The organism is Mesorhizobium sp. Z1-4 (genome assembly GCF_004000235.1).
In the GTDB taxonomy this organism is placed as follows: Bacteria; Pseudomonadota; Alphaproteobacteria; order Rhizobiales; family Rhizobiaceae; genus RCIO01.
The window spans coordinates 513,217-568,631 of sequence record NZ_RCIO01000003.1 but is presented as its reverse complement, the minus strand read 5'-3'; the positions used below and the strand labels follow the sequence as shown (position 1 = coordinate 568,631).

At 61.0% G+C, this 55,415-nt stretch carries 60 protein-coding genes (2 of these 60 only partly in view); 32 read left to right on the top strand and 28 right to left on the bottom strand.

Translation table 11 applies throughout. From position 1 onward, the window contains the following. Window positions 1-332, bottom strand: the 5' portion of a protein-coding gene (locus EP165_RS14175) for a GNAT family N-acetyltransferase (RefSeq protein WP_127523449.1). 172 nt of this gene lie to the left of the window's left edge; the window shows 332 of its 504 coding nt (coding positions 1-332); it begins with the start codon at window positions 330-332; its stop codon lies off the left edge, out of view. A gap of 148 nt (window positions 333-480) precedes the next feature. Here EP165_RS14175 and EP165_RS14170 point away from each other — a divergent pair, with 148 nt between their 5' ends. After that, on the top strand, window positions 481-1,314 hold the full coding sequence (locus EP165_RS14170) for a polysaccharide deacetylase family protein (protein ID WP_127523448.1): 834 nt from the start codon (window positions 481-483) through the stop codon (window positions 1,312-1,314). A gap of 4 nt (window positions 1,315-1,318) precedes the next feature. On the opposite strand, the gene EP165_RS14165 is transcribed toward EP165_RS14170, so the two are convergent. Next, window positions 1,319-1,930, bottom strand: coding sequence for a pyridoxamine 5'-phosphate oxidase family protein (locus tag EP165_RS14165; protein ID WP_127523447.1), 612 nt, complete (start codon window positions 1,928-1,930; stop codon window positions 1,319-1,321). A gap of 26 nt (window positions 1,931-1,956) precedes the next feature. After that, window positions 1,957-2,304: a gamma-butyrobetaine hydroxylase family protein gene (locus tag EP165_RS14160; protein WP_127523446.1), complete on the bottom strand. Its 348-nt coding sequence runs from the start codon at window positions 2,302-2,304 to the stop codon at window positions 1,957-1,959. A gap of 168 nt (window positions 2,305-2,472) precedes the next feature. Here EP165_RS14160 and moaA point away from each other — a divergent pair, with 168 nt between their 5' ends. The 11 genes from moaA (at window position 2,473) to EP165_RS14105 (ending at window position 11,652) form a co-directional block, all read left to right on the top strand. Further along, window positions 2,473-3,480 carry a GTP 3',8-cyclase MoaA gene (gene moaA, locus EP165_RS14155; protein ID WP_127523445.1) on the top strand — a complete coding sequence of 336 codons (1,008 nt, stop codon included), beginning with the start codon at window positions 2,473-2,475 and terminating at the stop codon, window positions 3,478-3,480. Window positions 3,481-3,566: 86 nt separating this feature from the next. Further along, the gene (locus tag EP165_RS14150) at window positions 3,567-4,481 is read left to right on the top strand and encodes a DMT family transporter (RefSeq protein ID WP_245440148.1); all 915 of its coding nucleotides are present in this window, start codon (window positions 3,567-3,569) and stop codon (window positions 4,479-4,481) included. Window positions 4,482-4,575: 94 nt separating this feature from the next. Next, window positions 4,576-5,787, top strand: a complete 1,212-nt coding sequence (locus EP165_RS14145) for a multidrug effflux MFS transporter (RefSeq protein WP_127523444.1) — start codon at window positions 4,576-4,578, stop codon at window positions 5,785-5,787. A gap of 11 nt (window positions 5,788-5,798) precedes the next feature. Beyond that, window positions 5,799-6,413 carry a molybdenum cofactor guanylyltransferase MobA gene (mobA, locus tag EP165_RS14140; protein ID WP_127523443.1) on the top strand — a complete coding sequence of 205 codons (615 nt, stop codon included), beginning with the start codon at window positions 5,799-5,801 and terminating at the stop codon, window positions 6,411-6,413. Then, window positions 6,410-6,916, top strand: a complete 507-nt coding sequence (gene mobB / locus EP165_RS14135) for a molybdopterin-guanine dinucleotide biosynthesis protein B (RefSeq protein WP_127523442.1) — start codon at window positions 6,410-6,412, stop codon at window positions 6,914-6,916. Before mobA ends, mobB begins: the two co-directional genes overlap by 4 nt. A 142-nt stretch (window positions 6,917-7,058) precedes the next feature. Then, on the top strand, window positions 7,059-7,841 hold the full coding sequence (locus EP165_RS14130; RefSeq protein WP_127523441.1) for an ABC transporter substrate-binding protein: 783 nt from the start codon (window positions 7,059-7,061) through the stop codon (window positions 7,839-7,841). A 66-nt stretch (window positions 7,842-7,907) separates the two neighbouring features. Beyond that, window positions 7,908-8,621: an ABC transporter permease gene (locus EP165_RS14125; RefSeq protein WP_127523440.1), complete on the top strand. Its 714-nt coding sequence runs from the start codon at window positions 7,908-7,910 to the stop codon at window positions 8,619-8,621. After that, the gene (locus EP165_RS14120) at window positions 8,618-9,448 is read left to right on the top strand and encodes an ABC transporter permease (RefSeq protein ID WP_127523439.1); all 831 of its coding nucleotides are present in this window, start codon (window positions 8,618-8,620) and stop codon (window positions 9,446-9,448) included. The genes EP165_RS14125 and EP165_RS14120 overlap by 4 nt, the downstream gene beginning before the upstream one ends. 37 nt (window positions 9,449-9,485) lie before the next feature. Further along, window positions 9,486-10,355, top strand: a complete 870-nt coding sequence (locus tag EP165_RS14115) for an NAD(P)-dependent oxidoreductase (protein WP_127523438.1) — start codon at window positions 9,486-9,488, stop codon at window positions 10,353-10,355. Between the two features lie 2 nt (window positions 10,356-10,357). Beyond that, entirely contained in the window at window positions 10,358-11,101 is a 744-nt protein-coding gene (locus tag EP165_RS14110; RefSeq protein WP_127523437.1) for a DNA alkylation repair protein, read from the top strand. A gap of 35 nt (window positions 11,102-11,136) precedes the next feature. Continuing rightward, a complete protein-coding gene (locus EP165_RS14105; RefSeq protein ID WP_164743043.1) occupies window positions 11,137-11,652 on the top strand; it encodes a DUF3299 domain-containing protein in 516 nt (171 codons plus the stop codon). Here EP165_RS14105 and EP165_RS14100 read toward each other — a convergent pair. The 4 genes from EP165_RS14100 to EP165_RS14085 all read right to left on the bottom strand — a co-directional run bounded on the left by EP165_RS14100 (window position 11,649) and on the right by EP165_RS14085 (window position 14,111). Further along, entirely contained in the window at window positions 11,649-12,140 is a 492-nt protein-coding gene (locus tag EP165_RS14100) for an Lrp/AsnC family transcriptional regulator (RefSeq protein WP_127523435.1), read from the bottom strand. The genes EP165_RS14105 and EP165_RS14100 overlap by 4 nt on opposite strands. An 85-nt stretch (window positions 12,141-12,225) precedes the next feature. Then, complete coding sequence (locus EP165_RS14095) at window positions 12,226-12,864, bottom strand: uracil-DNA glycosylase family protein (protein WP_127523434.1); 639 nt, start codon at window positions 12,862-12,864, stop codon at window positions 12,226-12,228. Further along, window positions 12,864-13,475, bottom strand: a complete 612-nt coding sequence (locus EP165_RS14090; RefSeq protein ID WP_127523433.1) for a glutathione S-transferase — start codon at window positions 13,473-13,475, stop codon at window positions 12,864-12,866. Before EP165_RS14090 ends, EP165_RS14095 begins: the two co-directional genes overlap by 1 nt. A gap of 27 nt (window positions 13,476-13,502) precedes the next feature. Further along, complete coding sequence (locus tag EP165_RS14085; protein ID WP_127523432.1) at window positions 13,503-14,111, bottom strand: thermonuclease family protein; 609 nt, start codon at window positions 14,109-14,111, stop codon at window positions 13,503-13,505. A gap of 75 nt (window positions 14,112-14,186) precedes the next feature. Between EP165_RS14085 and EP165_RS14080 the strand changes: the two genes are divergently transcribed. Next, window positions 14,187-15,707, top strand: coding sequence for a sensor histidine kinase (locus tag EP165_RS14080; RefSeq protein ID WP_127523431.1), 1,521 nt, complete (start codon window positions 14,187-14,189; stop codon window positions 15,705-15,707). Here the strand turns inward: EP165_RS14080 and EP165_RS14075 are convergent, their stop codons facing one another. Next, entirely contained in the window at window positions 15,708-16,652 is a 945-nt protein-coding gene (locus EP165_RS14075; protein ID WP_127523430.1) for a nicotinate-nucleotide--dimethylbenzimidazole phosphoribosyltransferase, read from the bottom strand. It abuts the gene before it with no gap. A gap of 117 nt (window positions 16,653-16,769) precedes the next feature. Here EP165_RS14075 and EP165_RS14070 point away from each other — a divergent pair, with 117 nt between their 5' ends. Both EP165_RS14070 and EP165_RS14065 read left to right on the top strand, forming a co-directional pair. Then, entirely contained in the window at window positions 16,770-17,009 is a 240-nt protein-coding gene (locus tag EP165_RS14070; protein ID WP_127523429.1) for a DUF1289 domain-containing protein, read from the top strand. Further along, window positions 17,006-17,710: a TIGR02281 family clan AA aspartic protease gene (locus EP165_RS14065; protein ID WP_127523428.1), complete on the top strand. Its 705-nt coding sequence runs from the start codon at window positions 17,006-17,008 to the stop codon at window positions 17,708-17,710. Before EP165_RS14070 ends, EP165_RS14065 begins: the two co-directional genes overlap by 4 nt. A 2-nt stretch (window positions 17,711-17,712) precedes the next feature. On the opposite strand, the gene EP165_RS14060 is transcribed toward EP165_RS14065, so the two are convergent. From EP165_RS14060 to EP165_RS14045, 4 genes are all read right to left on the bottom strand, one after another. Next, window positions 17,713-18,540 carry a sulfite exporter TauE/SafE family protein gene (locus EP165_RS14060; RefSeq protein WP_127523427.1) on the bottom strand — a complete coding sequence of 276 codons (828 nt, stop codon included), beginning with the start codon at window positions 18,538-18,540 and terminating at the stop codon, window positions 17,713-17,715. A gap of 146 nt (window positions 18,541-18,686) precedes the next feature. Beyond that, on the bottom strand, window positions 18,687-19,640 hold the full coding sequence (gene dusA / locus EP165_RS14055; RefSeq protein ID WP_245440163.1) for a tRNA dihydrouridine(20/20a) synthase DusA: 954 nt from the start codon (window positions 19,638-19,640) through the stop codon (window positions 18,687-18,689). Between the two features lie 323 nt (window positions 19,641-19,963). Further along, a complete protein-coding gene (locus tag EP165_RS14050; protein WP_127523426.1) occupies window positions 19,964-21,406 on the bottom strand; it encodes an NAD(P)(+) transhydrogenase (Re/Si-specific) subunit beta in 1,443 nt (480 codons plus the stop codon). Window positions 21,407-21,419: 13 nt separating this feature from the next. Then, the gene (locus tag EP165_RS14045) at window positions 21,420-22,994 is read right to left on the bottom strand and encodes a Re/Si-specific NAD(P)(+) transhydrogenase subunit alpha (protein ID WP_127523425.1); all 1,575 of its coding nucleotides are present in this window, start codon (window positions 22,992-22,994) and stop codon (window positions 21,420-21,422) included. Window positions 22,995-23,223: 229 nt separating this feature from the next. Here EP165_RS14045 and EP165_RS20415 point away from each other — a divergent pair, with 229 nt between their 5' ends. Continuing rightward, complete coding sequence (locus EP165_RS20415; RefSeq protein WP_164743042.1) at window positions 23,224-23,766, top strand: MarR family winged helix-turn-helix transcriptional regulator; 543 nt, start codon at window positions 23,224-23,226, stop codon at window positions 23,764-23,766. Window positions 23,767-23,782: 16 nt separating this feature from the next. Here the strand turns inward: EP165_RS20415 and EP165_RS14035 are convergent, their stop codons facing one another. The 8 genes from EP165_RS14035 to EP165_RS14000 are packed head-to-tail and all read right to left on the bottom strand — an operon-like array spanning window position 23,783 to window position 30,530. Further along, window positions 23,783-24,439 (bottom strand): UbiX family flavin prenyltransferase, encoded by a 657-nt coding sequence (locus tag EP165_RS14035; protein WP_281040011.1) that lies wholly within the window; start codon window positions 24,437-24,439, stop codon window positions 23,783-23,785. Window positions 24,440-24,457: 18 nt separating this feature from the next. Next, window positions 24,458-25,840, bottom strand: coding sequence for an amidase (locus tag EP165_RS14030; RefSeq protein ID WP_206075911.1), 1,383 nt, complete (start codon window positions 25,838-25,840; stop codon window positions 24,458-24,460). Window positions 25,841-25,851: 11 nt separating this feature from the next. Beyond that, window positions 25,852-26,550, bottom strand: coding sequence for a DUF2848 domain-containing protein (locus EP165_RS14025; RefSeq protein ID WP_127523423.1), 699 nt, complete (start codon window positions 26,548-26,550; stop codon window positions 25,852-25,854). 46 nt (window positions 26,551-26,596) lie between these two features. Further along, window positions 26,597-26,986, bottom strand: a complete 390-nt coding sequence (locus EP165_RS14020; RefSeq protein ID WP_127523422.1) for a cupin domain-containing protein — start codon at window positions 26,984-26,986, stop codon at window positions 26,597-26,599. 32 nt (window positions 26,987-27,018) lie between these two features. Then, on the bottom strand, window positions 27,019-28,161 hold the full coding sequence (locus EP165_RS14015; RefSeq protein ID WP_127523421.1) for an NADH:flavin oxidoreductase/NADH oxidase: 1,143 nt from the start codon (window positions 28,159-28,161) through the stop codon (window positions 27,019-27,021). After that, entirely contained in the window at window positions 28,154-28,495 is a 342-nt protein-coding gene (locus EP165_RS14010; protein WP_127523420.1) for an EthD family reductase, read from the bottom strand. The genes EP165_RS14015 and EP165_RS14010 overlap by 8 nt, the downstream gene beginning before the upstream one ends. Before the next feature lie 31 nt (window positions 28,496-28,526). Beyond that, window positions 28,527-29,156 carry a carboxymuconolactone decarboxylase family protein gene (locus tag EP165_RS14005; protein WP_127523419.1) on the bottom strand — a complete coding sequence of 210 codons (630 nt, stop codon included), beginning with the start codon at window positions 29,154-29,156 and terminating at the stop codon, window positions 28,527-28,529. 21 nt (window positions 29,157-29,177) lie between these two features. After that, window positions 29,178-30,530: a UbiD family decarboxylase gene (locus EP165_RS14000; RefSeq protein WP_164743041.1), complete on the bottom strand. Its 1,353-nt coding sequence runs from the start codon at window positions 30,528-30,530 to the stop codon at window positions 29,178-29,180. Window positions 30,531-30,686: 156 nt separating this feature from the next. Here EP165_RS14000 and trxB point away from each other — a divergent pair, with 156 nt between their 5' ends. From trxB to EP165_RS13985, 3 genes are all read left to right on the top strand, one after another. Then, complete coding sequence (gene trxB / locus EP165_RS13995; protein ID WP_127523417.1) at window positions 30,687-31,628, top strand: thioredoxin-disulfide reductase; 942 nt, start codon at window positions 30,687-30,689, stop codon at window positions 31,626-31,628. Between the two features lie 39 nt (window positions 31,629-31,667). Then, on the top strand, window positions 31,668-31,982 hold the full coding sequence (gene trxA / locus EP165_RS13990) for a thioredoxin (protein WP_206075910.1): 315 nt from the start codon (window positions 31,668-31,670) through the stop codon (window positions 31,980-31,982). A gap of 303 nt (window positions 31,983-32,285) precedes the next feature. Then, window positions 32,286-32,903 (top strand): cysteine hydrolase family protein, encoded by a 618-nt coding sequence (locus EP165_RS13985; protein ID WP_127523415.1) that lies wholly within the window; start codon window positions 32,286-32,288, stop codon window positions 32,901-32,903. Between the two features lie 160 nt (window positions 32,904-33,063). On the opposite strand, the gene EP165_RS13980 is transcribed toward EP165_RS13985, so the two are convergent. Together EP165_RS13980 and EP165_RS13975 are read right to left on the bottom strand one after the other, a co-directional pair. Then, window positions 33,064-34,017, bottom strand: a complete 954-nt coding sequence (locus EP165_RS13980; protein ID WP_127523414.1) for an SMP-30/gluconolactonase/LRE family protein — start codon at window positions 34,015-34,017, stop codon at window positions 33,064-33,066. A 30-nt stretch (window positions 34,018-34,047) separates the two neighbouring features. Further along, window positions 34,048-34,869: an alpha/beta fold hydrolase gene (locus EP165_RS13975; protein ID WP_281040015.1), complete on the bottom strand. Its 822-nt coding sequence runs from the start codon at window positions 34,867-34,869 to the stop codon at window positions 34,048-34,050. A gap of 279 nt (window positions 34,870-35,148) precedes the next feature. Here EP165_RS13975 and EP165_RS13970 point away from each other — a divergent pair, with 279 nt between their 5' ends. The 3 genes from EP165_RS13970 to EP165_RS13960 are packed head-to-tail and all read left to right on the top strand — an operon-like array spanning window position 35,149 to window position 38,006. Then, entirely contained in the window at window positions 35,149-36,180 is a 1,032-nt protein-coding gene (locus tag EP165_RS13970) for a TRAP transporter substrate-binding protein (RefSeq protein ID WP_127523412.1), read from the top strand. Between the two features lie 6 nt (window positions 36,181-36,186). Beyond that, a complete protein-coding gene (locus EP165_RS13965; RefSeq protein WP_127523411.1) occupies window positions 36,187-36,717 on the top strand; it encodes a TRAP transporter small permease in 531 nt (176 codons plus the stop codon). Continuing rightward, window positions 36,714-38,006 carry a TRAP transporter large permease gene (locus EP165_RS13960; RefSeq protein ID WP_127523410.1) on the top strand — a complete coding sequence of 431 codons (1,293 nt, stop codon included), beginning with the start codon at window positions 36,714-36,716 and terminating at the stop codon, window positions 38,004-38,006. Before EP165_RS13965 ends, EP165_RS13960 begins: the two co-directional genes overlap by 4 nt. A 399-nt stretch (window positions 38,007-38,405) precedes the next feature. On the opposite strand, the gene EP165_RS13955 is transcribed toward EP165_RS13960, so the two are convergent. Then, a complete protein-coding gene (locus EP165_RS13955; RefSeq protein ID WP_501981683.1) occupies window positions 38,406-39,395 on the bottom strand; it encodes an ABC transporter substrate-binding protein in 990 nt (329 codons plus the stop codon). Between the two features lie 136 nt (window positions 39,396-39,531). On the opposite strand from EP165_RS13955, the gene EP165_RS13950 reads away from it, so the two are divergent. From EP165_RS13950 to EP165_RS13925, 6 genes are all read left to right on the top strand, one after another. After that, on the top strand, window positions 39,532-40,188 hold the full coding sequence (locus EP165_RS13950) for a TetR/AcrR family transcriptional regulator (protein WP_127523408.1): 657 nt from the start codon (window positions 39,532-39,534) through the stop codon (window positions 40,186-40,188). A gap of 68 nt (window positions 40,189-40,256) precedes the next feature. Then, on the top strand, window positions 40,257-41,063 hold the full coding sequence (locus EP165_RS13945) for an ABC transporter permease (protein ID WP_127523407.1): 807 nt from the start codon (window positions 40,257-40,259) through the stop codon (window positions 41,061-41,063). Beyond that, on the top strand, window positions 41,060-42,112 hold the full coding sequence (locus EP165_RS13940; protein ID WP_245440145.1) for an NAD-dependent epimerase/dehydratase family protein: 1,053 nt from the start codon (window positions 41,060-41,062) through the stop codon (window positions 42,110-42,112). Before EP165_RS13945 ends, EP165_RS13940 begins: the two co-directional genes overlap by 4 nt. Further along, entirely contained in the window at window positions 42,099-42,908 is an 810-nt protein-coding gene (locus tag EP165_RS13935) for a GNAT family N-acetyltransferase (RefSeq protein WP_127523406.1), read from the top strand. The genes EP165_RS13940 and EP165_RS13935 overlap by 14 nt, the downstream gene beginning before the upstream one ends. Further along, entirely contained in the window at window positions 42,905-43,984 is a 1,080-nt protein-coding gene (locus EP165_RS13930; protein WP_348629562.1) for a dihydrodipicolinate synthase family protein, read from the top strand. The genes EP165_RS13935 and EP165_RS13930 overlap by 4 nt, the downstream gene beginning before the upstream one ends. Further along, window positions 43,981-44,778, top strand: a complete 798-nt coding sequence (locus EP165_RS13925) for an ABC transporter ATP-binding protein (RefSeq protein ID WP_127523405.1) — start codon at window positions 43,981-43,983, stop codon at window positions 44,776-44,778. Before EP165_RS13930 ends, EP165_RS13925 begins: the two co-directional genes overlap by 4 nt. Window positions 44,779-44,847: 69 nt before the next feature. Here EP165_RS13925 and EP165_RS13920 read toward each other — a convergent pair whose 3' ends face one another. Continuing rightward, on the bottom strand, window positions 44,848-46,005 hold the full coding sequence (locus EP165_RS13920; protein ID WP_127523404.1) for an iron-containing alcohol dehydrogenase: 1,158 nt from the start codon (window positions 46,003-46,005) through the stop codon (window positions 44,848-44,850). A 27-nt stretch (window positions 46,006-46,032) separates the two neighbouring features. After that, the gene (locus EP165_RS13915) at window positions 46,033-47,268 is read right to left on the bottom strand and encodes an NAD(P)/FAD-dependent oxidoreductase (protein ID WP_127523403.1); all 1,236 of its coding nucleotides are present in this window, start codon (window positions 47,266-47,268) and stop codon (window positions 46,033-46,035) included. Between the two features lie 202 nt (window positions 47,269-47,470). Between EP165_RS13915 and deoC the strand changes: the two genes are divergently transcribed. From deoC to maiA, 3 genes are read left to right on the top strand one after another with little or no spacing between them, the layout of a single operon-like run. After that, window positions 47,471-48,517: a deoxyribose-phosphate aldolase gene (gene deoC, locus EP165_RS13910; protein WP_127523402.1), complete on the top strand. Its 1,047-nt coding sequence runs from the start codon at window positions 47,471-47,473 to the stop codon at window positions 48,515-48,517. Window positions 48,518-48,533: 16 nt separating this feature from the next. After that, window positions 48,534-50,903 carry an aldehyde dehydrogenase family protein gene (locus EP165_RS13905; RefSeq protein ID WP_127523401.1) on the top strand — a complete coding sequence of 790 codons (2,370 nt, stop codon included), beginning with the start codon at window positions 48,534-48,536 and terminating at the stop codon, window positions 50,901-50,903. A gap of 30 nt (window positions 50,904-50,933) precedes the next feature. Further along, window positions 50,934-51,584, top strand: a complete 651-nt coding sequence (maiA, locus tag EP165_RS13900) for a maleylacetoacetate isomerase (protein WP_127523400.1) — start codon at window positions 50,934-50,936, stop codon at window positions 51,582-51,584. 3 nt (window positions 51,585-51,587) lie between these two features. Here the strand turns inward: maiA and EP165_RS13895 are convergent, their stop codons facing one another. Beyond that, window positions 51,588-52,025, bottom strand: a complete 438-nt coding sequence (locus EP165_RS13895) for a MaoC family dehydratase (protein ID WP_127523547.1) — start codon at window positions 52,023-52,025, stop codon at window positions 51,588-51,590. 207 nt (window positions 52,026-52,232) lie between these two features. Between EP165_RS13895 and rirA the strand changes: the two genes are divergently transcribed. Next, window positions 52,233-52,691 (top strand): iron-responsive transcriptional regulator RirA, encoded by a 459-nt coding sequence (gene rirA, locus EP165_RS13890; RefSeq protein WP_127523399.1) that lies wholly within the window; start codon window positions 52,233-52,235, stop codon window positions 52,689-52,691. 32 nt (window positions 52,692-52,723) lie between these two features. Here the strand turns inward: rirA and hemP are convergent, their stop codons facing one another. Both hemP and putA read right to left on the bottom strand, forming a co-directional pair. Then, on the bottom strand, window positions 52,724-52,915 hold the full coding sequence (gene hemP, locus EP165_RS13885) for a hemin uptake protein HemP (protein ID WP_127523398.1): 192 nt from the start codon (window positions 52,913-52,915) through the stop codon (window positions 52,724-52,726). A gap of 103 nt (window positions 52,916-53,018) precedes the next feature. After that, window positions 53,019-55,415, bottom strand: the 3' portion of a protein-coding gene (putA, locus tag EP165_RS13880; protein ID WP_127523397.1) for a bifunctional proline dehydrogenase/L-glutamate gamma-semialdehyde dehydrogenase PutA. The gene runs 1,233 nt beyond the window's last position; the window shows 2,397 of its 3,630 coding nt (coding positions 1,234-3,630); its start codon lies off the right edge, out of view; the stop codon is at window positions 53,019-53,021.

Genomic DNA, 55,415 nt, shown 5'->3' with positions numbered 1-55,415 from the left:
TTTTGAAACAGCCCTTCGTAAAGGCGCCTTGCAAGGCCCCGCCCCTGATGCCCTGCATCGACCACGATGCGATCGACATAAACGAACCTCGCATAGCGTTCGCGAAACCAGCCAAAGTTCGGACTGTCATAGTCCGCGGTCTGGTCGAACGCGATCAGCAGCGCTGCCGCCCGGTCAACGCAGTCCGCCGCGAAGGCTGTTTTCACAAGCTGATCCCAACGTTCGCCCGTCAGCATCGACGTTTGCACGGCGTGGGCATTGTTAAGGGCCAGAAGCCGATCCCGTGCCGCTTCGCCCTGCTCGGCTATCGTTTCAATTGTCGGTTCGCTCATGCCAGCCATGCTTGTGGGCAACGCGCCATGCGGTCAAGGCATCCGCCCGGCGGTCAGCATGGTAAATGCGCCTCGACGCCGATTATCCAAGCATTAACCATATTCCTGCACCCTCACCGTGGTTTCTGTTTCAGCGAGTGAGTGCCGTATGCGTTTGTTCCCCGCCCTGGTGGCTGTCGCCGCCACACTCATCCTCGCCGCCTGCACCACAAAGCCAAAACAGGCCGAAACGCCAAAGCTGGCATTCGCGGCCGAAAAGCGGGCGGACCTTTCGCAGCCGGGCAACATCATGTCCTTCCCCGGACCACGCGGCACATTACGCGGACGCACCATCCGCGTCGGCAATCTCTCCGATCTCATACTCGCCCGCGGCGAGGTCGTTCTGACCTTCGACGACGGTCCGATCCCCGGAAAAACACCATCGATCCTGAACACGCTGGACCGGCACGGCGTAAAAGCGACGTTTTTCACCGTCGGCCAGATGGCAAACGCTTATCCGCATCTGGTGCGCGATGTCGCCGCGCGCGGTCACACCATCGCGACGCATACGCAGAACCATCCGAACCTTGCCTCCATGTCTTTCGAAAGCGCCGTGGCCGAGATCGACAAGGGCAAGCGCAGTGTGGCGGCAGCCCTCGGCCCGAACCGGTCGCGTATCGCGCCCTTCTTCCGCTTCCCCTATCTAGCTTCGACGGCAGCGCTCCGGCGGCATCTGGCCATGCAAGGCACAGTCGTTGTCGACCCGACCGTGGATTCCAAGGACTACTTCGTTTCAACGCCGGATCAGGTGCGCGCCCGCACGATCGCCAGGCTCGAGGCGAAAGGTTCGGGTATCGTGCTTTTCCACGACATCCACTCGCGCACCGCATCGATGCTGCCGCAGTTTCTGGACGATCTCAACAAGCGCGGCTTCAAGGTCGTTCATCTGGTACCACGCTCACGCGACGCTGAAGCGCTGATCGTTGCCGCGGTCTCGCAGTAACGCTTCACCACATCGTCTTCGCGGCTCTGCCCGGCCAGTCGGCGTCATAGGCGTCGCCATCGACTTCGCCTCGGCTTGTGCGGGACAGCATCTGGCCGGGGGTCGGCAGCCCGACCGCCCGCGACTGGCGGTCGATATCCCACAGCCCCGCCCGTTTGATTGCTCTGGCACACTGAAAGTAGGTGCTTTCGACCGTGACGATGGTGACCGAACGCGGGGCTTTGCCCTCGACCGCGAAGGACGCGCATAAGTCATCGTCTGAGCTGATGATGGCGCGACCGTTGATGCGCAGCGCTGTCGTTGAGCCGGGGACAAGAAACATCAGCGCAACGCGCCCGTCGCGAACGATGTTGCGCAGGGAATCCATGCGGTTGTTGCCGCGCCGGTCCGGCAGCATCACCGTTCTCTCGTCAGCGATGCGGACGACGTCGCACAAATCGCCGCGCGGCGAACAGTCAACGCCTTCGGGGCCAACCGTCGCCAGCGCAACAAAAGGCGACGCCTCGATGAACGCGGCATATTCGGGAACGATGTGGTCCACCTCTTTTACCAGAGAGGTCCGACCGGGCTTGCCATAGAGCTCTTCAAGTTTCTCGATCGTGGTGATCTTTGTCATGCCCTGTCCTCAATCCCGGCGCGCCCTTAGCCGCGCGAAAGCCCTTTTTCCTCGAGTTCGGACAGATAGGATGCCCATCGCACCTCCCTCTCCTTCCCGAGCGTGTCGAGATAGACCCACGTGAACAGCCCGGTATCGTGGCCGTCGTCAAACAGGATGCGCACCGCATAATTGCCAACCGGCTCAATGGCGCGAATGGCGACCTCGCGTTTGCCCGGCACAGTCACGCGCTGGTCCGGCGAATGGCCCTGCACTTCGGCCGAAGGAGACAGAACACGCAACAGTTCCGCCGGCAGCCTGTACGCGGTTTCGCCGAACGTGACGGTCAGTTCGCGGCGGTCCCTGGACACCCGCAGTTCGGTTGGTGGGGTCATTGATCACCTGCTTTCAGGGCAATGCCATAACGCCGCTTTGAATTCTGGTCCATGCCCTCCGGGGCCTGTCGCAATTGCACCTTGCGGCAGCGCGATGATACGAGATAGCCACGGTACTTGATTTGCCGCGCCCGAACCCGACATTTGGTTGAGGAGTTTCGTCGAACCATGCAGCACTCTGCACAGATGATCGATCCATTCGGCCGCGGCATCACCTATCTGCGTGTGTCGGTCACCGACCGTTGCGACTTCCGCTGCACCTATTGCATGGCGGAAGACATGACCTTTCTGCCCAAGAAGGACCTGTTGTCGCTTGAGGAACTGGACCGCCTGTGTTCGGTGTTTGTCGAAAAGGGCGTGCGCAAGCTGCGGCTGACCGGCGGCGAACCGCTGGTGCGCAAGAACGTCATGCACCTGATACGCCAGCTTTCGCGTCATCTGGACAGCGGCGCGCTCGACGAACTGACCCTGACCACCAACGGCTCCCAGCTCGCTCGACATGCCGCGGAGTTGGCCGATTGCGGCGTAAAACGCATCAATGTCTCGCTCGACACGCTTGACCCGGTCAAATTCCGTGAAATCACCCGCTGGGGCGATCTCGACAAGGTGCTTCGCGGCATCGACGCAGCCCGCAATGCCGGCATCAAGATCAAGATCAACGCCGTTGCGCTGAAAAACTTCAACGACCGCGAAATCCCTGAACTGATGCGCTGGGCACATGGTTCGGACATGGATTTGACGTTGATCGAAACCATGCCGATGGGCGAAATCGACGCCGATCGGACCGACCAGTATCTGCCTCTGTCGGCGATGCGCGCGACGCTGGAACAGAGCTTCACTTTGACCGACATCCCGTACAAGACCGGCGGCCCGGCGCGCTATGTCGAAGTAACAGAAACAGGCGGCAGGCTGGGGTTCATCACGCCGATGACCCACAATTTCTGCGAAAGCTGCAATCGCGTACGACTGACCTGCACCGGAACACTGTATATGTGCCTCGGCCAGGAAGATGCCGCCGATCTGAGGGCGCCGTTGCGCGCATCGGAAGGTAACGATGTTGTATCGGAGGCAATCGACGAAGCAATCGGCCGCAAGCCCAAGGGCCACGATTTCATTATCGACCGCAACACAAAGCGACCTTCAGTGTCGCGGCACATGAGTGTTACTGGCGGCTGAGCACCTCATACTGGCCCAATTGTCAGTGCCAGCGGTCGGTACTAAGCATTCAGTGCACGCCTTCGTACTGAATCGGAATTCTCGTATTGTCAGCCAATCCGCGCGCCGCGCTTTTCATGGCGCTGGCCATGTTCGGCTTTTCAGCCAATGACGCGATCGTCAAGAGCCTGACCGACGCCTTCAGCGTCGGCCAGATCATGCTGATCCGCGGCATGTTCGCGACACTTCTGATCGGAATGCTGGCCTGGCACCAGGGTGCGCTTCGCCGTCCCTCACTGGTGCTCAACCCGCTGGTTGCAGCACGCGCGGGCTGCGAGCTAGGCGCGACTTTCCTGTTTCTGTTTGCCCTTGCCAACATGGCGTTTTCCAACGTCTCAGCCATCCTCCAGTCGCTGCCGCTGGCGGTAACCATGGGCGCTGCCCTGTTTTTTCGTGAACCGGTGCGATGGCGGCGCTGGATCGCCATCGCAATCGGTTTCACCGGCGTGATGGTGATCGTTCGACCGGGTGTCGAAGGCTTCAACACGTTTTCGATTGCCGTCCTGATAAGCGTCTGCTTTGCGGCCACGCGCGATCTCATTACCCGCGGCATACCGGAGGAAATACCTTCGCTCATGATTTCGACCACGACAGCGCTCGGCGTGACCATCGCAGGCGGCATCATGGTCGTGCCGCTCGGAGGCTGGGCGCCGGTAACGGCATCCGATATCGGTCTTCTTGCTGCCGCGGCGGTGCTGCTGCTCGTCGGCTACCAGTTCATTATCCTGGCTATGCGCACCGGTGAAATCGCATTCGTAGCACCGTTTCGCTACACAGCGCTTTTATGGGCGGTGCTCTTCGGCGTATTCCTGTTCAACGAAAAACTCGACACGCCGATGATCGTCGGTTCGGTATTGATTATCGGCTCGGGGCTCTACTCTCTCTACCGCGAGCGCAAGGTTGGCCGCGCAAAGCCGATCTCGGACACCACCGGCGAAGGCATGGCGCCGGATGGACTTTGAACGCCCGCACCGTATGAAAATGCTTGACTTCAAGTGCGGTTGAAATCGTCTTGATACGCAGTGATCGTTTGCGTGCGAATGATATGAAAGAGATCTGATGCAGCCACGCTGGCTGGACAATTCCACTCCGCCTCACATTTTTACCCTGGTTGTCATTGCGGCGATCGGCGCCCTTTCGATGAACATCTTTCTGCCGTCGCTGCCAGGCATCGCCAAATACTACGACACCGACTACCGAGCAGCGCAGCTGCTGGTTCCGGTCTTCCTGGCGGCGACAGCGTTTCTGCAGCTGCTGATCGGGCCTTTGTCCGACCGCTTCGGCAGGCGACCGGTGCTGATGGTCTCGTTGGCGATATTCATCGTCGCAACCGTTGCCGCATCGTTCATGCCGACGATCGAAGCCCTTCTGGTATGCCGGGTCTTCCAGGCGTTTTCCTCCGCGGGCATCGTTCTGTCGCGCGCCGTCGTGCGCGATACGGTGAATCACGTCGACGAAGCGGCAAGCCGCATCGGCTATGTGACGATGGGCATGGCCGTCGTGCCCATGATCGCCCCGACAATCGGTGGCTTCCTCGAAGAACTTCAGGGCTGGCAATCGACGTTCTGGTTTGCCGCCGGCTTTGGTCTGCTTGGATTGGCGCTGGCCTATTTCGATCTCGGGGAGACCAACAAGGCGCCCGAATCCAACATGGCCGAACAGGTTCGGTCCTACCCTGAGCTGTTCCGCTCGCGACGCTTCTGGGGCTACACGCTGACAGCCGCCCTCACCTCGGGAACGTTTTTTGCGTTTCTCGGAGGCGGTCCGTTCATCGCAACGGAATATCTGCGCATGACGCCTTCGGGCTACGGCATTTATTTCGGGCTTGTGGCGATGGGTTATGTCGTCGGCAATTTCCTCTCGGGCCGCTACTCGCGGCAGATTGGCACCAACCGCATGATTCTGGCGGGTTGCCTGATCGCCGTCGCCGGCGTCGGCGTCTCGATAGTCCTATTCTCGACCGGAATGGTTCACCCCATGTCGCTGTTCCTGCCGGCAGGCATCATCGGCATAGGCAATGGAATGACATTGCCCAACGCGAATGCCGGCATGGTGAGCATTCGGCCGCGTCTGGCCGGCGCTGCATCTGGCCTGGGCGGCACCCTGCAGCTTGGCGGCGGTGCTTTGATGGCCCTTGCTGCAGCGGCGGTGCTGACGCCTGAAAGCGGACCCAACCCGCTTCTCTACGTTATGATGTTGTCGGCGGTGCTGGCCGTGTTGAGCACTATCTATGTCATGTTCGTCGACTGGCAGATGCGGGACACTTAGCGTGCGCGGGTATGGTTGAGACAATCGCGGGTCTGATATTGGCAGGAGGCGCCTCACGCCGGATGGGCGGGAGCGACAAGTTTCTGCTGCAAATCGGCGGTCAACGCCTGATCGACCGGGCAATCGACAGGCTCCGACCGCAAGTCGGGCCCGTTGCCATCAGCGCCAATTGCGACCCGTCCAGGCTCGGCGATACGCGGCTGCCCGTGGTGCCCGACGCCGAACCGGCCGGTCGCGGGCCACTCGCCGGAATTCTTGCCGGCCTGGAATGGGCCCGTGCCGAAACCACCGTGAGCCACCTGGTCACTGCTGCAAGTGACGCTCCGTTTTTCCCGGCCGACCTTGTGGCAAGACTGGTTGCCTCGGCCCGAACCTCCGGCCAGATCGTACTTGCCGCATCGCGAGGCCGCCGGCATCCGGTTTTCGGCCTCTGGCCGCTCGGAGAATACGAACCGCTGGGCGACTGGCTTCGCAGCGGAACATCGTTGAAGGTCACCGACTATGTCGGCAGCCGGAACAACACGGCCTGCGATTTCCAGGACGAAACCGGCATCGATCCATTCTTCAACGTCAATACGCCCGAACACCTCGATGAGGCGCAGCGCCTGGCGGAGACCCGGCAATGACACCTGTGCTCGGAATTGCCGGCTGGAAGAACTCCGGCAAGACGACGTTGGTCGAGCGGCTGGTTGCCGAACTGGCTGCGCGAGGCCTGACGGTGGCAACGGTCAAGCACGCACACCACGATTTCGATATCGACGTGCCCGGAACCGACTCCTACCGGCACCGGGCCTCGGGTGCGCGCGAAGTTGCGATTGTGTCCGCGCGCCGCTGGGCAATGATGCATGAACTGCGTGACGAAAACGAACCTGCCCTCGATGCCGTGCTCGCCCGGCTTTCGCCAGCCGACATTGTCATAGTCGAGGGCTGGAAACATGGCGGGCATCCCAAAATCGAGCTGCGACGCCGCTCGGCCGGTGAAGAACGCCCGCTTGCGGACACCGATTCCTCGGTAATCGCAATCGCAGCCGATTATGAGATTCGCGCCAAATCCCTGCCCGTGTTCGATATCGACGACGTCGGCGCCATCGCAGACTTTGTCGTCGGCCGTTTTAGTCTCGGCGCATGAGACGTCTGTAACGGGCATGTACTATTAGCGGTTGCAATTCTCTCCGCGACAATGGGAATATCGGTCAGGGGGTGCGGCAAAGACCGCGCCCAGCACGCGGACGCCGGTTCCGGCGCACCGAATGACCACAGAGAGGAATAAAATGCGTATTTCGAAGCGTATCGTACTCGCCGCAGCCGCCGCGCTGGCCGTCACCATGGGCGGCGCGCAGGCCCAGGACATGATGAAGCTCAAGATCGGCACCGAAGGCGCCTATCCGCCCTTCAACAACCTTGAGGCGGATGGCTCGCTGGTCGGTTTCGACATCGACATCGCCAAAGCGCTCTGCGAGGAAATGAAGGCAGACTGCGAATTCGTCACCCAGGACTGGGACGGCATCATTCCGGCACTTCAGGCCGGCAAGTTCGACGCCATCATTGCCTCCATGTCGATCACCGAAGAGCGCATGGAGAAGGTCGACTTCACCAACAAGTACTACAATACGCCGCCGGCGCTGGCAGCGCCGAAGGACACCGACATCGCCGGTGTGACCAAGGAAGACCTGGCCGGCAAGGTGGTCGGCGCACAGGGTTCGACCACGCACTCGAACTATGCCGAGGCGACCTACACCGACAGCGAGGTGAAACTTTATCCCACCGCCGACGAATACAAGCTCGACATCAACAGCGGCCGCGTCGATGCCGTGGTCGACGATGTCATCGTTCTGCAGGACTGGCTGGCCACCGACGACGGCGCCTGCTGCAAGATCGTCGGCACCATCACCCCGGTTGTCGAAATCCACGGCCCCGGCGCTGGTATTGCCATCCGCAAGGGCGAGGATGAGCTGCGCGAAAAATTCAACGCAGCGATCGACGCGATCCGCGCCAATGGCAAGTACAAGGAAATCAACGACAAGTACTTCGATTTCGACGCTTACGGCAGCTGATAGCCCGTCGCGTATGACATTGCGGAAGGCGTAAACGCCTTCCGCATCCCTCCAGAAAGCGGGGATATGGAGAACTTTCTGGGCCTTTTGAGCTTTGGCGCCGAGGGTTGGGGCGACGAGATCGCCTCCGGCGTCGGGGTGACCGTATCGCTCGCGCTCGCAACTTTGCCATTCGGCTTGGTACTCGGTTTCTTCGTCGCGCTGGCAAAGCAGTCGGAAGAACCCTCGTTGCGGCTGGCCGGCAACATATACACCACGATCTTCCGTGGCTTGCCGGAACTGATGACGCTGTTTCTCATCTATTTCGGCGCCCAGATCGGCTTGCGTCAGTTTCTGATCTTCATCGGCGTCGAAACCGCGATCGAGATCAACTCCTTCCTTGCCGGCATGCTGGCCCTGGGCGTTGTCTTTTCCTCCTACGCATCGGAAGTGTTTCTGTCTGCATTCCGCGCCATACCGCGCGGGCAATATGAAGGTGGCTACGCCGTCGGCCTCAGCTACGGGCTGACGATGCGCAAGGTCGTGATGCCGCAGCTCATTCGCCTTGCCCTGCCCGGACTGTCGAACCTGTGGCTGGTCCTGTTGAAAGACACCGCGCTCGTTTCCACCATCGCGCTCTCCGATATCCTGCGCCAAACCGGGATCGCAGCGCGCGTCACCAAACAGGCGTTCTTCTTCTACGGCACCGCGTTCATTCTCTACCTCCTGCTTGCCATCCTCTCCGGCCTGGTGATCAGCCGCATTGAACGGTTCGGCCAGAAAAGCGAGCTGGCGCGATGACCGACATGGCGCTCAACCGGACAGCAGTCGAACGGCCACCGGCGCCGCCGCGCCGTTGGACAGCCGGCAGGTTCTGGGGAAATGCGGTCGTTGCACTGTGGGTTCTGATCGGCGTTGGGTTTGTCTGGTATCTCGCCAGCTCGTGGAACCCCGAATTCGTCGAGAAATACGGTCCGCGCTACTGGTCCGGCCTCAAGGTCACTGTCAGTCTGGTGCTGTCCTCCCTGGTCGCGGGGGCCCTTCTTTCGCTGCCGATTGCGCTCGGACGGCTGTCGAAAAACCGGTACATCGGCGCCCTCGCCTATGCCTATATCTACACCTTTCGCGGTACGCCGCTGCTGGCACAGGTATTTCTGATCTATTACGGCCTCGGGCAGTTTTCCAACGAGCTGAAGTCGATCGGCCTGTGGGGCTTTTTCCGAGATGCGTGGAATTGCGGCTTTCTGGCATTCACACTGAACACCGCTGCATACCAGGCCGAGATTCTTGCCGGCGCCATCAAGAGCGTTCCCAAAGGCCAGTGGGAGGGCGCCTCGGCGCTGGGATTGCCAAAGCTGTTCACGTTCCGGAAAATTATCCTGCCGCAAGCGCTGATCGTGGCGCTACGCCCCTATGGCAACGAGATCATCCTGATGATTAAGGGCTCAGCCATTGTCGCCATCATCACAGTCTATGATCTTATGGGCCAGGCACGCTGGGTGTTTTCCAAGACATTCGATTTCCAGGCCTATCTTTGGGCGGCGGTATTCTACCTGATCGTCGTCGAAATCCTGCGCAATATATGGGCCTGGATCGAGGCGCGCTTGACGCGCCACCTCATTCGCTGAATACCCCGAAGCACGAACACACAGTCCGGAGAATTGAATGGCTTCCGTCGCGTTTCTCGGGCTCGGCGTCATGGGCTACCCCATGGCCGGGCATCTCGTTCACAAAGGCAAGCACAAGGTAGCGGTCTACAACCGCACCCAGGCAAAGGCCGAGAAATGGACCGCCGAACATGGCGGCATCTTTGCCCCGACGCCGGCCGCCGCGGCACGCGGAAAAGAATTTGTCATGGCCTGCGTCGGCAATGACGATGACCTGCGCTCGGTGACGCTGGGCTCCGATGGCGCGTTCGCCACGATGGAGCGCGGATCGGTATTCGTTGACCACACCACCGCCTCCGCCGAGGTCGCGCGCGAACTGGCCGAAGAGGCGAAGAAGCGCGGTATCGGTTTTGTCGATGCGCCGGTTTCAGGCGGTCAGGCTGGTGCCGAAAACGGCGTGCTCACCGTGATGTGCGGCGGCGAGAAGGCCGATTTCGACAAAGCCGGACCGGTGATCGATTCCTATGCCCGCATGGTCGGGCTCATGGGTCCGGCAGGTGCCGGCCAGTTGACCAAGATGATCAACCAGATCTGCATCGCCGGGCTCGTTCAGGGGCTCGCCGAAGGCATCCACTTCGGCAAGAAGGCCGGGCTCGACATCGAAGCGGTGATCGACGTCATCTCCAAGGGAGCAGCCGGCTCCTGGCAGATGGAAAACCGCTACAAGACGATGAACGAAGGCAAATACGATTTCGGTTTCGCCGTCGACTGGATGCGCAAGGACCTCGGCATCTGCCTCGCCGAAGCTGACCGCAACGGCGCGAAACTGCCGGTTACCGCACTTGTCGACCAGTTCTACAAGGAAGTGCAGCAGATCGGCGGCAATCGCTGGGACACGTCCTCGCTTCTGGCGCGGCTGGAGAGATAGCCTTGGTCCCGCTCACGCCGGACTCAAGCGCGGCCGAGGTCATCGCATATCTGCGTTCCCTCAGCTCGGAAGAGAACCGGCAGGGCATGAAACGCTATGGCATCAGGATCGACCGCGCGCTCGGTATCTCCCACGGCATCCAGCGCGATATCGCGAAGAAGATCAAACGCAACCATGAACGCGCTTTCGAGCTTTGGGAAAGCGGCATCAGGGAAGCGCAGTTCATCGCCTCGCGCACGGCCGATCCGAAAATTTTCACCGTCCAGAATGCCCGAAACTGGGCGGCCGAGTTCGATTCATGGGACATTGTCGACGGCGTTTCGGACCTGTTCGTCGACACGGACCACTGGCAGGCGCTGATCGAGGAATTTGCCGAAGACGAACGGGAATTCGTCCGCCGGACCGCCTTCGCGATGTTGTGCTGGGCAACCGTTCACCGCAAGAAGGAGCCGGATTCGACCTTCGAGGCCTATCTGCCGCTGATCGAGAAGCACGCACGGGATTCGCGCAACTTCGTCAGGAAAGCGGTCAACTGGGCACTCCGCACGATCGGCAAACGCTCGCTTGCCCTGCACGCACCCGCGCTTGCGGTGGCGGAGAAGCTCGCCGCGTCCTCCGACACCACCGCGCGGTGGATCGGCAAAGATGCAGTGAGAGAACTTACCGCCGAAAAAACCCGTGATCGGCTGGCGGCAAAAGCCGTGAAGTCGGCTGACAGGCAGCGCCGGAAGCCGGCTGCTCATTGACGGCTGACAGCGGCGCGCCTTTACTGCCGGTTATGATGCTACGAACCGATATCAGGAAGGTTGCGCCGATTGCGCTGGCACTCGGACTGGCAGGCAGTGCCTTGCATGCCATGCCTGCAGCGCAACGTGTTGGCTTCGACGATTTGCGCAGCCTCGACGCCGCGGCCGCGGAAGGCACCTCCCAAACTGTCGAACTGCGCGGTTTCATGCTGCCGGCCGATCAGGAGGGCGACCTCGTTTACGAGTTTCTGCTGTTTGCCGCGCCGGGCGCCTGCAGTCACGTCGCGCCGCCGCCCGCCAATCAGGTTGTGCGGGTGATACCCGACAGGCCTTTCCATGCCGACCATATGTATCAATCGGTCAGCGTCAGCGGCACCCTGTTCTCGGAGCATAACAGGGCACAGCTATACGTCCTTGACGGTGTCCGGGTGGTGGAATCCGCGTTTCGTATCAGCGCAGCGGCTGTCGACGCGATCGACATGCGCCCGCCGGCGCCACGCACTCAGGATTCGCCATGGAAAAGGCTGGAGAACCGGAAGGCTCAGCCTTAACCCCCGCTGCTCTGCCCACCCTTGTCGAGCACCATATAGTCGAGCGGCAGCTCGGTTGTGTATTTGATCTGCTCCATCGCGAAGGTAGACGACACGTCGCGGATTTCGATCTTGGCGATGAGCTTCTTGTAGAAATTGTCATAGGCGGCGATGTCCGGCACCACGACGCGCAGGAGATAGTCGACGTCACCGCTCATGCGGTAGAACTCGACCACCTCCGGAAATTCCTGAATGACTTCGGAGAACCGCTTCAGCCACTCGAGGCTGTGCATGTTTGTGCGGATTGCAACGAATACCGTCACGGCGGCATTCACCCTGCCGGGATCCAGAATGGCGACACGCCGCTTGATAACCCCCTCTTCCTCAAGCTTCTGGATGCGCCGCCAGCAGGGCGTCGTCGAAAGCCCGACCTTCTTGGCGATATCGGCAACGGCGAGTGTTGTATTCTCCTGCAGAAGACGCAGGATTTTGCGGTCGAGGCGGTCCATCGGAGGCTCCGTTAGAATGAGTTTCCGATATCGGGTCACATTGCCCAAAAATCAAGAACATTATTCTACTGGACGAGCAACATGCCTAGCCGTGGCGCACAATCCTCTCGGCGACCGCATCGCGCAGTACGGGCACCAGCTCATCTCCGAACCAGGGATTGGCCTTCAGCCATCCCGTGTTGCGCCATGACGGGTGCGGAAGTGGAATGACCAGCGGCGAGCCTGTCTTTTCGGCAAATGCGCGCCAGCCACGTACCGTCTCGGTCACGCTCTGTTTGCCCTTGATGCCAAGGTGCCAAGCCTGGGCATACTGCCCAATGACCAGCAGTAGATCGATCTGCGGCATTGCCGCCATCAGATCCAAACGCCAGGCTGTCGCGCATTCGCGGCGTGGCGGCAGGTCGCCGCCCTTTGCGTCCAGGCCCGGAAAACAGAACCCCATCGGGACGATGGCGAAGTTGCCGGTATCGTAGAACTCGTCACTCGTGACACCGAGCCATTCGCGCAGCCGATCGCCAGAACGGTCGGTAAAGGGTTTGCCGCTCTCATGCACGCGTGTCCCCGGCGCTTGCCCGGCGATCATGATGCGGGCGGTTGCGGAGGGCACAACGACCGGACGAGGCTCGTGCGGCAGCGGCTTGCCTTGCGGATGGTCGACGCAGATGCGGCAGGCTCGGATTTCGGCCACCTTCCCGGCAAGCTGCCTGTCTCGCACCGGGCGCATCAGGCCTCGGCGCTCGGGCGCGCCTTCATGGCTGCATACCAGCGCCGCACGTTCGCGCAACTTTCGGGCACCTCAAGACGTGCCGGTTTCATGAAATCGATGGCGATCATGCCGGTAATATCGGCGATGGAAAATTCCTCGCCGGCAACAAACGGCCGGTCGCCGAGATCGGCATCGAACAGGGCGAGGAATTCAAGCGCTTTCGGCTTGTTGGCCTCGCCCCACTCCGCGATCTGCGGCACCTCCCATTCTCTCATCGCCGGGTGAATGTGCCGGAACGCCTGTGCCACCGGCATCATCAGATTGAGCTCCATCCGCCGCTGCCACATCTCGACTCTGGCCTTGCCCAGCGCATCGCGGCCGAACAGCGGCGGCTCGGGGTGCGTTTCCTCGAAATAACGGCAGATCGCGACCGACTCCGTCAGCACCGAGCCGTCATCGAGCACCAGCACCGGCAGCCGCATCAGGGGATTGAGCTGCTCGATTTCCGGCGCCTTGTGGCCAAGCTCGTTCATATCGACCGGAACAAGTGGCACCTCGATGCCCTTTTCGGCAAGGAACACCCGTACCCGCCGCGGATTGGGCGCCCGCCCCCCGTCATAAAGCTTCATGCCGGCCTCCCGAATTCACCTCGCTGATTAGAGCAGAAAGCCGCCGGCCTTTTCCAGAAGCCAGCCAAGAAAATCGTGCTCATTTTCGCGCGGCTGGCCGTTCGTCGCCCGCCATGCGCTTGGCTCGACGAACTCACCGCGCCATGCGCCACGCCGGTTCCTGCGCGCGGCAAGTTCGTCTGCGCCATAGTCGCCATAGGCGGTGGCCCAGCCCGACGAAACCATCTCGCGGTTGAGATCGACGCCCCCTGCCCGGCAAACTGCGAGCAACCGGCCATAGCGATCGCGCCGGGTTCCGTCGCATTTCAGGTCGGAGGCAGAGGCGAGGCGAAGCAGATGAGCCTCGGCCTCGCGCCCGCAGGCATAGATTGCGCCCTCACGCTCACACGTCTGGTTCTTCTCGAAAGCGTCGATCCCCATCAGCCTGATACGTTCGCCCTGAAGTGTCAGCGTATCTCCGTCGTGAATGCGGGCACTGCCGCTGATTTCCACCCGGCCCAGCTCCTCAAGCCGCGCCGCCAGCAGAGCGCAGGCGCCGAAAAGCGCGACTACAACGATCCAGCCGGTCAGCTGTCCACCGCGCCGGCGCCCGCTGCGCCGCCTGAAACGTGGTTTACGAAAAGATAAAAAACGCATTGCTGGAAGGGTCTCTTAATCATTCCCGCATAGCGTCATTTGCCAGATTGATCGTTCGAAATTCCGAAGCGCGATATGGCATTGCAACGTTCGCAGATAGCGGACAAAAACATAGTGGACCGCACAAAGGCGCACCGCAACAGCGATGTCGCCCGCGCCGTGCGTCGCACCCGCGATCGCCTTGCGCAACAGGAAGGCAATCCGGAATTCGACCGCGAATTGCTGAAGATCCATGCCCGCACCCTGACCACCAGTGCCGCTGCATTGCCGCTGTTGATCATACTCATTAGCGCGGCCGGCATGTTCGGCGGCATGAGGGCGGATATTCTCACCTGGGCGCTTGTCACAATCGTCTGCTACGCCGGCCTGATCTATCTGGCACAGAAGACCGACAAGGCTGATATCGCCGAGATCGAACCCGACGGGCTGCGGCGCAAGTTCCTCGCAGCACATTTCGTCAGCGGCGTGGGGTGGGCCTATTTCGTCGTACTCGGCTGCGCGGAATGCGGTGTCGAACCGCTTCCGGTTATCAAGGCCGTTGTGTTGTTGTTTGCAATTGCGGCTACCGCGCTTCTGGCGTCGGGTCTGCGCGGTGCGGTTCTGATCACCTTTGCCGTTCCGGTGGCTGTGTACATTGTGGCTGCGGCCCGCTTTTCCGTGCCTGTCGAGGCGCTGATGGTGGCCCTGCTGGTCGCCTCGATGCCGTTCTTCACCTATGTCGCGGGCCATTTGCACACATCCGCACTGATGCTGTTGTCCTTCCGCTCGGAAAAAGACGCACTGATTGCCGAACTCGAAACTGCGAAATCCATGTCGGACGAGGCCCGGCGCCGCGCCGAGGAAGCCAATTTGGCCAAGTCGCGCTTTCTGGCGTCGATGAGTCACGAACTGAGAACGCCGCTCAACGCCATTCTCGGATTTTCGGAGGTGATGGCCAATGAAGTCCTGGGCAAGCTCGAAAACGATGCCTACCGCGATTATGCCCACGACATTCACGGTTCGGGACAGCACCTGCTCAACCTGATCAACGAAATTCTCGATCTGTCGCGCATCGAGGCCGGCCGCTACCAGCTCAACGAAGAGCCGCTGATACTGGTCGATGTCGTCGACGATTGCTGCCACATGCTGGAAATCAAGGCACGCAAGAAGGACATCCGGTTGATCCCGCAGTTTGAACCGTCAATGCCACGCCTGTTTGCCGATGAACGCGCCGTGCGCCAGGTCGTGCTCAACCTCCTGTCGAACGCGATCAAGTTCACATCCACCGGCGGTGAGATAAAGGTTCGCGCGGGCTGGACCAGAGGTGGGGGCCAGTATGTTGCGATCAAGGACAATGGCCCCGGCATAGCGCCGGAGGAAATTTCGGTGGTCCTGTCGGCGTTCGGCCAGGGCTCGATCGCAATCAAGAGCGCCGAACAGGGAACGGGCCTTGGTCTGCCCATCGTTCAGGGCTTGGCCGCCATGCATGGCGGCGAGCTGCAGCTGCGATCGAAACTGCGTGAAGGCACGGAAGCGATCGTTACCTTCCCGGCGTCGCGGGTGATGGAAGCGCTCCCCGCGGTTCCGACAGCCGACGATGCCAGGAAATCCGCCTGATCAGCCGGGCTGGAGCGCTCGCCCTGCGGCAGCATGGCAGTAGGCCGCAGACTGAACGACGCCGACCGCGATCGCTCCCGCACTGGCATCGGTATTTCCCATGCCGAGATCCATCACGGATTTGAGCCCCAGCGCTGCCGCAGCCTCCCCCGCAGTGTTTGCGCCATCTGCCAGCATGCAATGAGAGACGGCTTCGGCGTTGAGCGCATGAAGCACGGCAGCGGCGGCAAGCGCGGCAACGCCATCAAGCAGAACCGGCACCCTTTGCGTGCGCGCAGCCAGTATCGCGCCGGCAAGCGCGGCGATCTCGCGTCCGCCCAGCCGCCGCATCGCCTCAAGCGGATCGGAAAGGTGACCTGCATGGCAAGCAAGAGCTTCCCGAACCAACTCGCTTTCCCTCGCCGCAGACAACAACCGCAGCGCGCCGAGCACCGACAGCGCCGAATGCTGTCCCGCACTGCCGCCGTGCCCGGCCAGCACCACCAGGCCGCTCGCGCCCGCCAGCGCCTCCATGCCGAACGCCATGGTTGCCGCGCAACCGCGCTCATCGAGAGCCGCTTCGCGGGTGAAGTCCTCCACTGGGATGTCCAGAGCGAGGTCGAAAACCTTCAAACCGTAATCGCCGGCAGCACAAAGCTGGTTGACGGCAGCACCTCCCGCCCCGCAGCGATCGACGAACGCCTGAACGCTCTCCGCATCAGGCGCCATACGCGCCGACAGGGCATGTGTGGCGGCAAATATCGCGATTTGCGGCTTCAACGCACCGGGCCGGCGCCCGCTCCATGCAGCCAGCCACTCGGCGATCTCGCCCGCCTTGCCGGCCGGCCCGTCACGCTCGGCCGCTTTGCGGTTGACGGCCGCGGCTTCGGCGCGCGCGTCTTCATCCGCGCCGCTCAGATTGGCGGCCAGCTGTCGAATATCATCAAATGGAAGTCCGGAAATCATTGGCGGCTTGTCTCGGCTGCGGGCAGATTGTGGTGCGTGACTTATGCGGAGCGCCGCGCAAAGGCAACGCCGGCATCCTTGCTTTCGGCGTTGCGGTGTCCCATGTCAGAAACGACCATGAACCCGATTGAATCTCCCTGCATTCTCGTCTGCTCGATCGACGACAAGACCGGTTACTGTTTCGGCTGCGGCCGCACCAGCCGGGAAATCGGCGCCTGGCTGAGCATGACCGGCGACGAACGCAGCGCGATTATGGCCGAGCTGCCGGCACGGCTTGAGACAGTGGAGCGCAAACCCCGCCGCGAGACCCGCCGCGCCCGCCTGGCGCGCGAAAAGGCGGAAGGAGCAGGGTCGTGAGTCGCCTGTTCTGGCTGGCGATGATCCTGATCGCCGGTGGCCTTGCCTGGCTGCTGATCGGCGGCGAGCGTAGCGTGCCCTTCGGTATGTCGGGCGACCAGTTTGCGGGCGCGCTGTATCTGGGTGTGCTCGGGCTCGTGATAGCGGCGGGAACGCTGGGCAGCGGGGTTGGATTGCGCGGCGCGGCAAAGTCGGCCGTGATCTGGGGCGGCATCTTTCTCCTCATGGTTGGCGGCTACCAGTATCGCTACGAGCTTCAGGACATCGCCAGCCGCCTTACCGCTGGCCTCGTACCGGGCAGCCCGCTTTCGGTGACAAGCGCCGACGGCCGCCTGCTGGTGGCGCTGCAACGTTCGAGCGGCGGCCACTTCGTGGCCCGCGGAAGCGTCAATGGCGCACCAGTCACGCTGCTCGTCGATACCGGTGCAACCGCGACTGTGCTGACGCTCAACGATGCGGAGCGCGCCGGCATCGACACCGGCGCACTCTCCTTCACTGTCCCGATCACCACCGCAAACGGCCCGGCCACGGCAGCACGCACGACGGCAAACGAAATCGCCGTTGGCGACATCGCGCGCAGGAACCTGACAGTCCTTGTTGCCTCTCCCGGCATGCTTGGCCAAAGCCTGCTCGGCATGAATTTCATCAGCTCGCTGTCCGGCTTCGACATGCGCGGTGACCGGCTCACCCTGATCGACTGAATTCAAAGCAGGCTGGCGAAAAAGCGCGCCGACACGATCATGCAGAATATCCCGAACGCCAGTTCGAGCTGCCGCTTCTTCAGCGCATGCGCAATGCGCACGCCATAGGGTGCGACCGCAATTGTGATCGGAATGACCAATGCGACCGCGATCCAGTTGATGAACCCTGTCGATGCCGCCGGCAGCAGCGGGTTGCCCCAGCCGGCCCAGATATAGCCGATTGTACCCGGTATCGCGATCAACACACCGACGCCGGACGACGTGGCGACCGACTCATGAATCGGACGGCCATACAGCGACATGAAAGTGTTGTTCATCACACCACCGCCTATGCCCATCAGGGTTGAAAGAAATCCCATCATCATGCCGACAATGGAACGTGCAGGATTGCCTGGCACCTGCGTTCCCAGACGCCAGTGTTCGCGATCGAAAAGCATGCGCAGGCCGATGATCAGCACCACTACCGCGAAGATGATGCGCAGCCCCTCGCTCGAAATATACGCGGCGGTCAGCGACGCCAGCACGACCCCGGCCGGCACGGCGAGCACATAACTGCGCAGCAGCGCCATATCGACCGCCCCGCGCGCATAATGCCCCGAGAAGGAGCGCAGAGACGTCGGCACGATAATCGCCAGCGAAGAGCCTACCGACAGATGCATGCGCACGGCTTCGTCCACGCCCAGAAGGCCGAAAACCTGATAGAAGACGGGAACCAGAACAGCACCGCCGCCGATGCCCAATATGCCGGCCAGAAGGCCCGACAGCACGCCCGCTCCCGCCAGCGCCAGAGCAAAAACCGCCAGTTCTTGAATCGGCAAATCGCCCAACATGCCCAGTCACCTCCGTTGCCGGATTCCTATGCGGCCGGCAGCCGAACACAAGCCGTTCGGGAGCGATTTCGTGTATCTGCCCCGCATGGGCATTGCCGCGCCAATCGCGACCTGAGAAGGACCCGCCGCAACCCCGGTCTGCTTGGTCAGGCGGCGTGGCGTTCGGACGCGGTGTCCACGGCTTGGAATGCCCTGAGCAGCACATCGGGGGCGGCGCCGGGTTTGGTCGCCTCCGTCGATAAAATCTGGCGAAAGCGCCGCGCACCCGGAAAACCCTGGAACAGGCCAACCATGTGGCGCGTCACATGCGCAAGCCGCCCGCCCGCCGCGATGTGGCTTGCGGCATATTCGGCCATCGTGTCGACAATCTGCGCCCAGTCGTCGAACTGTGGATTGCCGGTCAATTCCGCCTCGACTTCGGCGAGCACAAAGGGCCTGTGATAGGCGGCGCGCCCCATCATGACGCCGTCGGTTCTCTCGAGATGTGCCCCCACCTCCGCAGCCGTCTCGATGCCGCCATTGATGCCGATGAACCGCTCGGGCAGCCGCTTCTTCAACCGGTAGACGCGGTCATAATCGAGCGGCGGCACGGTGCGGTTTTCGGCCGGGCTCAGTCCCTGCAGCCAGGCCTTGCGCGCGTGCACCCACAGCGCATCTGCACCGACCGCGAAGACCGCGTCGGCAACATTGTCGAGCGCAGTCTCTATATCCTGATCATCAACGCCAAGCCGGCATTTTACCGTCACCGGTGCATTCACATTTGCTTTCATCGCGGCAACGCAATCTGCCACCAGTTCCGGCTCCCGCATCAGACAGGCGCCGAAAGTTCCGGACTGCACTCTGTCGGAAGGACAGCCAACGTTGAGGTTGATTTCGTCGTAGCCATAGCCGGCCGCAATTGCCGCAGCCTTTGCCAGCTTGTCGGGGTCGGACCCGCCAAGCTGCAGCGCGACGGGATGCTCGACGGCGTTGTAGCCCAGCAGCCGCTCGCGTGGCCCGTGAATAACGGCGTCGGCCACAACCATCTCGGTGTAAAGCAGCGCGCTTTTGGAGAACTGCCGATGCAGAAACCGGCAATGCCGGTCCGTCCAGTCCATCATCGGCGCGATGGCAAAACGCCGAGACACGCCAATCGCTGATTTTGCTTCTTTTTCCGCCACTTAGTCCATATTTCCTACTTCTAACCGTGCCTCATTTCGGCTGATTTCGTACCTTTGGCCCGGGGAATATTGCGAATGTTGTGCCGATAAGGGCACGAATTGGAGCGCTCACGTAAAACGGACCCGTAGCATGGCTCGCGCAGATTGTCATAAGGCGCGGCCGCAAGGGTCGGTTCGCGTGCGAATGCACTTCAGGGTACCAGCCGACTGCAGACATCTCGCAGGTGGCTGCTCGCCACAGCCTCTTCACCCCGCAATAGGGCTCAAACGGCCTGCAGCAGTTTGCTGATCGAATCTTTCGCATCGCCGAAGAACATGCGGGTGTTCTGCTTGTAGAAAAGCGGGTTCTCGATGCCGGAATAGCCGGTGCCCTTGCCGCGTTTGGAGACAAAGACCTGCCTGGCCTTCCACACTTCGAGGACCGGCATGCCGGCGATAGGAGAGTTGGGATCCTCCTGGGCGGCCGGATTGACGATGTCATTCGAGCCGATAACGACGACGACGTCAGTCTCGGGGAAATCCTCATTGATCTCGTCCATCTCGAGGACGATGTCATAGGGAACCTTGGCCTCGGCGAGCAGTACATTCATATGACCCGGCAAGCGACCGGCGACCGGATGGATGGCGAAGCGCACCTGCTTGCCGCTTGCGCGCAGCTTGCGGGTCAGGTCGGAGATCGACTGCTGCGCCTGGGCCACCGCCATGCCATATCCCGGCACGATGATGATGCTGTCAGCCTCATCAAGTGCGGCGGCGACGCCCGCGGCATCGACCGTCAATTGCTCACCCTCAACCGCCATAGCCGGCCCGGCCCTGTTGCCGAAACCGCCGAGGATGACCGAGATGAAGGACCGGTTCATCGCCTTGCACATGATGTAGGAAAGAATCGCCCCGGAGGAGCCGACCAGCGCGCCGACAACGATCAGCAAGTCGTTCGACAGCGAAAAGCCGATCGCGGCTGCGGCCCAGCCCGAATAGGAATTGAGCATTGAGACGACGACCGGCATGTCGGCGCCGCCAATACCCCCGATCAGGTGAAAGCCGATGAAGAAGGCGAGAACCGTCATAACCATCAGCGTCCATGTGCCGGCGCCAGCCAGATACAGAACCAGAAGAAGCGCCGACAGAAGGGCAGCGCCGGCATTGAGCGCATGTCCGCCAGGCAATTTCTTCGCCCGGCTGTCGACCTTACCGGCCAGCTTGCCATAGGCGATGACCGAACCGGTGAAGGTCACCGCGCCAATAAACAGACCGACAAAGACCTCGGCTTTCAGGATACTGATCTCGGCCGGCGTCTTTTCCGCCACCTTCAACGCAAAGCCCTTGAGTGCCTCGAGCGCGGCGGTGTCGGACGCTGCCTGTATGGCGGCGATGCGAACCATCTCGAATTCGGTGTTGAAACCAATGAATACGGCGGCGAGGCCGACAAGCGAGTGCATCGCAGCGACAAGCTGCGGCATCTCGGTCATCTGGACACGGTTGGCGACAGGCCAACCGATCGCACCACCGCCGGCAAGGAGCATGGCCGACAACCACCAGTTGCCGGCACCGGGGCCGATCAGGGTAGCGAAGACCGCCAGCGTCATGCCCCAAATCCCATACCAGACTGCGCGCTTGGCGCTCTCCTGGCCGGAAAGGCCGCCCAAAGAGAGGATGAACAGTATGGCCGCAAAGACATAGGCGGCCGTGGTGAACCCGAACTCCATTGCCCGCCGCTCCTCAGGATTTCTGGAACATGGCGAGCATGCGCCGGGTAACCATGAAGCCACCGAATATGTTGATCCCAGCCATCAACACCGAGGCGGCGGCGAGGAGCAGCACAAGCCAGGAGCCGGAGCCGATCTGCAGCAGCGCGCCGAGAATGATGATTGAGGAGACCGCGTTGGTGACGGCCATCAGCGGCGTGTGCAGCGCGTGGCTGACATTCCAGATGACCTGGAAGCCGACAAAGACCGACAGAACGAAGACGATGAGATGTTGCATGAAGCTCGCCGGCGCGAATAGGCCAGCCAAAAGGATTGCACTACCGCCGGCAGCGAGGAGCGTGAATTGCTGCCGGGTCTGCGCCTTGAAGGCGGCAATCTCATGGGTGCGCTTCTCTTCCGGCGTCAGTTCCTTCGCCTTCTCCCTTGGCTTCTGGGCGGCGATCGCCTGCACCTTGGGCGGCGGCGGAGGGAAGGTGATCTCGCCCCGATGGATGACGGTCGCACCGCGGATGACATCGTCCTCCATATTGTGAACGATGACGCCGTCTTTTGCCGGCGTCAGCTCCGCCAACATGTGACGGATATTGGCGGAATAGAAAGTTGAGGACTGCGAGGCCATGCGGCTCGGGAAGTCCGTGTAGCCGATGATGGTGACCCCGTTCTTTGTAACGACCTTCTCGCCCGGCACAGTGAGGTCGCAATTCCCGCCACGCTCGGCAGCAAGGTCGACGACCACGGAGCCAGGCTTCATGGCTTCCGTCATGTCTTTGAGCCAGAGCTTTGGCGCATCGCGGCCCGGGATCAGCGCCGTTGTGATGACGATATCCATCTGCGGCGCAAGTTCGCGGAACTTCTCCAGTTGCTTTTGACGAAACTCGGGGCTCGACGGAGCGGCATAACCACAGGCCGCCGCGCCGTCCTGCGCTTGATCTTCAAAATCGAGGAAAACGAACTCCGCACCCATGGATTCGATCTGCTCGGCGACTTCAGAGCGCACATCGAAGGCATAGGCGATGGCGCCAAGCGAGGTCGCCGCGCCGATGGCAGCAAGGCCGGCTACACCAGCACCGACGACCAGCACCTTGGCCGGCGGCACCTTGCCGGCGGCGGTCACCTGTGCGGTAAAGAAACGGCCGAAATTGCTGCCCGCCTCAATGACGGCCCGATAGCCTGCGATATTGGCCATGGATGAGAGTGCATCCATCTTCTGCGCGCGTGAGATGCGAGGCACCATGTCCATGGCAATGGCGCTGGCGCCCCTGGTCCTGCAGAATTCCAGAAGTGCCTGGTTCTGGGCCGGCCAGAAGAACGAGATCAGCGTCTTGTCGCGGGTCAACCATCCTATCTCGGTGTCGGAGGGCGGCCGCACCTTGGCGATGATATCCGCCGCCTTCCATAACGCAGTTGCCGTCTTGACGACTTCGACCCCCACCGCCCGATAGGCATCATCGCCGAAGCCAGCTGCCACTCCGGCGCCGGCTTCGATGACGCAGTCATGGCCCAGTTTCTGCAGCTGCAGGGCGCTGTCCGGCGTCATCGCAACCCGGTTTTCGCCTTTGAGTGTCTCTTTGGGCGTTCCGATCTTCAAACTCATCTCCAGCATGGGGCGCGTGCGATTCTGTGACGGCGACTTCATTCCGACAGCCGGGTGGGTCAGGCCTTCTGCCAGGTATATAACTAAAATATGTAAGTCAATTATATTATTAGGCTCTTTTTCTGCCCCAGGGCCTATGCTAGGTCTTGAACAACCAGCAAGCGCCAGCAACAGACGGTCCCTGCGTAAAACGGGGAACCGCAACCAAGAGGCCAGAGTTTCAATGACAACAGACGCCAGTGCCAAAAAGCGTGGCGCCCGCCCCAAGGACAGCTCACATGAAGCGACTGCAGACTTCAGCGATCTGGGCGAGGTCGGTCATTTCATCTGGGACATGTTTTCGATCGCCAGCCATTTCCATTCGGTACGGCAGGTCTGGGCCAAGCTGGCCGGGGTGACTGGTCCCCAATGGCTGATCCTGTTCGCCATATCGACCCTTGATGAGGGCGAAGGCGTATCAGTTGGCCGGATTTCGCAAAAACTGCATGTGAAATCGACCTTTGTGACCACACAAAGCAATATACTGGAAGCCGAAGGCTATCTTACCCGGCGCACCTATGCAGACGACCGGCGAGTGGTCTTGCTCTCATTGAGCGAGAAGGCCGTCGAGCGAATCCAGTCCTTCGTGGGCCGGCGAGCCGAGCTGCATCGCATGATGTTCGGCGAATTCGACGCCGCCGAGTTTGCCCAACTCAAACAGCTCATCACCCGCCTCGAAGAATCTGCCAAGGAATCTACCGCAGCATTGCAGGCGCAGCGGCTCTGAGAGCGTTCCCGAGGATTCAGGTGAGCGAAGTCTCCGCGCAATGAGCAGAGATGTCAGCCTCTTTCCATCTGCGCACCAACCCCACGTCGATACCCAGCAAGTCGAGTGCCCTCCCCACCGTGTGATCGACCATTTCGTCAAGGGATTGCGGTTTGCTGTAGAAGGCGGGAACCGGCGGCATCACGATGCCCCCCATCTCCGTAATGGAACAGGCCGTGCGCAAATGGCCAAGATGAAGCGGTGTTTCCCGCAACAGCATGACGAGCCTCCGCCGTTCCTTGAGTACGACATCCGCCGAGCGTGACAGGAGGTTGTCGGTATATCCAGTCGCAATGCCCGACATCGTTTTGACCGAGCATGGCGCGATGATCATACCTTCGGTGACAAATGAACCGCTGGCAATCGCCGCGCCGATATCCTTGTTCGAATAGACCACGTCCGCCAGTGCCTTGAGGTCGCCCAAGGGCAGATCGAGCTCATATTTGAGTGTCAGCGCGGCCGAATTGGAGACAACCAGATGCGTCTCGATATCCGAAGATTGAAGCGCTTCCAGAATCCGTACGCCATAGACAATTCCCGAGGCGCCGGAGATACCGACGATAAGGCGACGTTTGGCGTGGTCGCCGCCGGGCTGCATCGCGTCCGACACCTTCATCTCGGTCACCCCGCACATCGCCCTTCCCCGGAAGCCCTATTCCGCAGACGCTACAAGCCGTTCACAGGCCGCCGCGACGGCCAACAATCGCCGGTCCTGGCCCGTTTGACCGATCATCATCAAACCGACTGGCAGCCCGTCGTCGACATGACAGGGCAGGCTGATCGCCGGCCGGTCGAGGAAATTGGCCACTGAAGGATTGCGCAGGACGAGAAGGTTGGTGCGCGCGTATTCTTCGTCATCACTCAGATCGCGCAGACGCGGCGCCGTCATCGGCACGGTCGGGCACAGCCAGACATCGACGCCGCCATCATGGACGCGCAATTCGTCGATGAGCGCCGCACGCGCGGCTTTCATCGCATTGTAGTCCTCAGTCGAAATCGCAGCACCCTTTTCGATGCGTTGCGCCACGCGGGGATCGAATTCAGTACGCGAGGCGTCGAGCAGGTATCGAAGGGACGCGTAGCTTTCAGCCGCTGCGAAACCGCCAAGCCGGTTGATTTCCGGGATGTCGTCGAGCATCGACGCCGGCATGTCCACCAGCACCCCACCGGCTGAAGATATCCTCGACAAACCCGCGTCGAACGCAGCCGCAACGTCGGGGGCCAAATCCTCGTTCACATAGCCACCGAGTACACCAAAACGCACGCTGCCCAGTTCGATAATCTCGAGAGCTGTTTCTGGATCACCGGCGAGAACGCTGTCCAATAGCGCGCAACAGGCAACCGAGCGTGCGATCGGCCCGATCGTATCAAGGGTTTGTGACAGCGGCAGCACGCCGTCCATTGGCATGCGCGATTGCGTGGGTTTGAACCCGACAAGCCCGCAAAACGCGGCAGGAATGCGTAGAGACCCGCCGGTATCACTGCCGATCGCAGCAAGGGCCATGCCGTCGGTAACCGATATGGCCGCACCCGAAGAAGAGCCGCCAGGAATACGCTGTCGTTCGCGGTCGAATGGATTGCTTGGCGTGCCATAGTGGGGATTAAGCCCAAGGCCCGAATAGGCGAATTCGGTCATGTTCGTTCGGCCGATTATCACCGCGCCGGCCTTGCGGAGCCGGTGAACCGCCTCAGCATCCTTGGTCGCTCTGGGTGCATCGGAAAGCACCACCGACCCCGACTGGGTGACCTGGCCTTCAACATCGAACAAATCCTTGATCGAGATCGGCAAACCGGCAAGCGGCTGGTGCCGTTCCGGCGCACTGGCATCAGCGTCGAGCGCCTCGGCGGCAGCCAATGCGCTCTGGTCAAAGCGTTCAATGAACACGCGCGCACCCTCGCCTGCCGTATCGCGCGCATTGGTCAGGGCGAGATCGGTGATCGTCGTACAACTGATCAGATTTTTGCGAAGAGCCTTGCCCCAGTCCTCAAGTGTGCCTGTGCGCAAATCGCCGGTGTGAAATGGCATCGTGCCCATGGGAGTAACCTCTATCCGGCGACCGGCAGGTGCCGGCATCGGTAGCTATGCGAGATACGACGGCCCAATACCGGGTCTTCAATTTCAACCCGGAATGAATCGGCGGGCCTGATGCCCCCGATGGTCGGCAGTGTTCCGCAAAACATCGCGCTTCCATCCGGCAGGCTTTCGCCATCAACACCTGCCTCGGTATTGAAAAGCGAGACCAGCGTGTCAGGATCGAGGTTCGTCGCCGCCCGACCCTCCTGATAGAGAACTTCTTCTCCCTCGATCAAAGCCCAGGACCTGAGGACAATCCGGTCCCAGTGCATTTTGACATCATCGAAGCGCCAGGCTTCGCGTGCCGCAGGTTTCGGGCAAACCTGTTTGGAAAGTGCAATGCCAACTGTCTCAAGCTGGCGGTCCGTATGGTCCGACCCAACGGTGAGAAAGATATCGCCGTCCGTGAACACCAGCACTGCCTCTACCTCACCACTTGCAGTGTTGCCGACTTCTTCAAGCACGGGGGCACTGGAAAGCAGGTGAGACCCGAGCTGGTAGAAGCACGGCACGCTTGCCGGGCGCGGCACGCCGAGCTTTTCAAGCTCCACGATATGGTGCTCGACAGCCGCTGTGTCGCGGCCGGCCCATCCGGCAATGATCAGCGAATTGATCTTTGAGAGGTCGAGAACGCGCGCTGGCGCGGCGTCGGAAATCAACTGGTCGCTCATCGCCTTGCTCCTTGTTCGATGACGATAACGGGCTGCTGGAGGCGCCTCATTCGTCACCGCTATAGAAATGGGTTTCGTACATCAGGCAGCCCTTTTCAGACTTGAATGGGCCGTGCAGCACGCCCGGCGGCCTGCATGCATAGGACCTGGCGTGAAACTGTTCGCCGCCCTCGCCGTTCTCGTCATTGCCGACGATCAGGTCGCCCTCGAACAGGAACACTTCTTCCCAGTGATCGTGGACAAAGGGCTTGGTCGTGTAGGTGCCCGGCGCAAGCCGCATCAGGCGGGTCCGCGAGCCGGTCTTGTTCTGCTCATCGAGATCGCTCGCCAGTATGAGCTGTGCGAACCCGCTCGGATAACCCTGCGGCGTGTGCCAGCCTTCATCGTCATCGATCTGGAAGAACTCCAGATGCGGCTTCCCTTGGTTTACGGTCATTCTCAACTCCCTGACTGGGCATCTGGCCCGACTTAGAAGATGTTCGAGCGTTCGTATTGAACCGGCCATGCGCCTTTGTCGGGCACACGCAAGGCATTGGCCGCGCGCAAAGGCCAAACCGGATCCGCCAGCAAGGTCCGCCCCAGGACAATGAGATCCGCATCGCCATTGGCGATAATCGCCTCCGCAAGGTCAGGCGAGTTGATCAGCCCCACCGCACCTGTCGGCATCCCCGAGCCTTCACGCACACTGCGGGAAAGCGGAACCTGATAGGCGGGGTGAATCGGGATTTTCTGACGCGGGTCGTTGCCGCCTGAACTGCAGTCGATCAGATCAACGCCGCCATGCGCCTTCAACCCGATGGCAAGACGAATGCAATCATCGACCGACCACCCGCCTTCGACCCATTCGGTGACCGACAGGCGAATGAACAGGGGCAACTCACCCGGCCACTCGCTGCGGATGGCATCAATCGATTCAAACAGGAAACGGGTCCTGTTTTCAAAACTGCCGCCATATCCATCGGTTCGATCATTGCTCAGCGGCGACAGGAATTGATGGATGAGATAACCATGGGCCGCGTGCAATTCGATGACCTTGAACCCGGCCTCACGCGCACGGCGGGCGCTCGCGGCAAGGAAAGTTGTCTGATCGGCAATCTCGTTTTCTGTGAGCGGATGAGGGATGGGCCAATCTTTGGCATAGCTCTTCGCCGAGGCTGAAATCACATCCCATCCACCTTCTGCCGCCGGGATCGGATTGGATCCCTCCCAGGGCCTCCCGACGGAAGCCTTGCGCCCGGCATGCCCCAGCTGAATGCCGGGAACCGCGCCAGATGTCGCAATGAAGTTGGCAATCCGCGCGAACGCGTCGCGCTGTTCGTCGCTCCAGAGCCCCAGGCAATGCTGTGTAATCCGCCCTCGCGGCTCGGTATGCACTGCCTCGGTGAAGACGATCCCGGCACCACCCGCCGCGCGTGCGCCGAGATGGACCAGGTGCCAGTCATTGGGCATACCGTCCCGCGCCGAATACTGACACATCGGCGACAGCATGATCCTGTTTCGGACGGTGATCGATCGCAGTTCGATCGAACGGAAGAGGTAGGGATCACGTTGCCTTTTAAGGATACGGCGCTCGTTCTCCCCGCTTTGCCGGGAGTCGACGGGCTTATCCATGAACATACCTTTGTGATTGTACCGCCTGGTGCCACACGACACCTTCGAATGCGGGGAAGTTGGCTTCCATATCCTCGCGAGCATGGGCGCGCTGCTCCGACTGCAGCGCATCGCAAAGCGCTTCCCGGCTGAGGAACTCCAACTGGGCGATCAGGGCGAACCGGCTGGCGTTCACAGGCTTGCTGTCATGCCAGGTGACGGGATTGTGCACCGTCACCCCGACAATGCCGGGCAGGGTGAGAAGGATAGGCACGTGAACCGATTCATAGTGCGCAATGAATTGGTGCTGGTCCGCCGAGGACCCGCGATAGATGACGAAATAGGACACCGTCATGGCGCCCTCTTTTGGCAACGGGCGTCGAGCATCAATCGATACCCACCGTCTCGCTCCGGCCCAGCAGATGTTGCTCGATCGGAATGTTCAGGCTGTCGTGGATGGTGTTGTACATCTTCCAGAAGCCGACCACCGAAGCGAGCTCGACGACCTGCGGCGGCGAGAGGTGTATTGTAACCGCGTCGAGCACATCCTGAGGCATGTCCGTCGGGTCAAGCGAGGCGGCCTCCACGAAATCGAAACACGCCTGTTCAAACTCGCTTTTTGGCTCGGGGTTACCGTCAAGCAGATCACCCAGTTCCTCATCGGAAAGGTCCCAGCCCTCGGCACCGAAGCCGCCAGGGCTTTTGAGAACCTCGCAGTGATGCGTCGTGCAGTATTTGCAGCCATTGAGCTTGCTCGCATACGCCCCGAGCTTGCGTTTGAGCTGCTGGTCGAGCGTGGAGGTGCCATCGCGCATGATCGCATCGTTGAGCCCCCACAGATATCCGGCGATTTCCGGTCGGTGCAGATAGAGCCGCAAGGCATTGGGATAAAAGCCCATGCGCGCATTGTAGTTGGCCAGGCGCTTCTGAAGAGGCGCAGGCGCTTTCTCGTGATCCGCGTAAGGGATCAATGGCTCCTTCTCCGCCCGCGTTTCCGGCTTCTGGTCATCACTCATAGGTCTCTCCTCACACCAGATTCACAAATAGTCGCTCAACCGCACCTGCCCCCAATTCACGGGATAGGCGGGGCGGAAATCGGCGGAGTCCTGACGGCGCTTGATCGTGGCATCGATCCCCATCTTCCCCGACAGCCTGAACGGATAGAATTCCTCGGGCAGTGACCGCGCAGAAGGGTCGTAGAGCGACCCCCGCGTTTTCGGGACACGAATGATGTCGGTCTCCGGATCGCATCTAGATGCGATGGCGTGATAGACGGCGCCGGCATCCTCGATATTGGTATCGGGACTCACAGCGACCACGATTTTGGTATTCAGCCAGGGCGCGCCCATCGTAGCCATCAGCGCATCATTGACGAAACCATCGTGCCGGTAATCGAACTGGATGATGCAGGAAAGCGCGCCTCCCCAACTGGGAAAGCGAACGTCTTTGACCTGCAATCCCATCTCGGTGAGCCGGTTGTAGAGTATCGCCTCATGACAGAGGCGCGGCAGCGTTTGATGGTCGGTATCCGGACAGGTCTGGTGATTGCGCCAGATTGGCCTGTCTTCGCGCATGGTGATCGCGGCCGGGATGAATTCGGGTATCCATTCACGCTGCGGCAGATAGTATTTTGAGGGAGAGGTCACCTCGCCGACCTCGAACCGCTCATCGAGCCGCACGTAGCCTTCGATGATCATTTCCGCCTGGGCAGGCACCAAGAGGTCGATCGTTTCGGCCGGCATCATCTCGATCGGCTTGCCCATGATCGTGCCGACCATGTCGATCTCGCCCCACATATCCATGTGAAGGCCGGAATAATTGGCCATGATCTCATAGGCCGGCGGCACCCCGACCATCATCGCAATCGGCATCCGCTTATGCCCCCGCGCCGCATATTTCTGCATGATGATGTTGGTGTGCGCCGTCACGATGCTGATCAGGCCGCGCTGGCGCCCGACAACCGTGGTTCCGGCATTACAGGAATTGTAGAAACCCGTTTCCGGATCCCGAACCAGATTGGTGGCCGTGATGTAGGGGTATTTATCCCCTTCCTTGTGCCGGGGGATAGGCAAGGCCGAAAGATCGACCTCATCGCCTTTGAGCACCACCTCCCGCGCCGGCCCCTTTTCGACCATCGCGAAAGGTGTTGGAGGCTGGCGCAGCCGATAGGCCAGCGAACGCAGATAGTCGGCTGGTGTGGTGCCGATCGCCCGAGCCTGGTTCCGACGGTTCTTTACGTGAATATCCGTGAGCCTGAATCCCGGCCGACCGACGATGTTTTCAAACAGAATCGGGTCATCCACCTGCGCGCTGAGCGCGCCGATATCATCGAGCTTCACCGGCTTCGAAATCCGCACCAACCCCTCATGATTCTCGAGGTAGTCGCGCAAAGAGGTCTCAAGTGACGCTAGTGGCGCTGGGGGCGGTTGGTGGCTCACGGGTGTCGTCATGTTTATATCTTATATTATTTTCTTATCTAATTTAATTGCCTTTTTTGCCAGCCCTTGTCAATATGTATTTCCAATGAAGCAAGGAGGCCGCGGCCAATGACCAACCTGAAAACGTGCAATGTGCTCATCATCGGGTCGGGCCCGGCTGGCTATACGGCGGCTATCTATGCAGCCCGCGCGAACCTGCAGCCGGTTGTAGTGGAGGGTCTGCAGGCGGGGGGACAGCTCACATCCACAACCGATGTGGAGAACTACAGCGGCTTCGCTGATCCCATTCAGGGGCCATGGCTCATGGAGCAGATGCGTCAGCAGGCGCTCAATGTGGGGGTTGAACTGGTCGGCGATATCGTGACCGGGATCGACACCTCAACCCGGCCATTTAAATGCACAACCGATAGCGGCCTCACCTATGCGGCCCGAACAGTGATCGTCTCGACAGGCGCCCAGGCAAAATGGCTCGGGCTCGACAGCGAGGCCAAATTCAACGGCCGCGGCGTATCGGCCTGCGCAACCTGCGACGGCTTCTTCTTCAGGAACCGCCGGGTTGCCGTTGTTGGCGGCGGCAACACGGCTGTCGAAGAGGCGCTGTACCTGTCAGCGATCTGCAACGAGGTCGTTCTCGTGCATCGCCGCGATACGCTGAGGGCGGAAAAAGTGCTGCAGGATCGTCTGCAAGCCAAAGCCAACATCTCAGTGGAATGGAACAAGCGCGTCGATGAAATCCTCGGCGACGACAATGGCGTCAACGCTCTTGCCCTTCGCGACACCCGCACCGGCGCGCAATCCCGGATCGAGGTCGATGGTGTATTCGTCGCGATTGGCCATAGCCCCAGCACCCAGTTGCTGACCGGCAAGGTGGAAATCGACAATGACGGCTATGTGCTGACCGAGCCAGGCACGACTCGCACGAGCCTGCCCGGCCTCTTCGCCGCCGGTGACGTTCAGGACAAGACCTATCGCCAGGCCATAACCGCAGCGGGCACGGGCTGTATGGCCGCTCTTGATGCCGAACGCTTCCTGGCCGGCGTCGCTCACTAGCCCCGATCCAGAAACCAACCACAATCGAGGAACCTGTCGATGTCTGTTCTTGAAATCACCGACGCCGAATTCACGGAGTCGGTCATCAATCAAAAAAGCCCTGTCGTCGTGGATTTCTGGGCCCCTTGGTGCGGTCCATGCAAGATGCTCAGCCCCATCCTGGAGCGCTTTGCCAGGGACAGCGACGACGTCCGCGTCATCAAGATGAACATCGACGAGTGCCCGGGCACGATCGAACGCTACAACATACGCTCCGCGCCAACCCTGATGCTTTTCAGTCAAGGGGTGGTCGTGGACACTCGGGTCGGCGTGATGACCAAAGCTCAATTGGCCAATTGGGTCGCCAGCCGCTAGCGAATTCCTCCTGCCCTTCTCCACGTCGCTTTGCGATTCGAACCCGACCAGCCTCCATGGATGCGACGACCGCTTTGAGGTGACGCTCAGGCGGTTCACCACACCTGCATCAACTCAATCGCACATGCCCAAGGGTCGATGCAAAGGCACAATTCGCCCTGCATCTTCTCCGGTTTTTAGATAAGTAACTTATATTATTGACAGAAGCACTAAGGCTTCCTACCCTTTTCGATGGTTGTGTGAGGGACCCCATATCCGGGTCCTTTCGCGTTGGTCGCCACAAGGCCGCCTGGGAGGAAGATCATGGTTCAGTTTCATATCATGCCGGAGAAAACGGCACTGCTCGGTGTCGATCTGCAGAACTGCTTTGTCGAGGGTTCACCAATCGCCGCTCCGGCGGGACCGCAGGTGGTCACATCCCTCAATCGGCTGGCATCAAAAATGCGAGACGCGGGCTGCCCAATCATCTGGACGCGCCATGTGGTTCGGCCCGATCATGCCAATGTGGGCACGCTGGGAATGACGGTGGAACCGGTGCAGCATGGCGTCATCGACGAAAACGCCCCCTCCTCGGCACTAAGCAACCGCGTCGACCGGCACGACACCGACATCCTGTTGCTGAAGCCGCAATTCGGCGCCTTTTATGGCACCGACCTTGAAACCATCCTGCGTTCAAAGGGGATAGATACGGTCGTCATTGGCGGTATCGCCACCAATTTCTGCTGCGAGACCACAGCCCGCGAAGCACACGCCCGCGAGTTCAAAACGATCTTCCTGAGCGATGGCACGGCAACCTTCGACATGCCGGATCTGGGCTATGGTCCCGTCTCTGCTGCAGATGCCCAGCGAGCGACCTTGGGCGCACTCGCATTCGGTTTTGCGGAAATCGCTTCCGTCGACAATGTAGCAAGCCGCATCTGATCAACAGGACAAAGCCGCAGGCCGGCACATACTTTCATCGACTGCTTTCATGTCATTTCAAACGCCGGCCGACCATCGCCGGCTGCCTCTGAACGCTTGCGGTTTGAAACCGCGGCGCCCTATTCAGGCAGCCGGCTACGACCCGGCCCAGGCAGCCGTTTTAGTCGGCGAGGTCCAGGATCTCGATCCGGAACGGTTCCGGTGCGGGAGACGAACCCTGGGGGTTCGGGAGCCGATCAAGCTGACCGATCAGCACATAGGCTTGTCCGTCATCGATCGAAACAGCCGTCGGTGCGCGCAGGTCTGTGGCCAGAACCTCAACCTGAGCCTCATGACCTGAGACCGTGACCTTCACCAACCTTCCGGCGCTTTCGGCAACAAGAAACGTGCTTTCGTTCAAGAGCGCCAGCCCGTCCGGTGCGAAGAGCGGTTGGCTCAACGCAAGTGGAACAGCATCGCCGGGCACGCCATTGGGGCCCATGGGAATGTGATAGAGTTCACCGCTGTTGAACTTGGCCACAAACAGACCGTCGCTGGTATGGACGATACCGCTCAGGTTGAACCCCTCGCCTGTGAATCTTTGATCCAGCAAGATCGGTGTAAGTTCGGTTCGATCGGGCGAGAGCTTGAGGACGCGCGGAACAAATGAATCCGTGACATAGACCTCGCCATCCTCGGAGATGGCAATATCGTTGCACAGCCCGCCGCCCGGCAGTTCCCATCGCCCGGTCAGTGATTTGTCAGATACATCGAACGCCAGAAGCGCTGGAGACGAGGCCCCGGCAAACTCGTTCATGCCGAGATCCGAATTGCAGGCAAAAAGGGTCGTCCCGTCCGATGACAGTTTCAGTCCGCCCACCGAGATCAGACCGTGCTCCCCTCGGGCAACAAAATCCTCTATCTCGCGCTCCGGCGTGACATAGAGAATTCTGGCTTCGAGCACGCTACTGACATAGACACCGCCAGCTTCGTCAATCGCCAGGCTTTCTGGAAACAACGTCTCTCCGGGCAAGGCGATCTGATCCAGCTCATCGGAAAGTCCGAGGTTGGAAATCGTCGCAGCAGCCAAAAGGCCGACCGCGATGGCTTTTAGTCTCAGGTTAGGTATCGGCACGTTCTATCCTCTCTGCCGCTTCGGTACTTTTTAAACTTTGGCCAGGAATTCGTTGATCCAGCCGGCCGTCAATTCCGGATTGTCGAGCCAGGGAATGTGGCCGGCATTCGGAACGACCTCGAACCGGGCGTTGCGCATCTGTTCAGCGACATGCCGGCCTTGTTCGACCGAGCCATAGGTGTCGCGCTCGCCCCAGATAACCAAGGTGGGCTGCGGCAATGCCGCAATGTCCTCAAGGCTGATGCCGGCGCCGGGGACGGCCCCCTGTTCGTCTATGCAATGGGAGATCAGCGCGTGAAAATCGCGCGCGAAGTACGGCCTGCACTTGAGTGCGGCCAAATAGTTCAACATCACCGGGGGAATTCGGCCCCGCTCGAGCGCATCGCCGTGACCTGTCAGTCTCAGCTTCTTGCGTTCCTCCTCAAGGTTCGGCGGATTGATATCGGCCAGCGCCGGCGGCTGCTTGCCTGCCGCCTGCAACATCAATTCCGGCGCCGAGGTGCCCGGGAATATGGCAGGCGTTCCGACAAGCGTGAGGGAGTTCACCCGGTCCGGATAGTCCGACGCGAACCACAAGCTCCAAAGCCCGCCCATCGAATTGGCGATGAGATCGCAGCTATCGATCTCCAACGCGTCCAGTGCCGCCCCGACAAATCCGCACGCATGCTGGTGCAGGTCAATTCCCGCGTAATCAAAGCGTGATGCCTGGCCGCATCCTGGGCGCTCGACCGCAATCAGGCGGCGATTGGCCAGATGCGGCAAAAGCGGCGCCCAATGACCTAGACCGCCCCCGCCCCCATGCAGAAGCAGGACGGGATCCCCCTCGCCGATTTCCCCAACCCGCGTGCGCATGGCAACCCCGTCCACTTCCAGTTCGAGTGCGCGCAGGCCTATGTCCGGCACAAGCGCTTCGAACATCTCCGCCTCCGCGGAAGCGAGGATCGAGAGTTCTGTCATTGCCAGTTTCCTCCAAAAGTCCCGGCGCCTTGATCCGGCAGCCCTAAACGGGCCGCCATGGTGCCCGCGCTGCGCAATTGCCGTGATCGACATCCGCTTGACATTCACTAAAGAATATAATTAGCTTATATAATCTAGAAATGCAACAGCGCAATTTGCGTCAAGGGAGGAACTATGTCGATCAAACTTTGGCAGGTCGCCGCATTGTCGGTGTCGCTCGCTTCATTCGGTGGAGCCGCAAACGCCGAGACCATCGAACTCACCATGTCCTCGTGGGTGCCGCCCACCCACTGGATCTATACCGAGGGCTTCTTGCCCTGGACGGAGCAGATCGAGGAAGTCACCGAAGGACGGGTCAAGGTCAACGTCTTGCCCAAGCCGATTGGCCCGCCGGCAGAACACTTTGATTTTGCCCGCAAAGGCCTCGTCGACATCACCTATGGCACCTACACCTACCAGCCTGAGCGATTTAAGATTTTCGAGTTCCTGGAGTTTCCGCTCGGCAACGCCGATGCAGCGCTCACAAGCGTCGCAGCCTGGGATGCCTTTCAGCGCCACCTGTCCGGCGACGAAACCCACGCCGACGTCCAGCTGTTGAGCCTGTTCATGATGGGCACTGGCGCCGTGCATCACAGCGAGAAGGTGATGGGCTCAGCCGAGGACTTTGCCGGACAGAAATTCCGCATGGGCGGCCCGGTACAAAAAGGAATCATTGACGGGCTGGGCGCAACGCCGGTTGCCGCTTCAGTGACAAAATCCTACGAGCTGCTGTCGAGCAAAGTCATCGACGGATCGCTCAACCCCTATTCAGACGTCGTTGGTTTCCGCATCGACGAGCAATTGCCCTACCACACGGAGATCCCCGGCGGTTTCTATGACGCCAGCATATTCCTGGTGGTCAACAAGGCGTCGTTCGAACGGATTTCGCCTGAAGACCAGTCAGCAATCATGAAGATTTCCGGCGCGGAACTCGCCCATCGAATGGGCACCGAGTTCACGGCCCGCAACGAGCGAGCGCGCGACCTCATGATCGAGCAAGGGGCGCGTGTCGAGCTTGCCGATGAGGCGCTGACCTCAGCCGTGCGGGATATTCGCGCGCAACTGGTGGCCGATTGGCTGAGCTACGCGAAGGACCGCGGCTACGACCACGCCGAGGATATTCTGAGCGAGTATTGGGCCGCCATTGGCGCGGAACCTCTGGAATAGGCCGAAATGCAGCCGGTCAACACCACCGGTCCCGTGGGCAGAATTGCCCGCGGGATCGACCTCACCCTAAAAATGGTTTCAAGCACATCGCTTCTGGTCATGCTTGGCATCAGCATTGCCGACGTCATTGCACGCTACGCCATGAACGCTCCGATCTACGGTGCTGCCGAGATGATCGCTCATTGCCTGGTGCTAACCGTGTTCTCGGCAATGCCCATTGTGAGCGCTGAACGCCGCCACATCACCGTTGACCTGCTGGAAGCAAGCATGCCGCAGCCGGTCGTGTTGGGGACCAACCGTGTGCTGGACCTTGTGAGTGCGGGTGCACTCTTTGCCCTAGCCTACGCGATCAATCAGCTCGGGACCGATTTTCACGATCTGGGCGACGTTTCGGTCGAACTCTCAATTCCCAAACACTTCGTTGCATTTGGCATTGCGGCCATGAGCTGTCTGGCGGGCGCCGCGCTGGCGCTGCGCGCCCTGTTCTATCCGGACCGTCCAGTATCCCCCACCCAATCTTCGGAGCCTAGCGAATGACATCGGGCCTTATCGCCTTTGCAGGTTTGCTGACCCTCATCTTTGCGCGCGTGCCGATCGCCTTCGCCATGATCATTGTGGGGTTTGTCGGGCTGGCCATGCTGACCAATCCCACAATCGCACTCGGCCTTCTGGCCCAATCCGGGTTTGACGGGGCCCTGAGCTACGAACTGTCGATCATTCCGCTGTTTGTCTTGATGGGCAATCTGGTCGCGCGGTCCAAAGTTTCCGAAGAGCTTTATACCGCCTGCAACACCTTTGTCGGCCATCGCAAGGGCGGGCTGGCCATGAGCACGATAACCGCCTGTGCGGGCTTCAGCGCCATATGCGGGTCCAGCTTTGCCACCGCATCCACCATGGCCCGCGTGGCCATGCCGTCCATGCGGAAATACGGCTATGATGACGGGCTTGCCACTGGCGTGATTGCGGCCGGCGGAACCTTGGGAATACTCATCCCCCCAAGCGTCGTGCTGGTCCTTTACGGGGTGATGACCCAAAGCCATATCGGCGAGTTGTTTATCGCCGGCATCATCCCTGGCATTCTGGGCATCGGCCTTTACCTGCTTGCAGTGCGCGTCACGATAATGCGCAACCCGGCACTGGGACCGTCTGCTCCGCGTAGAGACTGGTCAGAGCGCATGGCCTCCCTCAGAAGCATCTGGCCAATCGTTGCGCTTTTTGTGTTCGTGATCGGCGGCATCTATGGCGGCTTGTTCACCCCGACCGAAGCCGCCGGCATCGGCGCGGCATGTGCCTTGCTGATTGCGCTCATGCGGCGTCAGCTGACCTGGCCAAAGTTCAAGCAGATCGTCGTTGAAACGACCCTGACCACCGCCTCGCTTTTTGCGCTTTTAATCGGCGCGACCCTGTTTGCCAATCTCATCAACTTTTCAGGCATGTCCGAGCAGCTGCTGGCACTCGTCACCGATGCTAGCCTGGAAAACTGGCAGGTGTTGTTGGCGATCCTGCTGATCTATCTGCTGTTGGGCTGCGTGATGGATTCGATGGGCATGATCCTGCTGACCGTACCGCTGTTCACCCCCGTGATCGCCGGCATGGATATGAGCCTTATCTGGTTCGGCATCGTAGTCGTTGTGGCGACCGAGATCAGCCTGATCACGCCACCGGTGGGCCTCAATGTCTTTGTGCTCAAAAACGTCGTGCGCGACGTACCGATCGGGAAGATCTTCCGTGGCGTCACCCCGTTCTGGATCGCGGATGTCGTGCGGCTGCTGCTGATTACTTTCCTACCCGCGCTGAGCCTGTGGCTGCCGGCAATGAGTGGCTAGGGCTCTTCGCCCAGCGACCTGTGCGCAACCGAACCCGGCTCCAATTCATACAATCTCATGAGTTTGATTGCGGGGGCAGGATTTGAACCTGCTACCATGAGGGTACTAGGTTTCTGGCCGGAACCAAGTCCGGCGGCAGTACGCGAAGCACGAAACTACGCTAGGTAGCGCGGCCCGCTGTTCCCTGCCTTAAACCACTGATGGCCACTTGCCCTGTTCAGCGCAGGGTGAGCACCGGAGAAATCGATTTACCGCGTACCGCAGGTTGGAAAATTGAAACGGCAGCGGCACATGTCCGCCGCCGGTCGGTCTTGCCGGTTGATTCCGGTCAAACTATGCGCCGCATAGGATTGGCGGGGCCCATAGGCCCCGCCGGTTTCGTGTCGATTCTGAGGGCGATTACTCGGCCATCTTGATCGATGTATCCAGGAAGTCGTTGGTGTAGGCAGCGTTGATCTCGAAAGGATTTTCGAGATCAAAATAGGTCTGCACCATTTCGTAGTCGGCAGCCATGCGCTCGCCGTTGAACGCTCCGAGGGCAACCGTCCTGGTGGTTTCGTCGGACATCAATTCCTTGATCCGGTTCCACTGATTGCGCTGGTTCTCTTTGTCCAGGCCGGAAACGTCGGCCATCAAGGCGTCAAGGCAAGGATCCTCGTTTTCCACGCACGACGCGAATGCACGCTGGGTGACCGCAACAAAATTGGCGATGATTTCCGGATTGGCGCGCAGATAATCCCCATTCACGATGACCGAGTTGCCGTAAGGATTGATACCGATATCGCGCCAGGCGACAAACCCCAGGTCGTCGCCGAACGCCTGAAGTTTGAGGTCGTGCTCGTTGTAGAAATCGCTGGTGATATCGATCGCGCCGCTCTTGAGCGAGGTCAGCTTGGCCTGTGGCGACACATTGATGAACTCGACGGAATCCGGCTCGATACCAACGGTTTGGGCAAACAGCGGCCACATGACCCGCGACGCATCGGCAGGCGGATTGCCGATGGAGTGACCGGCGAAGTCTTCCGGCCCAGTGATCCCGCTTTCCTTGAGCCAGTAGAAGCCCTGAGGAGAGTTTGCATAAACAGCCATCACGGCCACGGTATCTGCGCCCTTACCCTTCGCAAGCAGCGTGGTTGCGAGATCGGCCACACCGATCTTCGAAGCTCCTGCACCGACCCGCTGCGCAGCTGCGCCGGAACCGCGACCTGCTTCGATGGTCAGGCTGATGCCGACTTCATCATACCAACCCTGGGACTTGGCGTAGAAGTACGGCGAATGATCCGCTGTCGGCACCCAGTTGAGAACGAGATTGATGTCCTCCGACGCCACTGCCGGCGTGGTGGCCATGGCGACCAGCGCAATGGCGAACATCTTTCGTGAGTTTTTCATAAACATGCGACCCTCCATTGTAACGCATTTCGCGCCAGACATTCTTCGCGCAAGCATCCGGGCGCTGGTCAATCATAAGCAAATCCGATATAATCAGTCAACTAGTTGGTTATTTGCACGAACGAAGGGGTAATTGATGGGCTCGACTGACATAAGACCGCGCACGAAGACACCGCAAAAGCGGGATCGGGCAGCCACGTCGGAAGCTCTTCTGAATGCAGCAATTGCTGAGTTCGCCGAACATGGCTTTGCCGGCGGCCGCGTCGACCGGATCGCTGACTCTGCTGGCGTGAACAAGCAGCTCGTTTACCACTACTTTGGCAACAAGGATGAGCTGTACCAGGCAGCGCTCGAAAAGATCTACACGGACATCCGCAGCAAGGAAGGCGAGCTTCACCTCGCCGACCTTCCTCCTCGCGCGGCCATGGAAACGCTTGTCGGATTCTCGTTCGACTACCTGGCTGAGCACCCGGAATTCATTGCCCTGATCGGCGACGAAAACCGCCTGGACGCGCGGCACCTGAAGCAATTCACCGGTATAGTGGAACTCCACTCCCCGCTTATCCAGTTGATCGAACAGACCATGAAACGCGGCGCCGAAGAAGGTATATTTGACGACCGCTTCGGCTCGGTCGATCTCTATCTTTCCATAGCGGGCCTGTGCTTTTTCTTCTTTGCGAACCAGAACACGCTTTCGGTGATCTTTAATCAGAAGATGACGTCTGGCGCCCAGGTCGCGCGACGCCGACAGCACGTCGTCGATTTCGTCATCTCAGCTATCTCAGTTAAGTAACCAACCAGTTGGTTGACAGCTGGAAGATTCGTTTGTAACGTCCGGCAAGACACGGGGAGGCGACGCGCATGTCTGATACGAACCTCACTACAGAAACTCCCGATCTGACCGAGCGAAGGCGACAACAGACGCAGCAGCGCGTGATGACGGTGCTGTCCCATCTGGGCGCGCTCGCGGCATGGGAAGCGGCCGTTCGGTTCTGGGATGTGCCCACATTCATCCTGCCCGCGCCGTCCGAGATTGCCGTTACTCTTCTGGATCCCCGCTACGACTGGATCGGCAATGGGTGGACGACCGCGATCGAGATCTTGGGCGGCTACGCCCTGGCCGTCGTGCTCGGCATTGTGTCAGCGTTGCTGTTGTCGTGGTCGCGAACACTGAACGCCTTCGTGTTTCCGCTGATGGTGACGGCGAACATGATCCCGAAGGTTGCTCTCGGACCGCTGGTTATCGTGTGGTTCAGCTATGGCGTGCAAACCAACATACTGATCACGTTTTCGCTCTGCTACTTCCCAATATTGCTGACTGCCTCTCGCGGCCTGAAGGAAATCGAACCCGATCTTCTCGACCTAGTCCGTACCCTCAAGGGAACCCGCTGGCAGATGTTCCTGTACATCCAGCTGCCTGGTGCCCTGCCCTACATCTTCTCCGGCATGAAGGTCGCGACGATCCTTGGTGTAGCCGGTGCAATCGTCGGCGAATTCATCGCTTCGGGCCGCGGACTTGGCTATCTGATGATCCAGGTTCAGGCCTCGCTCGATACACCTGCCATGTTCATGGCCGTGACCCTGATCACCCTGATCGGCATCCTGCTCTACATGGCTGTGCTGCTGGCCGAAAAACTCATTGTTCCAACCGATGCGAGAATGTCATGATCCCCTCGAGCGCGACCCTGATGCAAAACGATCTGCCCGACGGCTTCGAGGATACAGAGGCGCTGGACGACTTTCTGACGCGTCCGACAGAGGCGCTCCGTACCGACCTGCAGTCAATCGATGGCGACATCATGGTTCTCGGCGTAGGCGGCAAGATGGGCCCGACTCTCGCGCGACTTGCGAAAAACGCCGCGCCGTCCAAGAAGGTCATCGCCGTCTCCCGCTTTTCCAGTACGGCAGCACGTGCCGGGCTCGAAGCCCATGGCGTTGAGACGATCCCCTGCGATCTGCTGGACGCCGAAGCCGTGAACGCTCTGCCCAAGGTGAAGAACATTATCTTCATGGCGGGCCGCAAATTCGGATCTGATGGTGATCAGCCGCAAACCTGGGCTTCCAACGCAGTAATGCCGGCGATGGTTGCGGAAGCCTTCAAAGGGTCCCGTATCGTCGCGTTTTCTACCGGCTGCGTATACGCATTCACCAATGTCGACGGCACTGGCTCGCGTGAGGGCGACCCCCTGGCCCCTCCGGGAGAATACGCCAATTCCTGCATCGCACGGGAGCGCATATTCGAATACTTCTCGGCCAAGCACGGAACGCCCGGCGTTCTCTTCCGGCTCAATTATGCAATCGATCTGCGCTACGGGGTTTTGCACGACATAGCGGTACGCGTAAAAGACGGCCTGCCGGTCGATGTATCCATGGGGCATGTGAACGTGATCTGGCAGGGTGATGCGAACGCACTTGCACTCAGATGCCTGACCCGCGCCGAAGTGCCATCGATGCCACTCAATATTACCGGCGGCGACGTCGTTCGCGTGCGCTGGCTGGCCGAGCGGTTCGGCGCGATATTCGGGCGCGACCCGATCATCGTTGGGACGGAAGCCGAGACCTGCTGGCTTTCCGACGCGCGAAAGGCCATTTCCATATTCGGAGCGCCGACCGTCGATCTTGAGAAGATGATCGACTGGACCGCCGATTGGGTTGCCCGCGGCGGCACGTCCCACAACAAACCGACCGGATTCGAAAATCGCGATGGCGCATTCTAAGTTCCAGATCGCGCCGCTGAGGGCGACGCAACGGGATGCGGCGATGGAGCTGAGCCGCGAAGCGGGATGGAATCAAACCGCTGACGACTGGCAGGCGTTTCTCGATCTGGGCGAGGTGTACCACATAGAGCGTAACGGCTGCATCGCCGCCACCGCCGCGATCATGCCTTATGGCGGAAAATATGCCTGGATCAGCATGGTGCTTACCAGAACGGAAGCACGCGGACAGGGATATGGCACTGCCCTCATGCACCATTGTGTGGAACGTACCAGAACGGCCGGCTGGTCGGCGCTGCTGGACGCGACGCCCCTAGGCGAGCCGATCTACCGCAAACTCGGATTTCGTCCAGTTACCGCCTGGACTCGCTGGCGGGGCAAGGGAAGAGGCCTATCCGGGCGCAAAGGTTCACCTGACACCGCCGGCGCGCTCACTCGCGACGCCCAGTGTTTCGGCGCTGATCGGTCCGGGCTGATTTCGCGATTTGTCGACCGCACCGGTTTTTGTGTCAGCACAGACGACGCCTTTTGCTTCATGCGCGACGGAGATTTCGCACATCAGCTCGGCCCACTTGGCGCGCTGACAGAGGCAGGCGCGCTCAAGTCGTTTGAGAGCGCCATCAGCTTCACTGGCGGCGACATTCTCGTGGACGTCCCTGACAATGCAGGCCTTGCCGACGTGCTGACGGATTTTGGATTTGAGCGCCAGCGCCCGCTGCTGCGCATGGCGCTTGGCGAAGTGCCCGAAGCCGTGGCGCCCTGGCGGCACTATGCGCTTGCAGGACCGGAATTCGGATGATGATCGAGGACTTGAAGATGCCATTTGCGCAACTACCCGACGCACAGAGGAATATCCTGCAGAAAGGTGCGGTCATACCTGCGCATCCATTGGCACTGGACTCCAGGCGCCAATTGGATGAGCGGCGCCAACGGGCTCTGTCTCGCTATTATATCGACGCCGGCAGCGGCGGGATGGCGGTTGGCGTGCACACCACACAATTCGCAATCCGCGAGACGGGTTTGTACGAGCCGGTTCTGCGCCTAGCCGCCGATGAAGCACAGACCTGGACGGACCGCCCCCTTGTTCTTATCGCGGGCGTTGCCGGCGAAACCGAGCAGGCCGTCAATGAAGCGCGCACTGCATCCGAGCTCGGATATCATGCCGTGCTCGTCAGCATGTCGAAGCTGAAGGGCAAAACTCATTCCGAACTGATCGACCACTGCCGCGCCGTTGCCGCCGTCATGCCGATCATCGGGTTCTACATGCAGTCGGCCGTCGGAGGCCTGCGGCTCGACTATGACTTCTGGCGTGCATTTTGCGACATCGAAAATGTTGTCGCCATCAAGGTCGCTCCGTTCAACCGCTATCAGACCCTTGAGGTTCTGAGAGCCGTTGCCGATGCACATGCCGAAGATAGGATCACACTCTACACGGGCAACGACGACCACATTGTCGCCGACCTGATGACTCCGTTTCAGGTCCCACGCGATGACGGGATTGTCACACTTCGGTTTCGAGGCGGCCTGCTTGGCCACTGGTCGGTATGGACGAAGTCGGCCGTCGACCTGCTGGACAGCATTCACGGCGCGGACGCCCATCACCCCATCGATCCGGAACTCCTTGGACGCGATGCACGTGTAACCGATTGCAACGCCGCGTTTTTCGATGTGGCGAACAATTTCCACGGCTGCATAGCAGGCTGTCATGAAGTGCTCCGTCGCCAGGGCCTGCTCGAAAATGTCGTGTGCCTAGACCCCGAAGAGGGTCTCTCGCCGGGACAGGCAGAAGAAATCGACCGCGTCTGCACCTCGCATGCAGACATTTCGGACGACGCATTCGTCTCAAGCAATCTGGAAAAGTGGCTTTCCCAATGATTGAAGAACTTCAGCAAAACGTACACGCCCAGCCACCGCTGGTGACGCTCAAGAACGTCCAAAAGGTATTCCAGAGCGGCGGCAAAGACTTTGTGGCGGTCAAGGATGTAACCCTAACGATCGAAGCAGGCGATCTCTTATCGATCGTCGGACCGTCGGGTTGCGGGAAGACGACCGTCCTGAAAATTCTGGCTGGCCTTTATGACGCATCCGGCGGTTCGGTGCAGATCGGTCCGGAAGGTGCCGGGTCGGTTGCAGGCCACGATGTTGGCATGGTGTTCCAGCAGCCGCTGCTGCTGAAATGGCGCTCCATTATCGACAACGTATTGTTGCCGGCCGATATTCTCGGCCTGCCCCGCAAGGAAGTGCGCGAACGGGCGCACGATCTCCTTGCAATGGTCGGACTGAAGGACGCGGCCGACAAGTATCCGTATCAGTTGTCGGGCGGGATGCAGCAGCGGGCAGCGATTGCGCGCGCGCTTATTCACGACCCGAAGCTTGTCCTGATGGACGAGCCGTTCGGTGCACTCGACGCGATAACGCGCGAGAAGATGAACCTGGAACTGCTGCGCATCCGCGAGCAAAGCAACAAGACGTTTATCGTCGTGACACACGGGATCCAGGAAGCCGTATTTCTGGGCTCCCATTGTGCGGTGTTGAGCGCAGGCCCGGCGCGCATGGCTGACTATTTCGCCATCGATATCGACTATCCCCGTCCCCTCAGCGTGAAAACGTCGCCCAAGTTCGGCGCATATGTGGAACGGATCTACGACAAGCTGGACATGAGCGCCTAGCCGCCGCTTGCATTCCGCCAGTGCCGTCGCAATCGACGAGGCCGGTAAGACACGGACCGGCGGCTGTTATTACCAAGCAGCGCGGTAGATCGCGAGTGCATCCTTTTCGGTCACTTCGCGCGGATTGTTCACCAGCAGCCGCGTCTGGTTCATCACGTCGCGTGCAAGTGTCGGCAGCACGTCTTCGCCGATGCCGACATCGCGCAGTTTCTGCGGCAGGCCGCAACGTTCGGAAAGATCCGCCAGCGCCTGGCAGAACGCCTCCGCCCGCTCCTGCCCCTCGAATTTCGCAAGTTCCGGAAACGCATGAGGAGCGAGTTCGGCATAAGGCTGGTGCGCGACCTTGGTGTTGAAGCGCAGTACATGCGGCAGTACCAGCGCATTGGAAAGCCCGTGCGGCACGTGAAAATGCCCGCCAATTGGGTAAGCCAGCGCATGCACCGCCGCGACCGGCGAGTTGGCGAACGCCTGGCCGGCCATCATGGAGCCGAGCAACATGTCCGAGCGCGCTTCGATATTGCTGCCCTCGAGCACCGCGATTTCGATGGACCGCCCCATCAGCGACAGCGCCTCGGTGGCGAGCTTGCGCGAAATCGGATTGTTGTTGGGGCTGGCCGACGCATAGGCCTCGATTGCATGCACCATAGCGTCGATGCCGGTCGCGGCAGTCACATGCGGCGGCAGACCGAGCGTAAGTTCGGGGTCAAGCAAAGCGATGTCGGGCAGGATCACCGGCGAAACCACGCCCATCTTCTCGTTGGTGCCGGTGGTGACGATCGATATCGGCGTGACTTCGGAGCCCGTGCCCGCGGTCGTCGGCACAAGGATCAGCGGCAGCCGCGGCCCTTTCGCATTGCCGACGCCGTAGACGTCCTCGAGGCTTTCACTGCCTCCGGCAAGAAGTGCCGTAAGCTTCGCGACGTCGAGCGAAGAACCGCCGCCAACCGACACGACGCCGCTCGCCTTGCAGTCGCGGGCAGCCTGCGCGGCTTCCAGCACGACCGCCTCAGGCGGGTCGGCCTCGACCTTGGTAAATTGCGTGACCTCGATGCCGGCTGCTTCCATCGCAGTGACCGCGCGCCCGACAATGCCGGTTGCGACCATGCCGGGATCCGTGACCAGGAGCACGTTGCCGCTCATGCGCTCCCGCGCGATCGAACCCAGCGTGTCGATCAGGCCGGCACCTAAGCGGATGCTCGGCGAGGTGTTGAATGTGAACGGTTTCAAGTCGTTCCTCCCCAGAGTGTCTGAGCCCTATCCGCGCGCCGAAATCAGCGCCTTCAGGTCGAAAGCGGGATCGCCGGCCTGCTGTGGCGTCAGTTCGATGCCGCTGCCGATCAGCTTGCGCGCCGCCATGTGGTCGGCCGGGCTGTTGACCGACTCCACTGCCACCAGTTCCTCGCCATCATACAGAAACACCGAAAACCGGCTTTCGTCTGCCCCCCTGCGTATGATCCCGTTTAACCCGGGACGCGACAGCCCGGCAATCTGCAGCCGCGCGGCGCCCTGGATCGACCAGAACCATGGCAGCGCGGCATATGGTTTCGTTTGCCCGGTGAGCCGCCCGGCCACGCAGCGCGCATGATCGACTGCGTTCTGCACCGCTTCGAGCCGCGCCATGCCGCCGAGATGGACGGAGGGATAGGCTGCGCAATCGCCGATTGCGGATATGGCCGGGTCGCTGGTCACAAGATGCTCGTCGACCAATATGCCGTTCGCCACCTCCAGTCCGCAGGCCTCTGCAATATCCGTGTTGGGCTGCACGCCTGCCGCGAGCAGAACGGCATCGGCTTTCACCGTGCCCCCGCTGGAAAGCTGCACATCTGCGCCGCCGTTGCCCTGATCCACGGCAGCAACCGACGTTGAAAGGTGTACTGTGCTCCCCTCGCCCCGATGATGCGCGAGAAACCACTCCGACATGGGCTCCGAAACCGCACGCTGCATCAGCCGCGGCGCCATTTCGATCACATCGACTCCAATGCCCATGCCGCGCAACAGGCTGGCGGCTTCGAGCCCGATGAACCCCCCGCCGACAACCGCGATATGCGTGGTGTTCGGAAGCGCCTGCACGATGCGGTTGGCATCCGCCAACGTGCGCAGTTCCAGCACGTTCGGGTGAACGAGCCCGGGCACCGGCGGCTTGCGGTTGCGCGCGCCGGTGGCAAATACAAGATGGCCATAAGTGATGCTGGTGCCATCCGAGAGCGCGACTGAGCAGCTTTCCCGGTCGACCGCCTCGGCTTTCACGCCAAGGCGCAGGTCGATTGCATTGTCGGCATAGAAATTCTCGGGCTTCAGAACCAGCGCCGGAGTATTGGCGGCACGCTTGATATAGTCCTTGGAGAGCGGCGGCCGCTGATACGGCAGGTCCGGCTGATCGGAAATCAACGCGATGGAACCTGAATACTGGTGCTGCCGAAGCGCGGCAGCCAATTCCACTCCGCCATGCCCCGCACCGATGATCACCACGTCGAACGAGGACTGCGTCATGCGTATTTGCTCCGTCGATGGCGCCGGTCTGCGCATGGCGCTAGGTCGGTCACGCACTCCACTGTGTCAAGGCGCATCTTGGCACTGGGCCAGCCATTGCGCCTTGTTTCGCCCCACCAAGGCGTGAGATAACACCGGCAGGAGGAGGCACTATCCGGTATCGCACCGGACGGGCCTGTTTAGTTGTATTTCGGGTATTAATATGGTCAGCAGCACCCAGCACGCCACAACCGGCGCAAGCGTTCACCCTTTGCCGGGCGCAGTGCCGCCTGCCCCTCGGGAAGCCGAAGCGGCGGAGTTGGTCCGAAATCCGGGAATGCCACTCGATCATGGTGTTCTGGAAGCGATGCGCGCCGTCAACCGCAGCGCGCTCGAGCGGCGCGTTGCAACGCTTGCCAAACGCCGCTCCATCAAAGGCGACAATCAGGCCGCGTGGTTGCTGCGTTCGATATCTCTCATGGATCTGACGACACTGAACAGCGACGACACGCCCGAGCGCGTCCGCCGTCTGTGCGCCAAGGCGCGCAACCCGCTGCGTCCCGATCTGGTCGACGCATTGGGCCTGCGGAACCACCCGATCCGCCCTGCGGCTGTTTGCGTCTACCACCCGTTTGTCGCGACCGCAGTCGAAGCGGTCAAAGGAACCGGCATTCACGTTGCTGCCGTCTCCACGGCCTTCCCGCACGGTCTGTCGCCGCTTGCGACACGCATTGCAGAAATCCGCGCTTCGGTCGCCGATGGCGCCGACGAGATCGATGTCGTGATACCGCGCGGACTTGTGTACGAAGCCCGCTGGCAGGAACTTTATGACGAGGTCGCAGCCTTCCGCGAAGCCTGCGGCGAAGCGCATCTGAAGGTCATCCTCGGTACCGGCGACCTCTCCACACTGCGCAACGTCATGCTGGCGTCGATGGTCTCGATGATGGCGGGCGCGGACTTCATCAAGACCTCGACCGGCAAGGAATCGGTCAATGCCACCTTGCCCGTCGGCCTCACCATGGTGCGCGCCATACGCACCTATCTGGACCTGACCGGCTATAAGATCGGGTTCAAGCCGGCCGGCGGCATCTCCACCGCGAAAGCATCGCTCGACTGGCTGGTATTGATGAAGGAGGAGCTCGGCCGCCGCTGGCTCGAGCCCGACCTGTTCCGCTTCGGCGCATCCAGCCTTTTGACCGACATCGAGCGCCAGCTCGAACATCACCTGACCGGCCGCTATTCGGCCAATTACCGCCACGCAATGGCGTGACGCTGGGAGCATAAGCGTGAATATTATCGAGCGCTACGACGCTATGGACTATGCGGCCGCACCGGAATCGCGCGCCGAAGCCGACGCCTGGCTGGCAGGACGCGACCTGACGAAATCGCTTTTCATCGGCGGTGAATGGAATGCCGCCAAGAGCGGCAGGACATTTACCGTGCTTGAGCCTTCCAGGGGCACGGCACTTGCCGAAATTTCGGAGGCCGGCAGCGCGGATGTGGAAGTCGCGGTCGCCGCCGCACGCAAGGCACTGCCCAAATGGCAGAAGGCCGGCGGCTATGCCCGCGCCCGCGTTCTCTACGCCATTGGCCGCGCCATGCAGCGCAACGCCCGGCTGTTCGCGGTGCTGGAATCGATCGACAACGGCAAGCCGATCCGCGAAAGCCGCGACATCGACGTGCCGCTCGCCATCCGCCACTTCATCCATCATGCCGGCTGGGCGCAGCGGCTCGACAAGGAGTTTCCCGACCATACGGCGGCGGGCGTCGCTGGCCAGATCATCCCCTGGAACTTCCCGCTGCTGATGCTTGCATGGAAAATCGCGCCCGCGCTCGCCGCCGGTTGCACGGCGGTGCTGAAGCCGGCCGAGTTCACGCCGCTCACCGCAATCCTGTTTTCCGAAATCTGCGAACATGCCGGCGTACCCAAGGGCGTGGTCAACATCGTTCACGGCGGACCCGAGGCCGGCGAAGCGATCGTCAACCACCCGGACGTCGACAAGATCGCCTTCACCGGCTCCTCCGAAGTGGGCAAGATCATCCGCCGCGCGACCGCCGGCACCGGCAAGAAGCTGTCGCTCGAGCTTGGCGGCAAATCGGCTTTCATCGTGTTCGAGGATGCAGATCTCGATTCGGCTGTCGAAGGTCTGGTCGACGGCATCTGGTTCAATCAGGGCCAGGTCTGCTGCGCCGGTTCGCGGCTTCTCGTGCAGGAGGGTATTGCCGAGGCGTTCCTCGCCAAGGTGAAAACCCGCATGAGCCGCCTGCGGCTCGGCGACCCGCTCGACAAGAACACCGATATCGGCCCGCTGGTCGACACGACCCAGTTGGAGCGCGTCTCGGGACTGGTGGCGCAAGGTGCGAAACAAGGCGCCACCTGCTGGCAGCCGGACAATGAACTGCCGGGCAGCGGCTGGTATTTCCGCCCAACGCTGGCGATGAATGTCGCGCCCGCCAACATTCTGGCGCAGGAAGAAGTGTTCGGCCCGGTTCTGGCGGCCATGACCTTCCGCAATACGGCCGAGGCGATCGAACTCGCCAACAATACGCGCTACGGCCTTGCTGCCTCCGTGTGGAGCGAGAACATCAATCTCGCGCTTCATGCCGCGCCGCAGCTGAAGGCCGGCGTGATCTGGATCAACGGCACCAACATGTTCGACGCCGCCTGCGGCTTCGGCGGCTACCGCGAGAGCGGCTTCGGGCGCGAGGGCGGCCGCGAGGGCATGTTCGAATACCTCGCTTTGAAGTCGAAACCTTCCACACCGCTCAAGGAGAAGGCGGAAGGCAAGGCTGAGGAACCGGTCTCGGCCGACTTCATCGACCGTACGCCCAAGCTCTTCATCGGCGGCAAGCAGGTGCGGCCCGACGGCAACTACGCCTACCGCGTTTATGACGCGAAAGGACGGCTTGCCGGCGAAGCGGGTCTCGGCAACCGCAAGGATATCCGCGAGGCCGTGGCCGCTGCGCGCAAATGCACCACGTGGCCCTCCGCAACTGCGTTCAACCGGGCGCAGGTGCTCTATTTCCTCGGCGAAAACCTGTCGGTGCGCGCAGACGAATTCACTGCCCGGCTGATATCCCTCACTGGCGCTTCGGCCAAGGCGGCACGCGCGGAGGTGGATGCCGCGGTCGAGCGGCTCTTTGCCGCCGCCGGTATGGCCGACAAATTCGAAGGCGCCGTTCACCAGCCGCCGTCGCGCACCGTCACGTTGGCACTTCACGAACCCCTCGGCACGCTCGGCATCGTGCTGCCGGACCAGAACCCGCTACTCGGTTTCGTCGGCACGGTCGCGCCGGCGCTGGCCATGGGCAACACAGTGGTAGCAGTGCCGTCGGAACGCTGGCCGCTAATTGCCACCGATCTCTACCAGATCATCGAAACTTCGGACGTGCCTGCCGGTGCGATCAACATCGTAACGGGCAAAAGCGGCGAACTCGCCCGCGTACTCGCCAAGCATGACGATTTGGACGGTCTGTGGGTGATCGCCGACCAGGAAACCTGCAAGGCGGTCGAGCTGGAATCGGCAGGGAACCTCAAGCGGGTTTGGACCACCGGCGGACGCCTGCCCGACTGGGACGCCGGCGATGGCGCACTCGACCCCATGCTGCGGCGCTCGGTCGAAGTGAAAAACGTCTGGGTGCCTTACGGCGACTGATCCGGTTTCGGGACAAGAGGGAGACTGCCGGTGGGCGAAATTGTCCTGCACAACTATTTTCGCTCATCGACCTCATATCGCGTCCGCATCGCGCTGGCCCTGAAGGGCATCGACTACCGATATGTGGCGCACAATCTGCGCACCGGCGAGCACCGCGAAGAAACTTATCTCAACGTCAATCCGCAGGGCCTGATGCCAGCACTCGTGTGGAGCGACGGCACGATGATCGCGCAGTCGCTCGCCATTCTGGAATTTCTGGACGAGGTGCATCCCGAGCCGGCGCTCCTGCCGTCCGATCCGCATGGCCGCGCCCGCGTTCGCATGATTTCGCAGATGATCGGCTGCGATATCCACCCGGTGAACAATCTGCGCGTGCTCAACGAGCTGCGCAAACGCTATGGCGCCGACGACGCCGGGATCGCCTCATGGTTCCGCCATTGGGTGAACGCCACATTCGAGCCGCTGGAACACATGCTTGCAACCGAAAGCGCGACCGGTCGTTTCTGCCACGGCGACGATGTGACGATCGCCGATCTATGCCTTGTCGCGCAGGTGACCAACAACGCCCGCTTCGAGGTCGACATGGCACCCTACCCGACCATCTCGGCCATCAACGCCGCGTGCATGGACATGCCCGCCTTCGTCGACAGCGCACCGGCCAGGCAGCCGGACGCCAGCTAGACGTCAAGCGGCAACCAGCAAGGTCAGCGTGTCGACCACAAGGGCAGGCTTGTCTTCACCTTCGATCTCGATGGTGTTGGCGCGCCGCATGAGATACTGCCCTGCCCCTCGCTCCTCGAAGCCTGTGAGCGTGGTGCGCAGCCGCAGCCTGGCGCCGGGCCGCACCGGCGCGAGAAACCGCAGCCTTTCGATGCCGTAATTGATCGAAGAATGCACGTCGGCCGGTATCCCGCCGAGTTCGTAGGATAGTGCCGACAGCAGCGACAGTGTCAGAAATCCGTGGGCGATAGTAGTGCCCGTCGGCATTTCGCGCGCTGCACGATCCGCATCGACATGAATCCACTGATTGTCGCCGGTGCATGCCGCGAACTGATCGATCATCGGCTGGTCGACCGTTATCCAGCTGGAAACGCCAAGTTCCTGCCCGATCCGGCCGGACATCCCGGCAAGCGTAATTCCGTCATGCTCTTGCGCTTTGTCCAGCACGGTCAATCTCCTGTTTGCCGGCGCGTCTTGCGCTTTCGCCTGCGAACATGCAAGCCCGGTCACCCATGTGCTGCCGCTGTCAAAGTTGACAGATAGAGACTAGATTTATTCTGGAACTGTTCTAATTTATGGTCCGATGGTCGACATCAAAGTGAGGAACCTATGCGGCTGACCCGCCAAACCAACTACGCGATCCGGATCCTGATGTATTGCGCTGCCAATGAAGGGCGGCTCAGCAGGGTGCCGGAGATCGCGGCCGCTTACTCGCTTTCAGAACTGTTTCTGTTCAAGATTCTTCAGCCGCTGGTGGAAAACGGACTGATCGAAACGGTGCGTGGCCGCAAAGGCGGCATCAGGTTGGGCAAGCCGGCGTCCGAGATCACGCTTTTCGACACAGTGCGCGTAACCGAAGACAACTTCGCCATGGCGGAATGTTTCGAGGACGGCGCGACCGAGTGCCCGCTTGTCGATTCCTGCGCGCTCAATGAGGCGTTGCGCAAGGCACTTGGCGCGTTCTTCGAGGTACTGGAAGGATACACCATCGCCGATCTCGTTGCCGCGCGGCCTTCGATCCGCAACCTGCTCGGTATCGAAGCGATGGAAGTCGCGGCGTCAGCCTGAAGCGACGCCGCAACGCCTGCGGGAATTCCAGGCTATTTGTTCAGGATGAGTTTGCCCTGCCGGGTGATTTTGAGCCGGTAGACGAATTCGCCGTGTTCGATCGCAATCTCGCGCCGCCCTTCGAACAGATTGCTGCTCGAAAGTGTACGCACAGGCTGCGGCTTGAGAGCCGAAAAGTTCTTCAGCGGCTGGGATGGGTGAACGATGTGCACTGGGCCGGACATATGACTTCCCCGTTTTCGGTTGGCATGCCGACTGCGATAAGGTGACATTCACAGTCATCTTATCGCTACAATAGCTGATAGTTTCAGTCAACTTTATGCACCACTACTCCGCAGCGGCCAGAAGGCTGGCATTACCGCCGGCCGCGGTGGTGTCTACGCAGGTCGCGCGCTCCAGCGCATAGGCTTCCGCTTCGATCGGCTCCGACACAAGGCGTACAATCGGCCCTTCGCGCTCTGCCAGGGCCTGCCGCACCGCGCGCAGCGCCTCGCCTGTGGCGGCATAGGCCACGACATCGATATCGAGCCCCGCTAGCTGGCTGTGCTCGAGTGTACCGTCGAATGCAGCGACAGGCAGATCTTTACCCATGAGCAGGGAAAGCGCCGACGAAGCACCGGGTGCGACCGCAACGACCGCGTTGCCGGCGGCCAGCGCCTGTACGGCCTGCGCCATCAACGCTCCACCGTCCGGACCGAGGCAAAGAACACGTCCGCGCGGATGCAACGCCAGCGTATTCGCTTCGCCGGTCGGTCCGGGCAGATCGATGGGGCCGAAATCGACCGCTGCGGCTGCCGCGATTGCTTCGGCTGCCTTGCCGCGTAGCAGCTTTCGCAACGTAACGATGCGATCGCCGCGCATCGCCCAGCCATCGTCTTCGGCGTTCGGCAATTTGCCGGCGGAAATGGCCGCAGCGCCGCCGTCGGCAGCCGCTGAAGCATCGACGGTTCCGCCCCCTGCCTGCTTGCGGAAGCGTTTCAGATAATGCGGCCCGCCGGCCTTGGGGCCGGTACCCGAGAGCCCCTCGCCGCCGAATGGCTGCGCCCCGACGACCGCACCGATCTGATTGCGGTTCACATAGAGATTGCCGGCGCACACCCGGTCGATCACGTGCTGCACGCGCGCGTCGATGCGGGTGTGCAGCCCGAAGGTGAGCCCGTAACCGCGTGCGTTCACCGCCGCGATCACCTTGTCGATCTCATCCGCCTCAAACGTCGCGACGTGAAGTACAGGGCCGAAGATTTCGCGCTCCAGCTCCTCGATGCCCGAAACGCGGAAAAGATGCGGCGCGAGGAAATGGCCGCCCTGAGGCGCTTCCAGCTTCTCGACCAGCTTGCCGGCTTTGGTAAGCTCTTCGCAATAGGCTGCAATAGCAGCATTGGCTTCGTCGTCGATCAGCGGTCCGACATCGGTCGAAATCCGCCAGGGGTCGCCAACCGAAAGCACCTGCATGGCGCCGCGCAGCATGCCGATCACCTTGTCGGCCACGTCACGCTGGACGTAGAGCATGCGCAGCGCCGAACAGCGCTGGCCGGCACTCTGGAAAGCCGAGGCAATGACATCGCGCACCGCCTGTTCGGGCAGCGCGGTGGAATCGACGATCATCGCGTTGAGGCCACCGGTCTCGGCAATCAGCATGGCATCGGGCACAGCGGTTTTGGCAAGCTGCCGCTCGATCGCGCGCGCGACCTCGACCGAGCCCGTGAAGCACACGCCGGCAATGCGCGGATCAGCCGTCAGCGGCTGCCCGACCGCAGGCCCGTCGCCCGGCAGAAGCTGGATAATGTCGGCGGGAACACCGGCCTCGCGCATCAACTCCACCGCGCGATGCGCGATCAGCGGCGTCTGCTCGGCAGGCTTGGCGATGACGGCGTTGCCGGTCACCAGTGCCGCTGCTATCTGGCCGGCGAAAATTGCCAGCGGGAAATTCCACGGCGAGATACAGGCAATCACACCGCGCGCCGCACTGTCCTTTTCCGCACCTGCCGCACCGGCTGCGTAATAGTGCAAAAAGTCCACCGCCTCGCGCAGTTCCGCCACTGCATCAGCGAGCGTTTTGCCCGCTTCGCGCGTGGCAAGCGCCAGGAATTCGCCGGTGTGCTCTTCGTAAAGCTTGGCGATATTCGACAACAGCGCCGCGCGGTCTGCGACAGGTCGTTGCGCCCACGACGTTTGGGCTTTTAGCGCTGCATCGACGGCTGCCGTAACATCGGCGGCGCTCGCTTCGGCTATTGTGCCGACCACATCGCTGACATTGGCCGGGTTCAGCACCTCGCGCCCTTCGCCGGCCTTGCCCTTGCGCGCCGTGAGCGGCGCCCCCTGCCAGCGATACGGCGCGGCAAACGGCGCCATCTGCGCCCCGAGCGCGCTCAGCGTTTCGGTATAGGCGATGTCGAAACCGGCAGAGTTGGGCCGCTGCGGGTGGAAAATGTCCGCGGGCATCGGGATCGCTGTGTTGTGCGCCGAGGCGTTGCCAAGCACCTGCTCCAACGGGTCGGCGGCAATCTGCTCCGGCTGAACATGTTCATCGACGATCTGGTGCACGAAGGAGGAATTGGCGCCGTTTTCGAGCAGCCGCCTCACCAGATAGGCAAGAAGGTCTTCATGCGCGCCAACCGGCGCATAGATGCGGCAGCGCGTTCCTTCGCGCTTGCGCACGGTCTCGTGCAGCGCCTCACCCATGCCGTGCAGGCGCTGAAACTCAAATACATCGCGATCCTTGCC

Coding starts and splice junctions, on each gene's coding strand:
- EP165_RS14035 (WP_281040011.1), bottom strand. CDS start 24,439: ATGTGCGGGGTGACCGAGATGAAGGTGTCGGACGCGATGCAGCCCGGC.
- mobA (WP_127523443.1), top strand. CDS start 5,799: ATGGTTGAGACAATCGCGGGTCTGATATTGGCAGGAGGCGCCTCACGC.
- EP165_RS13960 (WP_127523410.1), top strand. CDS start 36,714: ATGACATCGGGCCTTATCGCCTTTGCAGGTTTGCTGACCCTCATCTTT.
- EP165_RS13945 (WP_127523407.1), top strand. CDS start 40,257: ATGTCTGATACGAACCTCACTACAGAAACTCCCGATCTGACCGAGCGA.
- EP165_RS14130 (WP_127523441.1), top strand. CDS start 7,059: ATGCGTATTTCGAAGCGTATCGTACTCGCCGCAGCCGCCGCGCTGGCC.
- EP165_RS20415 (WP_164743042.1), top strand. CDS start 23,224: ATGACAACAGACGCCAGTGCCAAAAAGCGTGGCGCCCGCCCCAAGGAC.
- EP165_RS13895 (WP_127523547.1), bottom strand. CDS start 52,025: ATGTCCGGCCGGATCGGGCAGGAACTTGGCGTTTCCAGCTGGATAACG.
- EP165_RS13985 (WP_127523415.1), top strand. CDS start 32,286: ATGGTTCAGTTTCATATCATGCCGGAGAAAACGGCACTGCTCGGTGTC.
- EP165_RS14170 (WP_127523448.1), top strand. CDS start 481: ATGCGTTTGTTCCCCGCCCTGGTGGCTGTCGCCGCCACACTCATCCTC.
- EP165_RS14070 (WP_127523429.1), top strand. CDS start 16,770: ATGAACCCGATTGAATCTCCCTGCATTCTCGTCTGCTCGATCGACGAC.
- deoC (WP_127523402.1), top strand. CDS start 47,471: ATGGTCAGCAGCACCCAGCACGCCACAACCGGCGCAAGCGTTCACCCT.
- hemP (WP_127523398.1), bottom strand. CDS start 52,915: ATGTCCGGCCCAGTGCACATCGTTCACCCATCCCAGCCGCTGAAGAAC.
- EP165_RS13950 (WP_127523408.1), top strand. CDS start 39,532: ATGGGCTCGACTGACATAAGACCGCGCACGAAGACACCGCAAAAGCGG.
- EP165_RS14165 (WP_127523447.1), bottom strand. CDS start 1,930: ATGACAAAGATCACCACGATCGAGAAACTTGAAGAGCTCTATGGCAAG.
- EP165_RS14120 (WP_127523439.1), top strand. CDS start 8,618: ATGACCGACATGGCGCTCAACCGGACAGCAGTCGAACGGCCACCGGCG.
- EP165_RS13940 (WP_245440145.1), top strand. CDS start 41,060: ATGATCCCCTCGAGCGCGACCCTGATGCAAAACGATCTGCCCGACGGC.
- EP165_RS14025 (WP_127523423.1), bottom strand. CDS start 26,550: ATGAGCGACCAGTTGATTTCCGACGCCGCGCCAGCGCGCGTTCTCGAC.
- EP165_RS13930 (WP_348629562.1), top strand. CDS start 42,905: ATGATGATCGAGGACTTGAAGATGCCATTTGCGCAACTACCCGACGCA.
- EP165_RS14005 (WP_127523419.1), bottom strand. CDS start 29,156: ATGAGTGATGACCAGAAGCCGGAAACGCGGGCGGAGAAGGAGCCATTG.
- EP165_RS13975 (WP_281040015.1), bottom strand. CDS start 34,869: ATGCGCACGCGGGTTGGGGAAATCGGCGAGGGGGATCCCGTCCTGCTT.
- EP165_RS13935 (WP_127523406.1), top strand. CDS start 42,099: ATGGCGCATTCTAAGTTCCAGATCGCGCCGCTGAGGGCGACGCAACGG.
- EP165_RS14020 (WP_127523422.1), bottom strand. CDS start 26,986: ATGACCGTAAACCAAGGGAAGCCGCATCTGGAGTTCTTCCAGATCGAT.
- EP165_RS14015 (WP_127523421.1), bottom strand. CDS start 28,161: ATGGATAAGCCCGTCGACTCCCGGCAAAGCGGGGAGAACGAGCGCCGT.
- moaA (WP_127523445.1), top strand. CDS start 2,473: ATGCAGCACTCTGCACAGATGATCGATCCATTCGGCCGCGGCATCACC.
- EP165_RS13925 (WP_127523405.1), top strand. CDS start 43,981: ATGATTGAAGAACTTCAGCAAAACGTACACGCCCAGCCACCGCTGGTG.
- EP165_RS13915 (WP_127523403.1), bottom strand. CDS start 47,268: ATGACGCAGTCCTCGTTCGACGTGGTGATCATCGGTGCGGGGCATGGC.
- EP165_RS14095 (WP_127523434.1), bottom strand. CDS start 12,864: ATGCGCCCGGTGCGAGACAGGCAGCTTGCCGGGAAGGTGGCCGAAATC.
- dusA (WP_245440163.1), bottom strand. CDS start 19,640: ATGATGGACTGGACGGACCGGCATTGCCGGTTTCTGCATCGGCAGTTC.
- rirA (WP_127523399.1), top strand. CDS start 52,233: ATGCGGCTGACCCGCCAAACCAACTACGCGATCCGGATCCTGATGTAT.
- EP165_RS14090 (WP_127523433.1), bottom strand. CDS start 13,475: ATGAAGCTTTATGACGGGGGGCGGGCGCCCAATCCGCGGCGGGTACGG.
- EP165_RS14100 (WP_127523435.1), bottom strand. CDS start 12,140: ATGGACCGCCTCGACCGCAAAATCCTGCGTCTTCTGCAGGAGAATACA.
- EP165_RS13965 (WP_127523411.1), top strand. CDS start 36,187: ATGCAGCCGGTCAACACCACCGGTCCCGTGGGCAGAATTGCCCGCGGG.
- mobB (WP_127523442.1), top strand. CDS start 6,410: ATGACACCTGTGCTCGGAATTGCCGGCTGGAAGAACTCCGGCAAGACG.
- EP165_RS14105 (WP_164743043.1), top strand. CDS start 11,137: ATGCTACGAACCGATATCAGGAAGGTTGCGCCGATTGCGCTGGCACTC.
- EP165_RS14060 (WP_127523427.1), bottom strand. CDS start 18,540: ATGTTGGGCGATTTGCCGATTCAAGAACTGGCGGTTTTTGCTCTGGCG.
- EP165_RS14050 (WP_127523426.1), bottom strand. CDS start 21,406: ATGGAGTTCGGGTTCACCACGGCCGCCTATGTCTTTGCGGCCATACTG.
- EP165_RS13955 (WP_501981683.1), bottom strand. CDS start 39,395: ATGAAAAACTCACGAAAGATGTTCGCCATTGCGCTGGTCGCCATGGCC.
- EP165_RS14080 (WP_127523431.1), top strand. CDS start 14,187: ATGGCATTGCAACGTTCGCAGATAGCGGACAAAAACATAGTGGACCGC.
- trxA (WP_206075910.1), top strand. CDS start 31,668: ATGTCTGTTCTTGAAATCACCGACGCCGAATTCACGGAGTCGGTCATC.
- EP165_RS14160 (WP_127523446.1), bottom strand. CDS start 2,304: ATGACCCCACCAACCGAACTGCGGGTGTCCAGGGACCGCCGCGAACTG.
- EP165_RS14125 (WP_127523440.1), top strand. CDS start 7,908: ATGGAGAACTTTCTGGGCCTTTTGAGCTTTGGCGCCGAGGGTTGGGGC.
- EP165_RS14115 (WP_127523438.1), top strand. CDS start 9,486: ATGGCTTCCGTCGCGTTTCTCGGGCTCGGCGTCATGGGCTACCCCATG.
- EP165_RS14075 (WP_127523430.1), bottom strand. CDS start 16,652: ATGATTTCCGGACTTCCATTTGATGATATTCGACAGCTGGCCGCCAAT.
- EP165_RS13970 (WP_127523412.1), top strand. CDS start 35,149: ATGTCGATCAAACTTTGGCAGGTCGCCGCATTGTCGGTGTCGCTCGCT.
- EP165_RS14085 (WP_127523432.1), bottom strand. CDS start 14,111: ATGCGTTTTTTATCTTTTCGTAAACCACGTTTCAGGCGGCGCAGCGGG.
- EP165_RS14010 (WP_127523420.1), bottom strand. CDS start 28,495: ATGACGGTGTCCTATTTCGTCATCTATCGCGGGTCCTCGGCGGACCAG.
- trxB (WP_127523417.1), top strand. CDS start 30,687: ATGACCAACCTGAAAACGTGCAATGTGCTCATCATCGGGTCGGGCCCG.
- EP165_RS14030 (WP_206075911.1), bottom strand. CDS start 25,840: ATGGGCACGATGCCATTTCACACCGGCGATTTGCGCACAGGCACACTT.